The organism is Cryobacterium arcticum, from assembly GCF_003185895.1.
GTDB classification, from domain to species: Bacteria; Actinomycetota; Actinomycetes; order Actinomycetales; family Microbacteriaceae; genus Cryobacterium; species Cryobacterium arcticum.
Genome location: NZ_QHLY01000012.1, coordinates 226,357 through 282,500, shown reverse-complemented (window position 1 = coordinate 282,500; position 56,144 = coordinate 226,357). Strand labels below are relative to the sequence as shown.

At 68.2% G+C, this 56,144-nt stretch carries 54 protein-coding genes (1 of these 54 running past the window's edge); 13 read left to right on the top strand and 41 right to left on the bottom strand.

Annotation, left to right across the window (positions count from 1 at the left end; all coding sequences use genetic code 11):
* From CTB96_RS10990 to CTB96_RS10960, 7 genes are all read right to left on the bottom strand, one after another.
* Window positions 1–1,192: the 5' portion of an ATP-dependent Clp protease ATP-binding subunit gene (locus CTB96_RS10990; RefSeq protein ID WP_110126954.1), read on the bottom strand. It extends 1,385 nt beyond the left edge of the window; the window shows 1,192 of its 2,577 coding nt (coding positions 1–1,192); the start codon lies at window positions 1,190–1,192; its stop codon lies off the left edge, out of view.
* Between the two features lie 604 nt (window positions 1,193–1,796).
* On the bottom strand, window positions 1,797–2,414 hold the full coding sequence (locus tag CTB96_RS10985) for a hypothetical protein (RefSeq protein ID WP_110126953.1): 618 nt from the start codon (window positions 2,412–2,414) through the stop codon (window positions 1,797–1,799).
* Window positions 2,415–2,462: 48 nt separating this feature from the next.
* Complete coding sequence (locus tag CTB96_RS10980) at window positions 2,463–2,780, bottom strand: carboxymuconolactone decarboxylase family protein (RefSeq protein ID WP_110126952.1); 318 nt, start codon at window positions 2,778–2,780, stop codon at window positions 2,463–2,465.
* A 163-nt stretch (window positions 2,781–2,943) separates the two neighbouring features.
* Complete coding sequence (locus CTB96_RS10975; protein WP_110126951.1) at window positions 2,944–3,735, bottom strand: ATP-binding cassette domain-containing protein; 792 nt, start codon at window positions 3,733–3,735, stop codon at window positions 2,944–2,946.
* The gene (locus CTB96_RS10970; protein ID WP_110126950.1) at window positions 3,732–4,784 is read right to left on the bottom strand and encodes an ABC transporter permease; all 1,053 of its coding nucleotides are present in this window, start codon (window positions 4,782–4,784) and stop codon (window positions 3,732–3,734) included. Before CTB96_RS10970 ends, CTB96_RS10975 begins: the two co-directional genes overlap by 4 nt.
* Window positions 4,781–5,776, bottom strand: a complete 996-nt coding sequence (locus CTB96_RS10965; RefSeq protein ID WP_248283341.1) for a sugar ABC transporter substrate-binding protein — start codon at window positions 5,774–5,776, stop codon at window positions 4,781–4,783. The genes CTB96_RS10970 and CTB96_RS10965 overlap by 4 nt, the downstream gene beginning before the upstream one ends.
* Window positions 5,777–5,928: 152 nt before the next feature.
* Complete coding sequence (locus CTB96_RS10960) at window positions 5,929–6,510, bottom strand: DinB family protein (protein WP_110126949.1); 582 nt, start codon at window positions 6,508–6,510, stop codon at window positions 5,929–5,931.
* A gap of 103 nt (window positions 6,511–6,613) precedes the next feature.
* Here CTB96_RS10960 and CTB96_RS10955 point away from each other — a divergent pair, with 103 nt between their 5' ends.
* Window positions 6,614–7,129 carry a DNA alkylation repair protein gene (locus tag CTB96_RS10955; RefSeq protein WP_110126948.1) on the top strand — a complete coding sequence of 172 codons (516 nt, stop codon included), beginning with the start codon at window positions 6,614–6,616 and terminating at the stop codon, window positions 7,127–7,129.
* Between the two features lie 51 nt (window positions 7,130–7,180).
* Here the strand turns inward: CTB96_RS10955 and CTB96_RS10950 are convergent, their stop codons facing one another.
* From CTB96_RS10950 to CTB96_RS10885, 14 genes are all read right to left on the bottom strand, one after another.
* Window positions 7,181–8,146 (bottom strand): NAD(P)-dependent alcohol dehydrogenase, encoded by a 966-nt coding sequence (locus CTB96_RS10950; RefSeq protein ID WP_110126947.1) that lies wholly within the window; start codon window positions 8,144–8,146, stop codon window positions 7,181–7,183.
* Complete coding sequence (locus CTB96_RS10945) at window positions 8,143–8,385, bottom strand: helix-turn-helix transcriptional regulator (protein WP_110126946.1); 243 nt, start codon at window positions 8,383–8,385, stop codon at window positions 8,143–8,145. The genes CTB96_RS10950 and CTB96_RS10945 overlap by 4 nt, the downstream gene beginning before the upstream one ends.
* Window positions 8,379–8,807, bottom strand: a complete 429-nt coding sequence (locus CTB96_RS10940; protein ID WP_110128432.1) for a hypothetical protein — start codon at window positions 8,805–8,807, stop codon at window positions 8,379–8,381. The genes CTB96_RS10945 and CTB96_RS10940 overlap by 7 nt, the downstream gene beginning before the upstream one ends.
* 104 nt (window positions 8,808–8,911) lie before the next feature.
* A complete protein-coding gene (locus CTB96_RS10935) occupies window positions 8,912–9,289 on the bottom strand; it encodes a VOC family protein (protein ID WP_181397234.1) in 378 nt (125 codons plus the stop codon).
* 61 nt (window positions 9,290–9,350) lie between these two features.
* Complete coding sequence (locus tag CTB96_RS10930; protein ID WP_110126945.1) at window positions 9,351–10,280, bottom strand: alpha/beta fold hydrolase; 930 nt, start codon at window positions 10,278–10,280, stop codon at window positions 9,351–9,353.
* Window positions 10,281–10,328: 48 nt separating this feature from the next.
* Window positions 10,329–13,817, bottom strand: a complete 3,489-nt coding sequence (locus CTB96_RS10925) for an ATP-binding protein (RefSeq protein ID WP_110126944.1) — start codon at window positions 13,815–13,817, stop codon at window positions 10,329–10,331.
* Window positions 13,814–14,617 (bottom strand): DUF4194 domain-containing protein, encoded by an 804-nt coding sequence (locus CTB96_RS10920; protein WP_181397233.1) that lies wholly within the window; start codon window positions 14,615–14,617, stop codon window positions 13,814–13,816. Before CTB96_RS10920 ends, CTB96_RS10925 begins: the two co-directional genes overlap by 4 nt.
* On the bottom strand, window positions 14,610–16,157 hold the full coding sequence (locus tag CTB96_RS10915) for a DUF3375 domain-containing protein (protein WP_110126942.1): 1,548 nt from the start codon (window positions 16,155–16,157) through the stop codon (window positions 14,610–14,612). The genes CTB96_RS10920 and CTB96_RS10915 overlap by 8 nt, the downstream gene beginning before the upstream one ends.
* A gap of 108 nt (window positions 16,158–16,265) precedes the next feature.
* Complete coding sequence (locus CTB96_RS10910; protein ID WP_146215799.1) at window positions 16,266–16,823, bottom strand: hypothetical protein; 558 nt, start codon at window positions 16,821–16,823, stop codon at window positions 16,266–16,268.
* A 98-nt stretch (window positions 16,824–16,921) separates the two neighbouring features.
* Complete coding sequence (locus CTB96_RS10905) at window positions 16,922–18,028, bottom strand: adenosine deaminase family protein (protein ID WP_248283340.1); 1,107 nt, start codon at window positions 18,026–18,028, stop codon at window positions 16,922–16,924.
* Between the two features lie 92 nt (window positions 18,029–18,120).
* Window positions 18,121–19,218: an ABC transporter substrate-binding protein gene (locus CTB96_RS10900; protein WP_110126940.1), complete on the bottom strand. Its 1,098-nt coding sequence runs from the start codon at window positions 19,216–19,218 to the stop codon at window positions 18,121–18,123.
* A 63-nt stretch (window positions 19,219–19,281) separates the two neighbouring features.
* Window positions 19,282–20,307: an ABC transporter ATP-binding protein gene (locus CTB96_RS10895; RefSeq protein ID WP_110126939.1), complete on the bottom strand. Its 1,026-nt coding sequence runs from the start codon at window positions 20,305–20,307 to the stop codon at window positions 19,282–19,284.
* Window positions 20,304–21,098: an ABC transporter permease gene (locus CTB96_RS10890; protein WP_110126938.1), complete on the bottom strand. Its 795-nt coding sequence runs from the start codon at window positions 21,096–21,098 to the stop codon at window positions 20,304–20,306. Before CTB96_RS10890 ends, CTB96_RS10895 begins: the two co-directional genes overlap by 4 nt.
* Window positions 21,095–21,916 carry an ABC transporter permease gene (locus CTB96_RS10885; RefSeq protein ID WP_110126937.1) on the bottom strand — a complete coding sequence of 274 codons (822 nt, stop codon included), beginning with the start codon at window positions 21,914–21,916 and terminating at the stop codon, window positions 21,095–21,097. Before CTB96_RS10885 ends, CTB96_RS10890 begins: the two co-directional genes overlap by 4 nt.
* A gap of 155 nt (window positions 21,917–22,071) precedes the next feature.
* Here CTB96_RS10885 and CTB96_RS10880 point away from each other — a divergent pair, with 155 nt between their 5' ends.
* Entirely contained in the window at window positions 22,072–23,046 is a 975-nt protein-coding gene (locus CTB96_RS10880) for a LacI family DNA-binding transcriptional regulator (RefSeq protein WP_248283339.1), read from the top strand.
* Between the two features lie 29 nt (window positions 23,047–23,075).
* Here CTB96_RS10880 and CTB96_RS10875 read toward each other — a convergent pair whose 3' ends face one another.
* The 7 genes from CTB96_RS10875 to CTB96_RS10845 form a co-directional block, all read right to left on the bottom strand.
* Window positions 23,076–23,792: a DUF624 domain-containing protein gene (locus CTB96_RS10875; protein ID WP_110126935.1), complete on the bottom strand. Its 717-nt coding sequence runs from the start codon at window positions 23,790–23,792 to the stop codon at window positions 23,076–23,078.
* Window positions 23,789–25,834: a DUF4962 domain-containing protein gene (locus CTB96_RS10870; protein WP_248283338.1), complete on the bottom strand. Its 2,046-nt coding sequence runs from the start codon at window positions 25,832–25,834 to the stop codon at window positions 23,789–23,791. The genes CTB96_RS10875 and CTB96_RS10870 overlap by 4 nt, the downstream gene beginning before the upstream one ends.
* 11 nt (window positions 25,835–25,845) lie before the next feature.
* Window positions 25,846–27,762 carry a heparinase II/III domain-containing protein gene (locus CTB96_RS10865; protein ID WP_146215798.1) on the bottom strand — a complete coding sequence of 639 codons (1,917 nt, stop codon included), beginning with the start codon at window positions 27,760–27,762 and terminating at the stop codon, window positions 25,846–25,848.
* Entirely contained in the window at window positions 27,759–28,568 is an 810-nt protein-coding gene (locus tag CTB96_RS10860; RefSeq protein ID WP_248283337.1) for an SDR family NAD(P)-dependent oxidoreductase, read from the bottom strand. Before CTB96_RS10860 ends, CTB96_RS10865 begins: the two co-directional genes overlap by 4 nt.
* Before the next feature lie 46 nt (window positions 28,569–28,614).
* On the bottom strand, window positions 28,615–29,541 hold the full coding sequence (locus tag CTB96_RS10855) for a carbohydrate ABC transporter permease (RefSeq protein WP_110126932.1): 927 nt from the start codon (window positions 29,539–29,541) through the stop codon (window positions 28,615–28,617).
* Complete coding sequence (locus CTB96_RS10850) at window positions 29,538–30,437, bottom strand: carbohydrate ABC transporter permease (RefSeq protein WP_248283336.1); 900 nt, start codon at window positions 30,435–30,437, stop codon at window positions 29,538–29,540. Before CTB96_RS10850 ends, CTB96_RS10855 begins: the two co-directional genes overlap by 4 nt.
* Window positions 30,438–30,502: 65 nt before the next feature.
* Window positions 30,503–31,684 (bottom strand): extracellular solute-binding protein, encoded by a 1,182-nt coding sequence (locus CTB96_RS10845; protein WP_219993258.1) that lies wholly within the window; start codon window positions 31,682–31,684, stop codon window positions 30,503–30,505.
* A 263-nt stretch (window positions 31,685–31,947) separates the two neighbouring features.
* Here CTB96_RS10845 and CTB96_RS10840 point away from each other — a divergent pair, with 263 nt between their 5' ends.
* The 3 genes from CTB96_RS10840 (at window position 31,948) to CTB96_RS10830 (ending at window position 35,228) form a co-directional block, all read left to right on the top strand.
* Entirely contained in the window at window positions 31,948–33,198 is a 1,251-nt protein-coding gene (locus tag CTB96_RS10840) for a LacI family DNA-binding transcriptional regulator (RefSeq protein WP_248283335.1), read from the top strand.
* Window positions 33,199–33,253: 55 nt separating this feature from the next.
* Window positions 33,254–34,474, top strand: coding sequence for an MFS transporter (locus CTB96_RS10835; protein WP_248283334.1), 1,221 nt, complete (start codon window positions 33,254–33,256; stop codon window positions 34,472–34,474).
* Window positions 34,475–34,568: 94 nt separating this feature from the next.
* On the top strand, window positions 34,569–35,228 hold the full coding sequence (locus CTB96_RS10830; RefSeq protein ID WP_110126929.1) for a histidine phosphatase family protein: 660 nt from the start codon (window positions 34,569–34,571) through the stop codon (window positions 35,226–35,228).
* A 14-nt stretch (window positions 35,229–35,242) separates the two neighbouring features.
* Here CTB96_RS10830 and CTB96_RS10825 read toward each other — a convergent pair whose 3' ends face one another.
* From CTB96_RS10825 to CTB96_RS10810, 4 genes are all read right to left on the bottom strand, one after another.
* Window positions 35,243–36,241: an LLM class flavin-dependent oxidoreductase gene (locus CTB96_RS10825; protein WP_110126928.1), complete on the bottom strand. Its 999-nt coding sequence runs from the start codon at window positions 36,239–36,241 to the stop codon at window positions 35,243–35,245.
* Window positions 36,242–36,282: 41 nt separating this feature from the next.
* Window positions 36,283–36,744: a methyltransferase family protein gene (locus CTB96_RS10820; RefSeq protein WP_110126927.1), complete on the bottom strand. Its 462-nt coding sequence runs from the start codon at window positions 36,742–36,744 to the stop codon at window positions 36,283–36,285.
* A 119-nt stretch (window positions 36,745–36,863) separates the two neighbouring features.
* Entirely contained in the window at window positions 36,864–37,772 is a 909-nt protein-coding gene (locus CTB96_RS10815) for an aggregation-promoting factor C-terminal-like domain-containing protein (protein WP_248283333.1), read from the bottom strand.
* A gap of 500 nt (window positions 37,773–38,272) precedes the next feature.
* Window positions 38,273–38,875 (bottom strand): PadR family transcriptional regulator, encoded by a 603-nt coding sequence (locus CTB96_RS10810; protein WP_110126926.1) that lies wholly within the window; start codon window positions 38,873–38,875, stop codon window positions 38,273–38,275.
* 442 nt (window positions 38,876–39,317) lie between these two features.
* Between CTB96_RS10810 and CTB96_RS10800 the strand changes: the two genes are divergently transcribed.
* Both CTB96_RS10800 and CTB96_RS10795 read left to right on the top strand, forming a co-directional pair.
* Entirely contained in the window at window positions 39,318–39,968 is a 651-nt protein-coding gene (locus CTB96_RS10800; RefSeq protein ID WP_110126924.1) for a LuxR C-terminal-related transcriptional regulator, read from the top strand.
* 1 nt (window position 39,969) lies between these two features.
* Window positions 39,970–42,174 (top strand): ATP-binding protein, encoded by a 2,205-nt coding sequence (locus CTB96_RS10795; RefSeq protein ID WP_110126923.1) that lies wholly within the window; start codon window positions 39,970–39,972, stop codon window positions 42,172–42,174.
* A 20-nt stretch (window positions 42,175–42,194) separates the two neighbouring features.
* Here CTB96_RS10795 and CTB96_RS10790 read toward each other — a convergent pair whose 3' ends face one another.
* A complete protein-coding gene (locus CTB96_RS10790) occupies window positions 42,195–43,883 on the bottom strand; it encodes a long-chain-fatty-acid--CoA ligase (protein WP_110126922.1) in 1,689 nt (562 codons plus the stop codon).
* A gap of 223 nt (window positions 43,884–44,106) precedes the next feature.
* On the opposite strand from CTB96_RS10790, the gene CTB96_RS10785 reads away from it, so the two are divergent.
* Complete coding sequence (locus CTB96_RS10785; RefSeq protein ID WP_110126921.1) at window positions 44,107–44,925, top strand: alpha/beta fold hydrolase; 819 nt, start codon at window positions 44,107–44,109, stop codon at window positions 44,923–44,925.
* Between the two features lie 34 nt (window positions 44,926–44,959).
* Here the strand turns inward: CTB96_RS10785 and CTB96_RS10780 are convergent, their stop codons facing one another.
* From CTB96_RS10780 to CTB96_RS10770, 3 genes are all read right to left on the bottom strand, one after another.
* Complete coding sequence (locus CTB96_RS10780; RefSeq protein ID WP_248283471.1) at window positions 44,960–45,199, bottom strand: DUF1272 domain-containing protein; 240 nt, start codon at window positions 45,197–45,199, stop codon at window positions 44,960–44,962.
* A gap of 41 nt (window positions 45,200–45,240) precedes the next feature.
* Window positions 45,241–46,158, bottom strand: coding sequence for an NmrA family NAD(P)-binding protein (locus tag CTB96_RS10775; RefSeq protein WP_110126919.1), 918 nt, complete (start codon window positions 46,156–46,158; stop codon window positions 45,241–45,243).
* A gap of 62 nt (window positions 46,159–46,220) precedes the next feature.
* Window positions 46,221–47,540: an LLM class flavin-dependent oxidoreductase gene (locus CTB96_RS10770; protein WP_110126918.1), complete on the bottom strand. Its 1,320-nt coding sequence runs from the start codon at window positions 47,538–47,540 to the stop codon at window positions 46,221–46,223.
* Between the two features lie 129 nt (window positions 47,541–47,669).
* Here CTB96_RS10770 and CTB96_RS10765 point away from each other — a divergent pair, with 129 nt between their 5' ends.
* The 3 genes from CTB96_RS10765 (at window position 47,670) to CTB96_RS10755 (ending at window position 51,614) form a co-directional block, all read left to right on the top strand.
* Window positions 47,670–49,052 (top strand): O-acetylhomoserine aminocarboxypropyltransferase/cysteine synthase family protein, encoded by a 1,383-nt coding sequence (locus CTB96_RS10765; protein ID WP_110126917.1) that lies wholly within the window; start codon window positions 47,670–47,672, stop codon window positions 49,050–49,052.
* A gap of 64 nt (window positions 49,053–49,116) precedes the next feature.
* Window positions 49,117–50,961, top strand: coding sequence for a DEAD/DEAH box helicase (locus tag CTB96_RS10760; RefSeq protein WP_110126916.1), 1,845 nt, complete (start codon window positions 49,117–49,119; stop codon window positions 50,959–50,961).
* 32 nt (window positions 50,962–50,993) lie between these two features.
* Window positions 50,994–51,614, top strand: a complete 621-nt coding sequence (locus CTB96_RS10755; RefSeq protein ID WP_146215797.1) for a hypothetical protein — start codon at window positions 50,994–50,996, stop codon at window positions 51,612–51,614.
* A gap of 31 nt (window positions 51,615–51,645) precedes the next feature.
* Here CTB96_RS10755 and CTB96_RS10750 read toward each other — a convergent pair whose 3' ends face one another.
* The gene (locus CTB96_RS10750; RefSeq protein ID WP_110126914.1) at window positions 51,646–51,843 is read right to left on the bottom strand and encodes a hypothetical protein; all 198 of its coding nucleotides are present in this window, start codon (window positions 51,841–51,843) and stop codon (window positions 51,646–51,648) included.
* A gap of 355 nt (window positions 51,844–52,198) precedes the next feature.
* On the opposite strand from CTB96_RS10750, the gene CTB96_RS10745 reads away from it, so the two are divergent.
* Complete coding sequence (locus CTB96_RS10745; RefSeq protein WP_110126913.1) at window positions 52,199–53,221, top strand: TerC family protein; 1,023 nt, start codon at window positions 52,199–52,201, stop codon at window positions 53,219–53,221.
* Between the two features lie 22 nt (window positions 53,222–53,243).
* On the opposite strand, the gene CTB96_RS10740 is transcribed toward CTB96_RS10745, so the two are convergent.
* From CTB96_RS10740 to CTB96_RS10730, 3 genes are read right to left on the bottom strand one after another with little or no spacing between them, the layout of a single operon-like run.
* Entirely contained in the window at window positions 53,244–53,798 is a 555-nt protein-coding gene (locus tag CTB96_RS10740) for a hypothetical protein (protein WP_110126912.1), read from the bottom strand.
* Window positions 53,798–54,388: an RNA polymerase sigma factor gene (locus CTB96_RS10735; protein WP_110126911.1), complete on the bottom strand. Its 591-nt coding sequence runs from the start codon at window positions 54,386–54,388 to the stop codon at window positions 53,798–53,800. The genes CTB96_RS10740 and CTB96_RS10735 overlap by 1 nt, the downstream gene beginning before the upstream one ends.
* A 48-nt stretch (window positions 54,389–54,436) precedes the next feature.
* Complete coding sequence (locus CTB96_RS10730; protein ID WP_110126910.1) at window positions 54,437–55,129, bottom strand: NUDIX hydrolase; 693 nt, start codon at window positions 55,127–55,129, stop codon at window positions 54,437–54,439.
* A 90-nt stretch (window positions 55,130–55,219) separates the two neighbouring features.
* Between CTB96_RS10730 and CTB96_RS20520 the strand changes: the two genes are divergently transcribed.
* Complete coding sequence (locus tag CTB96_RS20520; RefSeq protein WP_181397232.1) at window positions 55,220–55,384, top strand: hypothetical protein; 165 nt, start codon at window positions 55,220–55,222, stop codon at window positions 55,382–55,384.
* A gap of 4 nt (window positions 55,385–55,388) precedes the next feature.
* Here the strand turns inward: CTB96_RS20520 and CTB96_RS10725 are convergent, their stop codons facing one another.
* Entirely contained in the window at window positions 55,389–56,111 is a 723-nt protein-coding gene (locus CTB96_RS10725) for an MBL fold metallo-hydrolase (RefSeq protein ID WP_110126909.1), read from the bottom strand.
* Window positions 56,112–56,144: the final 33 nt, after the last annotated feature.

Below are 56,144 nucleotides of genomic sequence, written 5' to 3'. Positions count from 1 at the left end.
GCTCGGCGTAGCGGCCCTGGAGCCCGGCCAGGATCTGCACGGCGTCGTCGATGCTCGGCTCGCCCACTCGCACGGGCTGGAAGCGCCGTTCGAGCGCCGGGTCCTTTTCGACCTTGCGGTATTCGTTCAGGGTGGTGGCGCCCACGACGTGCAGCTCACCGCGCGCCAGGCGCGGCTTGAGAATGTTGCCGGCGTCCATTCCGCCCTCGCCGGCGCCGCCGGCTCCGACCACGGTGTGCAGCTCGTCGATGAAGACGATGATCTCGTCGCTGCGTTCGCTGATCTCATCCATGGTCTTGGTGAGGCGTTCTTCGAAGTCGCCGCGGTACCGGGTGCCGGCGAGCATGGCGGGCAGGTCGAGCGCGATGACGCGCTTGCTGCGCAGTTGCTCGGGCACGAGGCCGTCGACGATGGCCTGGGCGAGGCCCTCGACCACGGCGGTCTTGCCCACGCCGGCCTCGCCGATGAGCACCGGGTTGTTCTTGGTGCGCCGGGAGAGGATCTCGACGGTCTGTTCGATCTCGTCGCTGCGGCCGATCACCGGGTCGAGCTTGCCGGAGCGGGCGCGCTCGGTGAGGTCGATGCCGTAGGTGTCGAGCATCGGGGTGTTCGAGGTGCTGCCCGTGGCCGTGGTGCCGGCGGCGGCGTTGGCCTCGTCGGCTTCGGCCTGCTGAGCGCCGGCCTGCAGGGACTCGGCGGTGACACCGGACTCGGCGAGCACGCGAGCGGCGGGCGAGTCCTGGTTCACCACGAAGGCGAAGAACAGGTGCTCGGGGTCGATGTAGGTGGAGCCGAAGGCGCGGGCCACCTGATGTGCGTCCAGCAGGGCGCGCTGAGCCGAGGGAGTCAGGCCCGGGGCGGACTGGGCTTCCCGGTCGCTGGATTCCGGCAGGCGCTGTTCGGCGTCGGCCGCAATGGCAGCGGGGTCACCACCGGCACGGCGGATGGCCGAAGCGGCGGGTTCCTGTTCGACCATGACGCGCAGCAGGTGCAGGGCGTCGACGTGGGCGTGGCCGTGGTCGACCGCGTACTGGGCGGCCTGCACGAGGAGTTCGTGGGTGCGACGGCTGAGCAGCCGGGTGATCTCGATGGGTCGACCCGACTGGCCCGACCGCTGGCCCTGCAGGTAGCGGGCCAGGAATTCGTCGAACGAGCCGTTCTCGGATCCGGTCGGACCGAAGTATGTAGGCAAAGCAACCTCCTGGGAGTTCAAAACGAGGAGGGAAACCAAAACTTGAGTGCCCTCGACTCAAGTCAACGCTGGGGGGCGGGTTTCATTCCCGGCGGTGGCTGAGATTTCGCTGAGGGCGATAGAGCCCGTCCGCTGATGGAGGTTCCTGAATCTCGACCCCATCGCTGATCGATCCAGTCGAGATCCCGCGAGAACGCCTACAGCCGCGACCAGAACGACACCGGGCGGCTCCCCGCAGACCGGGTCACCAGGTCTCGACAAGCTCGACCAACGCACGGAGGCGGAACCCCATCGCTGATCGAGCTTGTCGAGATCCCGCGAGAACGCCTACGGTCGCGACCAGAACGACACCGGGCGGCTCCCCGCAGACCCGGTCACCAGGTCTCGACAAGCTCGACCGACGGACGGGTGCGGGACCCCATCGCCGATCGAGCTTGTCGAGATCCCGCGAGAAGGCCTCTGGCAGTGACCAGAATGACACCGGGCGGCTCCCCAAGCCGGGTCACCAGGTCTCGACAAGCTCGACCGACGGAGCGGGCGCGTCCCGTAGACCGGGTCAGCGGGTCTCGACAGGCTCGACCAGCGGCGCTGGGTGCGTGACCGGTTAGGGGGCGGTGAGGGTGGCGCAATCGGGAGCGGCGCGGAAGGACTGGCCCAGGGTGCTGGAGGCATCCTTCATGGCGGTGGTGATGGCAGTCACGGTGGCCGCGATATCGGTGAGCACCGTGCCCGTGTCCACGACGACGGTCCCGAGCGCGGTGATCAGGGCCGCGCCGGTGGCACCCTCGACCTGGCTCGCGCTGGCCTGCAGTTTCTGCAGCGACTGGTCCACCTTGTCGGTCGAGCTGCGCACCGCGGCATAGCCCGGGTCGTCGCCGGTTCCCGTCGGCGCCGACTTCACCGTCTCGACGAGGGTGCCCACCGACGCCGAAATCTGGGTCATCTGGTCAGAGATGGCCTGGCCCACCCCGCTGCCACCGGCCGCAGCCGCCGCCGCCAGCGCCTGCACCTCGTTCTGCAGCGCGGTCGTGTCGCTGCAGACGTTGCCGGCCCAGGTGACCTGGTCGGCGTTCGGCGTCGCGCCCGTCTCTCCGGGCGTCGACGTCGATGTCGACCCGGCCGTCGAGGTCGTTGCCGGCGTGGGCGATGGCGTCGGGCTGCCCGACGATGCACAGCCGGTCAGGAGAAGCAGCACGGCTCCGGCCAAGACCATCTTCTTCACGTCGGACGACCCTTCGCTGGTGTCGGTTCGGTGGTGGGTTTCGGCGGGCTATTGGATGTCGTCTTCCGCGCCGATCTGGATCGCAAGGTCGAACGCCTCCGCGATCTTTCGGGCCGACGCGAGCAGCCGCGGCGTTCCTACGATCGGCGCCACGGCCACCAGAACGTCCTCGACGTCGTCAACGGTGAGCCCCACTTCCGCCGCCGGGCCGATATGCATGAGGTACGAACCGACCGGAGCATCCACCGCCACGAGGGCCGAGATGCGGGCGATCATGAGCGTGCGCGGGTCGAGGTCGGTGCGTGACAGTGAGACGGCGTTGATCTCGGCTGCCGCATCCAGTACCGGTGTTGTTCCTGTAGCCATGAGAGTTTCTCCTTCTGCCGGGCCTGGCCGCGTGGCGGCGCTGCCTCAGCGGTTGGCGGGCGCACCGGGTGGCGGCCTCACGCGGCAGACGGTAGCAAGCAATGTCAGCAGCGGCGACGTTCCCGCCGCCTTATCCTCCGAAACGGATGATGCCCTGAGGCGGTCAGCCCCGCTCGATCTCCCGGGCGAGTGTGTCGAGTTCGGCGCCGCCGGCCATCAGCCGGGTCAGCTCGGCGATGCTGATTCCGGCCTTGTCGAACTCGCCCAGGCTGGCGCCGCGGTTGAGCACCAGGAACCGGTCGCCCACCGGGTAGGCGTGATGCGGGTTATGGGTGACGAACACCACGGCCAGACCCCGGTCGCGGGCCTGTGCCACGTAGCGCAGCACCACCCCGGCCTGTTTGACGCCCAGCGCTGAGGTGGGTTCGTCGAGGATCACGACCCGAGCGCCGAAGTAGATCGCCCGGGCGATCGCCACGGACTGGCGCTCACCGCCCGACAGGGTGCCGATGGGCTGGTCGACATCGCGCAGGTCGATGCCCATGCGAGCCAGCTGCTCTGAGGTGTGCGCCCGCATCTCGGCGACCTTGAGCCGGGAGAACGGTCCGCGGCCGGCGCTCAGTTCGGCGCCGAGGAAGAAGTTGCGCCAGACCGGCATCAACGGCACTATCGCGAGGTCCTGGTGCACCGTGGCGATGCCGGCATCCAGCGCCTGCCGTGGTCCGTCGAATCGCACGGCCTCGCCGTCGAGCAGCAGCTCGCCGGTCGAGTGCGGATGCACCCCGGCAAGCACCTTGAGCAGCGTGGACTTGCCCGCACCGTTGTCGCCGAGCACGCAGAGCACCTCGCCCGCGCTCACCGAGGTGGAGATGTCGGTGAGCGCGATGACCGAGCCGTAGACCTTGCCGATGCCGCGCACCGCCAGGATGGCAGCGGCCGGGTTCGCGCCGCTCATGCCCGCACTCCGGCCTGCCGGCGCACCGAGAGGTTCACGAGTACCGCGAGCAGCAGCATCCCGCCCAGAAAGGCCTTGAGCCAGTTGTTGTCCCACTGGGCGAACACGATGCCCTGCAGGATCATGCCGTAGATCAACGCGCCGAGGGCCGCGCCGATCGCGGAGCCGTAGCCGCCAGTGAGCAGGCAGCCGCCGACCACGGCGCAGATGATGTAGACGAACTCCTGGCCGATGCCCGTGGTGGCTTGCACGGTTGCCACGTCGAAGAGTGAGAGCATGCCCACCAGCCAGCCGGCAGCGGCCGTGCCCATGAACAGGCCGATGCGGGTGCGCCGCACCGGCACGCCGGTCTGCACCGCGCTCTGCAGCTGCCCGCCGATGGCGAAGATCCAGTTGCCGTAGCGGGTGCGCAGCAGCAGCCAGCTGGCCAGGGCGGTGATGCCGATCCACCAGAAGATGGAGACCTTGAGGTCGAGCCCCAGCACCGGGATCGTCGACCCGAAGATCGCCTTGCCGGCCGCGAAGTCTGGCACCAGGGTCATGCCCTGGATCGCGACTTGGCCGGTGATCAGCTTGGTGCCGGCGAGGTTCACTCCCTGCAGGATGAAGAAGGTGGCTAGGGTGACGATGAAACTCGGGATGCCGGTCTTCACCACCAGAAAGCCGTTGGCGGCCCCGACCGCGAGGGCGATCACGAGGGCCAGCAGCATGGCGAACCAGAGGTTCATGCCGTACTGGGTGGTGAACGCGCCCACCAGCAGCCCGGTCGTGCCGGTCATCGCGCCGGCCGAGAGGTCGAATTCGCCGCCGATCATGAGCATCGCCACGGCGACCGCCATGATGCCGAACAGCGACGCGGAGTACAGCCAGGTGGCCGCTCCGGCCGGCGACAGGAACGCGTTGGTGGCCAGCGAGAAGTAGGTGAAGATGGCCAGCGCGGCCACGAGGGCGCCCATCTCCGGCCGGCGCAGCAGTCGGGCCACCGGATGCCTCGCGGCCAGCCGTTCGTCACTGCCGGGCCGTGCCGGGGCGGGGGCGAGGCTTGTCATCGGGTGCCGAGCCCCGCGAACGTGGCCACCTGGCCGGCGTTCTCCTTGGTGACGAAGCCGGGCCCGGAGTAGACCGGCTGGCTGCCGCCCACGACGTTGCCGTTGGTGTAGAACAGCTCGAAGAAGCTCACCGGCAGGTAGCCCTGCAGGTAGGGCTGCTGGTCGACGGCGAAGAGGATGCTGCCGTCGGCGATCAACCGCGTGACGTCGGCGGACACGTCGAAGGTGCCGATCTGCGCGTCGCTGCCGGCCTCCACCTGGGCCTGGGCAGCCGCCACTCCCACCGCGGAGTTGAGGGTGAGCACACCGTCGATCGTGGGGTCGGCCAACAGGGCGCTCTTGATGGTGTTCTGCGCATCCGCGAGGTTGGCGATGTCGACCTGCAGGTTGGTCATGCTGCCGTCCAGGGTGTCGGCGGCCCCGGCGCAGCGGTCCTCGAGCCCGGCGTTGCCGGCCTCGTGGATGACGCAGAGCACCTTTTTCGCGCCGGCCTCGGTGAGCTTCGTTCCTGCACCCTGGCCGGCCAGGTACTCGCCCTGGCCCACGTGGGTGAGTGCGCCGAGCGCGGCGGACTCTTCGGCGCCGGAGTTGATCGTGATGATCGGGATATCGGCGGCGACGGCATCCGCCAGCGCCCCGCTCAGGCCGTCGGGGTTGGCCATCGACACGATGATGCCGTCGACGTTGTCGGCGATCGCGGTTTCGATCAGCTGGCTCTGCTTCTGCACATCGGGGTCGCCCTGGTAGGTGACGGTGGAGCCGTAGAGCGCCCCGGCGGCCTGCGCGCCGCTTTTCACGACGTCCCAGAACGCGTCGCCGGGCACGGCGTGCACAACGAGGGCGTAGGTGCGACCGGTGTCGGCACCCGCCTGGGCGGTGCCGCCGCTTGTCGCGGTCACCGGCTGGCCGGTGCAGGCGCTGAGGGTGAGCAGGGCGAGGGCGGCAGCGCCACCGGCAGCGGCGGCGGCCCAGCGGGCGGGAATTCTCGGCACGGGGCTATCGTCCTTCGTTGTTGGAGACCGGCGTGAGGCAGGCGGGCGCAGGCGGGGAGGCGCGACTTTCGGGCGCAGTCCACCTTAGGCGTCAGGTTTACGCGTCAACGAACCGGGTCGGGCTGGGCCGCGCCCAGTGACAGTGCGGGACGTCAGGCGTCGCGGGCGACTTGCTCCACCCGGTCGCGGTAACCGGCCCACCACTCCGCGGTCGCCGGCGGCAGGTTGTCGTTGTCCTGGCGCAGCCCGACGGCACCATCGATCAGTTCGCGCAGGATGTCGGCGTGACCGGCATGCCGGTGGGTTTCGCTGATCAGGTGCAACAGAATCAGGTGCAGGGTGACGGTGTTGCGGTCGGGCGACCACCAGGCCACCCGGCCAATCCCGTCGAGCGGCACGGTCTCGAGGGTCACCTGGGAGTGCGCCCAGACCCGGCGGTACAGGTCAACGATCTCCGTGCTGGACTCCTCCGCGGTGGCCCACATGTCGGCGTTGGGCTCGGCATCCTCGTCCATCCACGGCAGCTCCTCGGGGAACGGCCGGCCGAACGTGGCGCCGAGATACCCGGCCTCGACCCCGGCCATGTGCTTGACCAGACCGAGCAGATTGGTCCCCGTGGGTACGAGCGGTCGGCGCAAGTCGTACTCGGAGAGCCCCTCGAGCTTCCAGACAAGCGCGCTCCTGGCGCTCTGCAGGTAGCGAAGTAGGTCGGCGGTTTTATCGGAATCGGTCATGACGCCCAGCCAAGCAGACCGGCGGCCGTTCGACAACGACCACCGCCGATGCCGCTCACCCGCTACGTTCGGACACCCGCCCGCGATCGGCGAGAATGGGCAGATGAGTGCCGCCGGCGAGTTCGTGGACGCCACCCTGCAGTACGAGAGTTCCTGGCAGCGGGCGGAGGCCGACCGGGCCCGCCTGGGCGACGGGCTGGGCGGCGAAGAGGGCGGCGGCCTGGCGTTCTACGGCGCCTCCGTCGGCGCGATCCGCGGCACCATCCGGGATGCCGGCCGCCGCTACCCGGGGCTCGGCCACGACGACATCACCGCGCTCAGCAGCGAACTCTGGGCCGCGCCGGTGTTCGAGCGGCGCTTGGCCGCGATCGTGCTGCTGCAGACGCACCTGCGGATGCTGCGCGCCTCCGACCTCACCCGCATCGAAGGGTTCCTGCGCCAGGCGGGGCTGCCCGCCTTGATCGACCCGCTGGCCACCGACGTGGTCGCCCCACTGGTCCTCGGCCTCGCGGGTGCCGATCGGGCCCGCGCGACGGCCGTGGTCGACCGCTGGGCAGCGGAGCCCGGCGCGGGGTTGCGCCGGGCGGCCGGATTGGTGCAGGCACTCCTGGCACCGTGAAACGCACTCCTGGCACCGTGAAACACAGCCAGGGTGAGTGCACGCGGCGGGCTACATCGTGACGACGAGCTTGCCCCTGGCGCTGCCGTCGGTGAGCCGGCGCATCGCGGTGGCGGCGTCGGCCAGCGGATAGACCTGGTCGATCACCGGGGTGATCGCCCCGCTCTGGAGCAACTCGGCCAGGGTGGCCAGGTCACCCGGGCGCACGATCGAGACCAGCCCGCTGAGCTTCTGCGACACGAACGGCGACACCGCCGCGGCCCACAGTGCCCGGCCAAAACCTCCGGTCACCCGGCCGCCGCCCTCACCTCCAACGATCACCAGGGTGCCACGCGGCGCGAGCAGCTTGCGCAGTGCCGACACCGGCCGGAGGCCCGCGGTGTCGACCACCAGGTCGTAACGTTCGCCCGACCGGGTGATATCACCACGGGTGTAGTCGACCGTGACCGCCGCCCCGAGCGAGCGCACGTAGTCGAGCTTCGCCGTGCTGGCCACCCCGGTCACCTGGGCTCCGAAGGCGACGGCGAGCTGCACGGCATAGCCGCCGACGGCACCGGATGCCCCGATCACGAGCACCCGCTCCCCCAGCCCCGCCGTGCGCAGCGACGCGACGGCCTGCAGGGCCGTGACCGCCGAGGTGGGTACTGCGGTGGCCTGCTCGAAGCTCAACCTGCTGGGCTTGGGTTCGAGCTTGTCGGCGTGGGCGATGACGAACTCGGCCAGAGTGCCGTCGCCGACCCCGAATACCTCGTCGCCCGGCTGGAAGCGGGTGACACCCGCGCCGACCTGCTCCACCCGGCCGGCCAGGTCCATGCCGCGCACCGGATTGCCCGGTCCGCGCAGGCCCGTGACCCGCACCAGGTAAGGCAGCCCGGCCATCAGATGCCAGTCGCCGATGTTCACACTGGCGGCGTGCACCCGAACCAGCACGTCGTTCTCCCGCACCGCGGGTCGGTCGATCTCGGCCAGCCGCAGAACGTCGGCGGTGCCGTAGCCGTCTTGCACGATTGCCCTCATGATGTCTCTTCCTCTGTGGCCTGCGCGGCCGGGTACTGGAACACGTCGTCGAGTGGCCGATTGAACACCCGGGCGATCTGGAACGCCACCTCGAGCGAGGGTGAATACCGGCCCTGCTCGATGGCGATGATGGTCTGCCGGGTCACGCCCACCCGGTCCGCGAGGGCTGCCTGGGTCATCTCGCCGTGAGCGAACCGCAGCCCGCGGATGGTGTTGGTGATGCTCGTTGCCTTCACCATGACTGGAAGCCGCGGCGGTAGGCGACGATCTTGGCGATGGAACCCAGGATCGAGGAGAGCACGAAGGCCAGGTAGATCACGTTGGCGATCCAGAACGCCGCCAGACCGGTGATGGCGAAGAGCAGCGCCAGCACCGCGCCGAGGATCACGAACGACTGGCCGATGTGCTCACCGAGCCGGTTGATCTCCTTGTCTCGCTGGTCTTTCTTTCCCCCGTCTCTGGGCGACACGATCGCGGCGAGGATGTTCAGCAGGATGGCGGCCACGATGGCGCCGCCGATCGTCCACAGCATCGCGTACACGTACGGGGCCTCCCCGAGTGGTGCGCCTGCCGCGGCGTTCAGCACGAGGGCGAGGTACGTGCCGTAGGCGACGATCGTGACCACCGCCATGATCCATGCACGTTTCTCTTCGATCGCCATCAGCGTCTCCCACATCCGTTCGGAATGTCAATAATTCTTGACACTGTGAATGTATGTCGAATCAGACACCGTGTCAAGGATTATTTACATCTGAGGAGCGCGATTCAGAGCGTAGCACCGCCGGGGATCTGTTGCAGTGCCCAGGAGTTGCCGTCGGGGTCGCTGAAGAAGGCGTAGAGCACACCACCCATGTCGCTCACCGCGGAGACCTCGACGCCGCGGTCGAGGAGTTGACCGCGCACGGCAGCCAGGTCGTCCACCACGAGGTGCAGGCCGCGCACGGGGGCGGAGCCGGGCTCATTGATTCCAATCCCGATCACGATCGAACAGGCCGACCCCGGCGGGGTCAGCTGCACCACGCGCATACCGTTGCCGGGTTGAACGTCGTGGTCGACGACGAAGCCCACCTGGTCGGCATAGAACGCCTTGGTGCGATCGACATCGGTGCTCACCAGGGGTACAAGTTCCAGACGCATGTCCACGAGAGACTCCTTTGTTCAGAACGGGCAGTACACCGTGGTTCTGGCCCGAGCCTAGCTCCGGTCAGGAGTGCCCAACCAGCCAGTCCAAGGCCGCCGGGCATTCGGTGAGGATCGAGATGTGGCCGTCGTTCGGGCGTTCCCAGAGTTCGGCGCCCGGGCAGGCGCGGGCCAGCCAGGCGCCGTGGGCGGGCGGCACCACCCGGTCGCGGCCGCCCTGCACGAACAATGCGGGCACCGCGATTTCGGCCACGGCGAATCCCCACGGCATCACGAAGGCCATGTCGTCGTCGATCAGACCATCGGGGCCGTCGGCCGAGGCCTCCCCCACATCCGCGCCAAGCGACGCCCAGTCGCCCTCGAGCGCGGCGTAGTCACGCTCGACGAAGCTCTCCGGATCGAACTCGGCGGTCGCCTCGTAATGCTCACGCGCCGGCCGGCCCTGCCGGGCAGCCCGCAGCGATGCGCCATCCGACGCCATGCCGGCCAGGAAGTCGAGCCCGTCGGCATCGGAGGGTGCGATCGCGGCGAGGCACGCCACCGCACTCACCCGATCCGGCAGCAGGGCGGCACAGGCCAGGGCATGCGGGCCGCCACCGGAGGCGCCCATCACCGCGAACCGTTCCACGCCCAGGTCGTCCATGATCGCGGCTACATCCGCCGCTGCGCCGGCCACGGTCCGGCCGGGCTGCGGGGTCGATCCGCCATAGCTGGGCCGACCATAGGAGACCAGCCGGATGCCGCGCTCGGCCGCGGCAGTCAGGAGCGGCTCGAGCAGTGCACCGGTCTGCGGCGAGCCGTGCTGCCAGAGCACCACCCGGGCGCCCAGGCCGGCGGGCATCGCCCGCTCGTACGCGCCGGCGGGGTTGTAGCCCAACTCGGCGTCTTGGGTGCCGGCCTGCGCCTGCGCGCTGCCTGGCAAAGGACCGGAGGCGCTGTCGTGCACCCGGAGGACGCGGCCGTCGGGCAGCCGCACATCGTGCACGAACACCATCGGGCCAGCGTAAGCCCCGAGTCTGCCGGATCGGGAGCGACGCGCGGGTCAGGCCACCGCACGCTCCCCCGCCGGTTCGGCCGAGACCAACGGTGTGATGTAGGAGAAGCCCGTCGTGGTGTTCTTGGTCATCGACAGCACCAGGTCCATGTGCGGTTCGAGCGCGGTGACCTTGTCGAGCGGCGAGCCCACGATCAGCTGGAAGCCGAGGCCCTTCCAGGCCGCCACGGCCCGGCCGGCGAACTCTGAGTCCGACTTCACGAAGCCCTCATCGAGGAACACCGGGGCAAACCGGGGCCGGGTGCGGCTCTCGTCGCCGAGCTGGAAGCGCAGCGCGGCACCGACGACGAACGCGACGAGTTCCTGCGATTCGCCACCGCTCTTGCCGCCGAGCGACGAGTAGGTGCTCACTTCGACTCCGTCCGGCGTGGTGCGCACCGCGGTGATCTCCACGTGTCGGCGCACATCCAGCAGCAGGTCGCGCTCGGAGTCGCCCCGGCCGCGGACGGCGCCGGCCCGGCCGGATGCATCGAGGTCATCCGGCCGGCGGATCAGGTTCATGAACGCCTGCAGACGGGTGAAGCGGCTTTCGGTCTCTTCGTCGGTGAACTCTTCGGTCGAGCCGGAGGAGAGCAGCTTGAGTTCCTTGCGGAACGCCGTGGCGTCGTCGCGGTGCAGGCGCCGCAGCGAGATCTGCAGCCGGTCGCGGCCGGCCCCGAACGGCAGAGTGGTGAGGATCTCGTTGATCGGCCGCAACCGGTCTTCGATCTCTTCGATCGAGGTGGTGAACGCGCCCACAAGCGGCACGAGGTCCTGCCCGCTCCACGCCGACAACCGGCGCTTCCACTCCTGCCGGCGCTCGTAAAGACCGAGGGTGTAGACGGCGTCGAGGATGTCGCTGTAGCTGGTGTACGACTCCATCGACACCCCGATGTTGGGGTCTGGCCACCGGCTCTGGAAGGTTTCGAAGATGCCGAGCAGCGTGTCCCTGGCGCTGCGGGCGGTCTCGCGGTCCTGGGCGGACTGCTCGGTGAGCCGTTCCCGCAGCCGCTTCACGCCGTTGGTGAAGCTGGGGAGGTCGGTGCTGTCGCCGACGGCGGCGAACTGCGCGTCGAGGTGCGCCGAGTGCTCGGCGGTCAGGGTGACGGTCTCGTCGGCCTGGATGCGCTCCAGCCGCACATTCACGATGTCCTGCCGGTCCACGATCGCGGCGTGCTCCTCGCTGAGGGTGGCGGCTGCGCGCTCGATCTCGTGCTTGAGCTTCTGCGCGGCCTCGAGTTCGACCGACAGGCGTGCTTCTTCGTCCTGGAGCCCGCGCAGCACGTCGCTGCCGGCGAGCAGGCGTTCGCGTTCGGTTTCCTTGGCGGCGATCCTGGCGGAGGCGCCGGCCACGTCGATGGCGGTCCAGGCGGTGTCGATCAGGTGCTGGTGGGCATCCTTCAGGCGGCGCAGGGCGATGATCTGCCCGGCCTTGGCGGTGGCCTGCTGCGCCAGGGAGTCGGCGGAGGCCTTCAGCGCGGCCAGCTCCTCGGTGATCTCAGCCAGCCGCACGGTGCTGGAGAACCCGATGATGGCCCGCTGCTCCTTGTTCCAGCCGTGGGCGCCCCGCTTGCCCTGGCGGATCTGGCCACTCTGGGTGACCCGGGAGCCGTCGCCGACGAGCTCGGCTGCGCTGTTGACGCAGAGCGCGTCGATCGCGGGCGCCTGCACGCGGTCCTGCACCCAGCGGCTGAACGGTGAGTCTTTGAAGGTGAGTTTGCCGGAGACGTAGCGCGGGTCGTGCTGCACCTGCTGGTGCGGGTGCAGGGTGACACCTTCGAAGTGGATGCGCACCGGGATGTGCAGCGGGTCGATGGCGCGGCCGAGGGCGGCCAGTTTGTTCTCGTCGACGAGCAGCACCCGCACCACCGAGCCGAGGGTGACCTCGGCGGCTTGGCGCCAGTCGTCTTCGCCGGGGGCGATGTCGATGAGTTCGGCCACGAACGGCAGTTCCTCGGCGGGGATTCCAGCGGCTTCGGCGATCATCATGCGGGCGTTGTGCAGGTGCTGGGGAACCAGACTGGCGCGCCCCTTGAGGAAGGCGTGCTCCTGCTTGAGGGTACGGATCTTCTCTTCGACCGGGTAGGCCGTGCGCTGCAGGGACACCCGCTCAAGATCGAGTTCCTGCTCGGATGCCGCGAACCGGGCGATGAACCCCTCCGCGGCCAGTTGGGCGGCGGCGAAGTCGTCGGCCGAGGTGATGGCTACGTCACCGGTGTCACCGGCGACACCGTCGGCACTGTCGTCGGCGGTGTCGTCAGCGCTGCCCGCGACGGCGCCCAACAGCGAGATGCGGTCGTTGAACCTGGCGCGCTCCGCCGCCACGTCGTCGCGTTTGGCGGTGAGTACGTCGAGGTCGTTCTGCAGGCCGGCGAGAACGTCGCCGCCGTTGTCGCGCTGCTGGTGCTGCAGATCGGCGACCCGGCCCTTCAGCTCGGTCTCGGCATCCCGCGCCGTGATGAACGCGGCCTGGTTCTCGCGCCGCGCACCGCGGTTGGTGTCGGCGGCGGCGTCGAGCAAGCCGTGCTCGGTGAGCAGCTGCCAGAGCACGAACGGGGTGTCGCCCTCGCGGTGTACGCCGAACCGGTCGATCAGGTCGGCCTTCTCGGTGGCGGACTCGAAGTCACGGTGCAGTTCGGGCAGGCGTTCAAGCACCTTGGCCTTCTGCGCTTCGGTGACCATAGCGCCGTAGGAGCGTTCGAGGTCTTCGAAGTGGTCAACGGCCTTGTCGGCCGCGGCGTAGGTGGCGGGCTCTTCGAGCACCATCGACTTGTAGAGGCCGTCGACGGTCTTCACCTGCTGGCCGGCCTGGATGCGGGCGAGCAGGCGCAAGGCTTTGCCGCCCTCGCCGTTGGCGCCGATGCCGAGCCGGGTGTACAGGGTCTGGGAGAACGCGGCGTAGGTGTCGAACACGTCGAGGTCGCTGAACCGGTTCTTGAGGGCGCGCTTGTCGAAGCGGGCCTCGGTGACGTCGGCGAGGTCGCGCAGGTCGAGCCGGCCGTCGCGGGTCGCCATCTTCATGGTGACGTCGGCGAACTTCGTGGCTCCGCGCGGCACGAAGTAGGCGCGCAGCACGGTGAAGCGGCGCTTGTTGTCGTCGATGAAGGTCATGGCGACAGCGCCCCAGGTGGCCTCGTCGGCGCCGCGCAGCACCTGATCGTGCATCTGACCGGTGTCGGCTTCGCGGGTGGAGTCGGTCTTGCCGCGAAGGTACGTCATCAGGTTGCGCTGGTCGACGCTGCGGGCGCGGCCGGAGCCGGCGTCATTCGAGGCGCCGTTGAACGGCGTGTCGGAGGGCATCATCAGCGCCAGGTAGGCGTCGAGCAGGCTGGACTTGCCGGTGCCGGAGGCACCGGAGACCAGGGTGGCGGTGGCGGCGAAGTCCACCTCGTGGTGGCCCTGGAAGCCGCCCCAGTTGACCATCTGGAAGGACTCTGCACGCCACTGGGTGGTGCCCTCGGTGGCGCCGTCCATGTGGAAGAGCGGGGAATCGGTCATGAGACGGCCTCCAGGTCGGGGCTGGCCGGGATGTCGGCAGTAGCAGGATCAACAGCGGCGTCGGATGCGGGGTCAGTGACGTCGAGTTCGGAGGCGTGCGCATCCGCGGGGTCGGGCAGCTCGCGGCCGTTCTGCTCCACCAGCCACTCCCACAGCTCGGCGAGGCGCTCGATGGGCAGCAGCACCTCGATCACGGCCGAGACCCGGAACCTGTCGGGGTCGCTGGTCTTCAGCAGCACCCTGGCCTTGGCCAGGCTGTCGACGGCGGCGGTGGCGCGGCGGGCGTCACCGAACCTGTCGGTGGCGTGCTCCGGCCGGAAGTGCGCGACGTTCTCGACCAGGTTGTCGCGGTCGACGATCACGATGTCAACGCCGCTGGCGCGTTCGCTGCGGAACCGCTGACGCAACAGCACCAGCAGGATGGTCTCCTCGCGGGTGTATGACACGTCGTGCAGCAGGGTGGGGAATCGCTCGCCGCCCTCACCGACGGCCTGGCGTTTGAAGGCCACCTCGTAGTGCAGGTCGACGTGCAGGTCGAGGAAGAGGTCGTTGAGACGGGACTTGAGCAGGCTCTCGGAGGCGAGCAGGGTGCGCCACTCGGCCGGTTGCAGGGCGGCGGAGATGTAGCGGTGCTTGAGCAGGAGCACGAGGGTGCGGCGCTGGTCCACGGTGAGGCCGCCCTCGTCGCCTTCGAAGAGCGAGAAGCTCTCGGCCACGTCATCCTCTGCCGTGTCTTCCTCGGTGAGGAGGTCGTCCGCAGCGGTCGTGTCATCGGTCACGTCGGTCACGTCGTCAGTCATCGTCAGATCCATAATTGAGGGCGGCCAGGGCCGCGGTGTCGTCGTCGGTCAGGGTGATGCGCGGCACGGTGAAGGTGCGCCGGCTGCCGTCGGGCCGCACGGTTTCGAAGGTCTCAGAGTTACCCGAGGTTGGCGCGCTCTCGGTGCTCGCGTCGCTTCCAGCGCTCGGGGCGGAGTGCACGGCGTCGATCTGGGTGGCGATCTGCAAGAGGCCCAGAATCTCCACCGGCCGGCGCAGGGCGGGCTCGAGGCTGTTGAAGGCGGCTCCCACCGTTGTGGCGGCGCCGTCGGTGAAGGCTGTCACGATGGCGTCGCGCAGTTCCTCGAGCAGCGGGCCACCCTGGGTGCGCATCGCATCCAGGCTCGGCGGTTTCGGCGCATACGCCGAGACGTCCTCCAGCGGCGGCGGCGCCTTGTGGGCGCCGGGATCGTAGAAACGTTCGCGCAGGTGCTCGAGTTCGAGGGTGCCCGGCATGAGTTCGGCGGTCACGGTGGAGCGGGGACCGGCCGTCTCCATCCACACGGCGAGTTCCTTGTTGATCTCGCGCAGCAGCCGCTCCAGTTCACGGTCCTTCACCACGTCGTGGTTCACGATGTGCTCGCGGAGCGTCGTGGTGAGGCCGTTCCGTTGGGTGAGAACGTCGTCCACGCCCTTGCGGATCAGGCTCACGGTGCCCATGAAGCTGCGCCGGTCGGCGGCGCTGAGTTCGAGGGCGAACGGATGCAGCAGGATCGATTCGAGGTCGTTCTTGAGTTCGGTCAGCAGCGCGTCGTTGCGCAGCAGCACGAATGCGCCCTCGAACGCGCGGCCCTCCGCGGTGGAGGACATCAACGCATCCGTCTTGGAGAGGTACTCGTCGAGCACCTCGCTGATCGGTCGTTCTTCGGCCCGGAAGTCGTTCACGATCTGCCGGTGCATGCCGGCGACGGATTCTTCGACCCGTTTGAAGTCGCTGGGCAGCTGGGTGATCAGGTCGATCAGGTTGGCGTAGCCCTCGTGCATCTGGTCGTTCGTCGCGCTCGCGATCTCGCCGCCGGCGGCCAAGCGACCTCGCTCCGCGGCCAGCTCGTCGATTTCCTGATCGAGCCGGCGGATGCGTTCGTCCCGGTCGGGGTTGGCCTGGGTGGCGCGGTGCCGCACGGTGTCGACGATCGTGGTGAGCCTGGATTCGCTGATCAGCGCCCGGTCGCGGGAGAGACCGTCGACCAGGAGCAGGGCTTCGAGGGCGTGCGAGGTGAGTGAGTACTGCTCTTCCTCGTCGTCGCCGGTCTCGCGGTAGAGCCACTGGTCGTTCATCCACTGCACGCAGAGCGCTCGGCCGTTCTTGCCCGGAACGTCGCTGCCGATCGAGCGCAGGTCGGCGAGGTAGGCATCCACCTGGGCGTGCAGCCGGTCGGCCTGCACGCTGCGGCGGTCGCGGCTGAAGGAGAGCTTGAACACGGCCAGAACGAAGGGTGCCCATTTGCGGTCGAGGAGCCGCAGGGTGGGTCGGTCGAACGCTTCGCGCACCCGCGCCAATTCACCCGCAATGTCACTCACCAAGCACGTTCCCTTCGCGGCCACCTCGATCGGGCCTCTACAACCGTAGTCGCACCGACGCTGCCAGCTTGGCCGCTGTGGAGAACGTGGGGCCGGTATCCCGGCCGGTCAGTAGTCGCTCGGACCGTTGCCGGCGGCCTCGTCGGCCTTGATTTTCAACAGGGCCAGGTCGATGTTGACGAACATGTCGGTGCGTTCGGCCCGGCGGCGGTCGTATTCCGGGTCGGTCGGATCGATCGCCAGCTTGATCAGGCGGCTGCGCATGGCCCGCCGCACCTCGTCGCTGGCCGCGACCTGGGCCTGCCGCACCAGCTCGGCCACCCTGTCGTCATCGTCGGCCGCCTCGATCAACGCCGTCGCCAAACGGCGATGCACCCGGCGTCGCAGCTTGAGCTGGCTGATGTCCTGCAACTGGTCTTGGGAGAGATCGAGCCGCCAGGTCATCGAGGTGAGTTCCTTGCGTTGGCGGCGCACCCGTTCGGCGGATTCCTGGTTTTCGTGGGCGAGCCGGATCAGTTCGCGCCGGGCAGTGTCGTTGAAGCGGGCCAGGTCGTAGTCGGCACGCTCGCCGAGGCCGGACATGATGATGTCGTTCTTCACCGCCATCCGCACGGCGGAGAGCGCGATGAGCAACCCTTCGTCGACGATCCGGGCTAGAGGCGGCACGGCTCTCATTTTACGGTGAGCCGCCCCCACCTACGCGAGCCGTGAGCCAAGCACCGAAACCTGGAGTTTTTCGGGGCTTAACTCACGGCTCGCGAGACTCAGGCGCTCTCGAGCGCGGCGAATTCGGTGAGGAACCGCTGGCGCAGGAACGCCTTCTCGGGCTCGGGCAGCCAGGCAGCCTCCACTCCGGCCAGGGACATCGCGCGCAGCTTCTCAGCCGGCACGGCCAGTTCGGTCGCAGCGATGCGGTACTCGGTGGCGAGGGTGGTGGGGAACATGCCGGGGTCGTCGGAGGAGAGCACCACGTTCAGGCCGGCATCCAGCATCGCCTTGATCGACGCCTGGCGCCACGGTCGCCAGGACCGGCGCGAGGTGGTGAAGGCCACGATGAACGCGGTCTGGTCGGCGCGCACGCGCTCCACCACGGCGTCGTCTTCGAGCACGAAATAGCCGTGGTCGATGCGGTCGCAGCCCAGCTCGTCGAGGCAGGTGATCGTGTTGGCGGCGATGGGCGCGTGCTCGGAGGAGTGCGCGGTGCGCTTCAGGCCCGCGGCGCCGGCCAGCCGATAGGCGTCGATGAACCGCTCCGGCGGGCCGGCGGTCTCGAGGTTGTCGAGGCCGATGCCCACCACGTACTCGTGCGGGTTGTCCACGATCTGCTGCACCAACTGCAGCGCGTGCTCGCCGCTCTTGCTGCGGTCGATGCCCGCGATCATGCGGCCGGTCATGCCGAAGTCGCGTTCGGCCAGGCGGATGCCGTCGGCATACGCCTCGACGGCGCCACGGTAACCGAGCGATTCCAGGTGCGGCGGCAGGTGGTCGAAGAACAACTCGAGGTGCCGGGTGCCGCTCTGGTGAGCGCTCTCGAAAGCCTCGTAGGTGATGCGGGTGAGGTCCTCGGCACTGCGCAGCACCGAAACCACCCATTCGGATGCCTTGAACAGCGAGTAAGACGTGACCGGTTCGTTGGCGCTCCGCCCCATCGGCACGGGGATGCGGGTGTCGGCGTACAGCGCGGGGTCCGGCGGCAGTGAGTTGATGTCGCGGAAGATCGCCTCGGCGCTGTCGGGCAGCGCCAGCTTCTCGCGGCGGGCCAGCTCGCCGAAGGTCGACGCCCGCACGGTGCCGATGAGGTGGCAGTGCAGGTCGGTCTTCGGCATCCGGTCGAGGTAGCTGGCGGTGGTGGGCGTTTCGATGAGCGTCATGGCTTTCACGGTGGTAACTGAAGAGATGGTGGCGGCGACCGGCCGGGTGGGGGGAACCCGTCCGGCCGCCGCTTGCGGGCAGTGCTGCTGGCTTAGAGCGAGGAGACCTCACGGGCGAACCGGTCGACCCAGTCGGTGCGGTTCTCCACGATCGTGTCGATGTCGAGCGTGGCGTATCCGTCGCCGATCGGGTCGGTCGCGGCGAGGCCGGCGATCTCGGTGAGGTCCTCCGGCACGGTGGCGCCCGGGTTCACCGGCAGGTCGCCGACGATCGCGGCCGAGGAGGTCTGTGCCTCAGCCGAGAGCAGGTAGTCGATGAACGCGTTCGCGGCCGGGGTGTTCGGGGCGCCGACGGGGATCATGGCCCGGTTGGTGGCCATGAACTTGCCCTCGGTCGGAGCGGTCCAGGCGATGGGCGCGCCGGAGGCGACGAGGCTGGTGGCAAAGCCGCTGAGCGCCGGAGCGGCGGCGATCTCACCCTGGCTGAGCAGGCTGGAGACCTCGGTGGAGGACGTGTAGTACTGCAGTACGTTGTCGTTCCAGGAGGCCAGGGTGCTGAACGCCTCGTCGACGTCATACGGGTCCGAGCCGAAGACATCCGCGATGCCGGAGACGGTGAGCTGGCCGGCGGTGACGGAGATGTCGGGCATGGCGATCTTGCCGGCGTACTCGGGCTCGCCGAAGGTCTCCCAGTCGGCGGCCTGGGCCGCAGTCATCTGGTCGGTGCGGTACAGGGTGCCGTTGAGCTGGTAGCTGTAGGCCGGCCCGTCGTACTGCTCTTCCTTGGCAAAGTCGCTGATTTCGGCGAGGTTCGGCACCTCGTCGGCGTCGACCTCGGCGAAGAGGTCCTTGGACTGGCCGAGCGCGGCGTAGTAGTCGGAGATGAGCATCACGTCGATGCCCGAGGAGTCACCGTTCAGTTCGAGCTTGGAGAGCCGGTCGGCGTTGCTGCCCGTGTCGAGTTCGACGGTGATGCCGGTGGCCTCTTCGAACGGGTCGACGATCGCCTGCTGGAACTCTTCGACGCCGAACGGGAAGGTGCTCACCACGAGAGTGCCGCTGGCGGTCTCGCCGGGCTCGAGGGTGGCCGTAGGCGCCGGGGTGGCGGAGCAGCCGGCCAGGAGGGCGGCGGTGGCGACGAAAGCGAGACCGAGGACCGCGGTGCGCCGGCGAGGAAATGCGTGGGACATTGTGTTTCCTTTGGGTGTGGGGGGACGGGTGCTGCAGTGGGAAAAGTGCCGAGGAGGGGACGGTCAGGCGGCGAGGCGCACGATCTCGTGGTCGCGGGCCTGGGCCAGCACGCGGTCGCCGGGGCGCACGCCGCTCTGGTCGCTGCTGAGGGTGTCGCGGCGGGTGGTCGAGACGAGCGTTGTCTGCTGGCCGGCGGCATCCGTGGCGGTCATGGTGACGATGTGGTCGACGCCGCGGTAGACCGAATCGGTGACGACGGCGGGCAGGTTGAGGCCGGTCGCGGGCGCTCCCCCGGTGGTGCCGCCCGCGGTGCCGACCCGCAGGTGTTCGGGCCGCACGGTGAGCAGGCTGCCGTCGGCCGTGGCCAGAAAGTTCTCGTAACCGAGGAAGTCGGCGACGAACCGGTTGGCCGGGGCGGTGAAGACCGTGGCCGGGGCGCCGGTCTGCATGACCTTGCCTGCCCGCATCACGACCATGACGTCGCTCATCTCGAGCGCTTCCTCCTGGTCATGGGTGACCAGCACCACGGTGAGGCCGGTCTCGGCCTGGATGCGCCGGATCTCGCTGCGCATCTGCACCCGGAGCCTGGCGTCGAGGTTGGAGAGGGGCTCGTCGAGCAGCAGCAGGGAGGGGCTGATGGCGATCGCCCTGGCCAGGGCGACGCGCTGCTGCTGGCCGCCGGAGAGGGCCTTGGGCTTGCGGTCGGCCAGGTGCGCCAGCCCGACGAGGTCGAGGTTGTGCAGCACCAGTTCGCGGCGCTTGGCGGCCGGGACCTTGCGGAGCTTGAGGCCGAAGCCCACGTTGTCGGCCACGGTGAGGTGCGGGAACAGCGCGTAGGACTGGAAGACCATGCCCAGGTTGCGCTTCTCCGGCGGCAGCCGGGTGGCGTCGACGCCGTTGATGGTGATGGTGCCGGCCGAGGGCGTGATGTAGCCGGCGAGCATGCGCAGGGTGGTGGTCTTGCCGCACCCGCTGGGGCCGAGCAGGGTGGTGAGCTTGCCCTCTTCGATCTGCAGGTTGAGGTTGTCCACGGCGATGGTCTCGCCGTACGACTGGGTGACGCCTGAGAATTCTGCCGCATTGGTCATTTGTTGATACCTCCGAAGATCTTGGCGAAGCCGACTGTTTTCTCGGCCACGATCGCGATGACGACTGTTCCGGCGAGGATGAGCGTGGACATGGCCGCGATCATCGGGTCATAGGACTGCTGCACGTAATCGAGCATCGTGACCGGCAGGGTGCGGAATTGGCGGCTCTGCAGCAGCAGCGACAACGGCACGTTGTTGAACGAGGTGACGAAGCTGAGCAGGCCGGCCGAGAATATGCCCGGCCGCAGCAGCGGCAGTGTCACCGAGAAGAAGGTGCGCAGCGGGGATGCGCCGAGGCCCCTGGCGGCCTCCTCGACCGCCGGGTCGGCCAGGGCGAGGGACGCGCCGGTCACCCGCACCGCATAGGGCAGCAGCAGCACGGTGTGGCCCACGAGCAGGGCGACGAACGACGTCTGGTGCAGGCCGATCATGATCTGCTGGTAGAGCGCCAGGCCCACCACCAGCTCCGGCACCACGAGCGGCGAGAGGAACAGGCCCTCGACGAGGGACTTGCCGGGGATCTTGCCGCGCTGGATGGCCAGGGTCACGGGCACGCCGAGCAGCAGGGCAAGCGCGGTGGAGACCACGGCCAGCTGCAGCGAGGAGACCAGCGCGCTGATGAACGGCTGGTAGGCCAGGGCCTCGCCGAACCAGCGCAGCGAGAGTCCCTGCGGAGGGAAGGTGAGCGCATCACCGGCGGTGAACGCCGTGGAGACGACGAACAGGATCGGCACGATCATGATGATGTAGCCGAGCACCGCCAGGGTGCCGAGGACGGGACGGCCTCTCATGCGGTGACCCCTGCCTTGCGGGAGACGAGCGAGGAGAGCCCGGAGACCAGGAACACCAGCACCGTCATGATCAGCGCTGTGGCGGATGCGGCGGCCCAGTCCACGCTGACGCTGGCGTAGGAGAAGAGCTGGGTGGAGAGCATCCGCTGGCTGGAGCCGCCGAGCAAGTACGGCGTGGTGTACGCCGTGGTGGCGCCGGCGAAGACGAGGGTGCCGGCGATGAGGATGCCGGGGCGGGACAGTGGGATCACGATCTTCCAGAGGGTTTGGGATTTGGTGGCGCCCAGTCCCCGAGCGGCGTGGTCGAGGCCGGCGTCGACCTGGGCCACGGCCGAGTAGCAGGAGATCACGGCCAGGGGCAGGAAGAGCTGGATGAGGCCGAGCACCACGGCGAGTTCGGTGTAGAGCAACTGGGGCGGCTGGTCGGTGACGCCGAGGATCACGAGCAGCTGGCCGATGGCGCCCTGGCTACCGAGGATGACCAACCAGCCGAAGGTGCGCACCACATTGCTCAGCAGCAGCGGGAAGATGGCCAGGGCCAGCCACATGCCGGCGAACCGGGAGGTGGAGCGGGCCAGCAGGTAGGCGATCGGGAAGCCCAGCAGCACGCAGGCGACGGTGACGATCAGGCCGATCCGCACGGTGCGCCAGATGATGGCGAGGTCATACGGGTCGGTGAGCATCGCACCCAGCCGGGCGAAGACATCCGCGGTGGGGGTGGACGGCGGCGCGAGCAGCATCAGTGCCGAGGGGATCGCAAAACCGAACAGAATGAACACCAGACCCGGGACGAGCAGTAGTGCTGGTTTTCGAGACATACAGAGCTAACCTTCGGCATACTAGGGGGGAATGAAACCGGTTGTGCAACCGGTTTCATTCCAACCTAAGGCACCGACCGTCGGCATTTCACCGGCAAATGTTACGACCACGTAAATCCTGCGGGGTCGCCCTCTCACCAGAAAGTCGGGTTTCCGTGGCAACTTTGGACCACGTCGCGCAGCACGCGGGCGTCTCGAAGGCCACCGCGTCGCGCGCGCTGAGCAGGCCGTCGCTGGTGTCGCCGGCCACTGTCGCGCGGGTGCTGGACTCGGCTCGGGTGCTCGGTTTTGTGCCCAACCGCACCGCCCGTGCGCTCGCCGGCGGACGCACCGGACTCGTGGCCATCGTGGTGCCCACCCTGGAGAACAGTTTCTTCACCCCGATCATCCGGGGCGCCCAGGAACAGGCCGCCGCCTCCGGCCTGCACCTCACCATTGCCGTGCACGGGCTCGACTCCCCCGCCGACATCGCCGCCTTCGACACCCTGTCCCGGCAGGTGGACGGCTTTCTCATTGCCGCCCCGCGCGGCGCCGACGAGGTCGTCTACCCGGCAGCGGCCGGCATCCCGAGTGTGCTGATCGACCGGGAAATCGCCGGCCTGCCATCGGTGTCGGCCGACACCGCCACCGCATTCGGCGAGCTGGCCCGCGGTTTTATCGACCGCGGGCACACCTCGATCGCCTTCGTGGGCGGCCCGGACCGGTCGTGGCAGAACACCCAGCGCATCGCGGCTGTGCAGGCCGCGGCCGCCGGCCGCTGCACCCTCACCGTGCTGGGACCGTACCCGGCCACCGTCGCCTCCGGCGTGACCGCGACCGCGGCCATCGTCGAATCCGGCGCAACCGCGGTGATCTCCTATGCCGCCGCGATCTCGCTCGGCCTGATCTTCGGCCTCAACGCCCGCGGGCTGGCCGTGCCGGGCGACATCATCGTGAGCGCCGACGACAGCGTTGTGGCCGCCCTCAACCTGCGCGGCGCCCCGTCGATCGAGGTCGACGGTGAGGAGCTCGGCCGTCAGGCCATGCACCGCCTGATCGAGCGCATCGACGCACCCCCGCACTCCGGCGTGCTGCCGGATGCGGCGGCCACCAAGTTGCCGGTGCCGGTGCGCTGGTCACCCATCGACTGACCACCGCTCGGAGCACACCGAACCGCAGATCATGGCTGCTCCAGTGACGGGGTTGAACCGCCGGTGGCGTTCGGTGCGGATGCCGACGTGTCCGGCTTCTCCCGGCCGAGGGTGACGATGGCCAGATAGACAGGCAGAGAGAGGCCGAAGAACGGCACCAGGGTGGGCAGCAGGTAACAGGTGAGAACGAAGAAAGCGACTGTCGCCAGCAGCAGCAGCGCCTGAATCGGCCGGCGGGCGATCAGGTAGCCGGACTCCACCAACCATTGGCGGGCGGTAGCGTCCGGGCTCTTGGCGCCCGCAACCGGCAGCGCCAGCAGCAGCAGGGTCACGGCAACGGCCACAGGGACGGCGGCCGCGGCCAGGATCAAGGCCACTGGGCTGGCTCCGGCCTCGGCCGCACTGAGTTGTTGGCCCAGGAAGACACTGTCCACCAGCAGGAGGAACACGACGACGACGCTGCCGACGCCCAAGGGCAGGGTGCGTCGCCAGGTGGCGCCGAACTCCCGGAACGTTGCAGTGAAGACGGCGGTTTCGCCGTCCTGCAGCCAGGCCCGTAACGCCCGGCCCGCTGCGATCGACGCAGGCAGGATGGTGACGATCGGCACGGCCAGAAGGAGGGCGGCCACCCCCACGAAAGCCAGGTTTGCGGGATATGCCAGAGCGGCGAGCAACCGGTGCTCCCACCCGCGCTGAGCGGCGGGCGGACGGGAACCGCCCCGGGGAAGCCGACCGGAGGCGGTCATCGGAGCAGCCCATCCTCGATCGTGGAATCCGGCAGGACTGACGCCGCCACGGATGGAGTGCCGCCGGTGCTGGCCGCGAATCCTGTGCCGACGACCTGCGCCCGACCGGCCGTCACCGGTAGCTCCGGCGCCAGACCGTCCAGGTGGACGGCGACATCTTCACGATGGCCGCCCGCAGTGACTCTCAGGCGCACCGTCCGGTCGCGGACACTCCCGGTCACTACCGCCGGCGCGACGCCGTTCCAGGGGCGCGACTCGAGGACCGCGACGAAAATCGCGGAGGAGACCGGTGCCGTGCGGTGCCGCAGGGTGTACTGCTCGGTCACGATGGCCAACGCGGGCGTCGATGATGTGGGGTTGGCCTGGACCGTGGTCGAGTGGACCTCGGTGGTGGCATCCGCCGGCCCGAGCAGTGTCACCAGGAGGCAGCCGCTGCCTGCCTGGGCCAGATACCGGCCGTCTCCCAACGGTGCGGGCGGATTGTCGGTCTGCAGCAGCCAGGTGAAGGTGCGCGGCTCGCGAGCCACACACTCGTCGACAGTGAAGACCGTGCCCGAGGGTGACATCACCAGGTGCCGGCGCAGTCGCTGCACGCCCAGAGCCGGGTCATACATGGCCCCGATCTCGCTCACGGTATGCACCCACCCGCCGGCGAGCGTCGTCGTCATCACCTCGGCGGTGTGCTGTCGATCGATATTCTCGAACACGTGGTAGCGGTCCTCGTTCACGAACCCGTGACCGTCCACGAGCACCCCATTGTGGTGGTCGGTGCGTTTGCGGGACGAGTAACCCTCATCGATGGCGAGGTAGGAACCGTGACCGAGAATGGCGAAGCTGCCGGCGTCCGGGTGCTGGTGGCCGGCGTTCAGCGTGGTCCAGCCCCGCTCCAGATCCAGCCTGGCCGAGGCGTTCCAAGCCGTATGCCCGCCACCGGGGGCCGCCTTGACGGAGACGAGGGTTGCGTCCGGCTGCCATGAGGTGCGGCCGACGACGAGTCCGAGGTCGGGAAAGTACCGGCTGGTCGGCAGGACGTCGGGGCCCGCCTCGGCCACGTCAGGGTCGAACCAGAGCAGTTCCTGGTAGGCCTCGGCGCGCACGCCGGGGCGGACGCCGCTCTCGTAGGCTTCTCGCCAGAAGAACCCGTCGGCGACCCGGCGCGCCAGCCACTGCGCCTGCGGGATGCCGTATTCGGCGGCCAGCTTGTAATACAGCGCCACCGAGTGACCACTGCGCCGGTCATGGCAGTCGCCGTGGTTCACAATTCGTTCGAGGTCGGGTGCGGCCTGATAGAGGCGGTACCAGAAGGTTTCCCGCAGGTAGGCGCTGCGGGGAAACCAGTCCGTGCCCTCCGCGGAGCGCAGCACGTCGAGGTAGCTCACCAACCAAGGCACCCCGTAACGCCAGTAGACGACTCCCTCGTTGTTGGAGCCGTCTTCCGGCAGCAGGTCGAGCACGGTATCGAAGTTCGCCTTGGCGAGGTCCGACCAAGCGACGGCGGCGGGATGCTCGTCCGCGATCGCATAGGCCGCGGTGGCGAGGCCCGCGAAACAGATCCAGTTGTGGTTCTGCCAGTAGGACGAGGCCCACCACCCACCCTCCGAGGCCACAGCGAAGTCGTGCAGCCGAGTGCCCTGCAGGATGAGCTTGTCGCGTAAACGCGCGCGGTCGTTCTCCAACAGGGCGTCGCCCGCCCACGAAAAGGCGAGCCCCAGGCCGTGCAGCAGCCAGCCGGCGTCGAGGTCGTGGTCAGGCAGGTGGGCCTTACCCCAGTGTGGGAAGCCGACGGCTACGTCGAGCCAGCGTCGCAGTTCCGTGAGGTAGTGCTGCTGCCCGGTCAGCCGAAAGGCGAGGGCAAGGTTGGCCGCTGCGGCGCCGACGTAGGTGATCGACGCATCCGGATGTTCCGCAGCCAGCGGCAGACCCCGATACCGTTCGCATTCGTCGAGCAGCCGACGGAACTGTGCACCCTTGACCGAGGAGACGTCGGTGCGGAGCTGCTCTTCGCGCCCGGCCAGCAGGAGCGGTCTATGGTTCGTGCTCATGCGCGCCGGGGTCATCGGGCTACCTCGTGGTCGATGGAGCGGCCGTCGGCGAGGATGGCGCGCACAATGCCGAGTCCACTGTCGATGGGTACGAGGACCACGTCGCGCACAACACCGCGCCCCGGTGAGTAGGCCGAGACGAACCAGGCATCCGGGCCGGTTACGGTCCAGTCCGCGATGGTGAGGCTGCGGGCCGGGTCGTCAGAGGGCCCCCGACCCGGACCGGCCAGCAGCACGGCCGGCGCGGAGGCGCGGTGGAATCCGTGCAGTTCGGTGTTCGGGCCCGGACCTCTCGGGCCAGGCTCAGTCAGTTGGGCGGCGGGAGGCGGCTCGACGGTCGATGCCGCCCACGTGGTTCGCCAGGCGTCGGCCTCCGCGGTGACCGTCACGGGCACCGCGGGCCGGAGGGCGAGGGTGATCCGACGGTGACCGCCGGTCTCGGTGGCAGTCCCGGTGGCGCCGTCGACGACGGCGTGCACGATGTCGAGCAGGTAGTCGTCCGCCATCACGACCTCCCGGCGCAGGGTGACCCCGGCGATGGCGCCGATAGTGCTCGCCACGACACGAGTGGGTGAGAAGGCCTCCACGACTGCCGTCGTCGGCAACTGGTCGAGGTCGTCGACTCGCACGGTGGGGTGCGCCAACGTGCGGGCGTAGTAGCCGCGGCGCAGGCCGCTGGCATACGGTGGCACGCCGGGGGCTGGCTGCCAGGACACGCCGGTTCCATAGAGGTAGAGGCCGAGCTTGTCCAGGTGACCGTGCGAACCTCCGTGCGGGCCCGCGTCAAGCACGGCCTGCCACGTGTCGTGGCGATCGCGCAGCACGGCATAGCCGGCGTCAGCGAACAGCACGGATGCGCGGGCGCCCGCACGGTCGGTGTCCGCAGGGCCGTTCTGGCGCGCCAGCGGGTCACCGGTGAACCACCCCACCAGGAGGTCCTCAAGTCCGTCGTGGGTGTTCCCGAGGGAACGACGGGTTGCCGCTTCGACCCGGTCGAGCGGGGAGTCGCTCCAGAGCTGGCCGGCGAGTACGCATACCTCGAGCATCTCGAGATGGGCGTGGATCCGGTCGAACGGCCCGTCGTGCAGCATGGGCAGGGTGCCGTCCGGAGCGGCCAGGTCCGCCAGCACCCGCACCATGCCATCGAGCCGGCTGACGGCATCGGCGGGAAGCGCGGCCGGGTCCGTACCGCGCAGCCCGAGCAAATAGGCCCGCAGCACGAACAGGTGGTAATAGGTCGATCCCTCCCACTCCCAGCCGTCGGCTCCGATGGCGAGCCTGGCGTGTTCGAACGCACGGGCCGCCCAGTCCTGGCCGTCGTCGGGGCGACCGAGCGCGACCAAAGCCCGGTTGAGGGTAGTTCCGGCCGCGTCGATCCAGGCCACGTAGTTGCTGGTGGGGTCGTTCTTGTCGATCACCAGCGTGTGCCGGGCAGACGTGATGGTCGCCAGCAGGCCGGTGAGCAGGTTCTCGACAGGAGCGCCCAGGTGGGTCCTGGCTGTGCTGTGGGTGGCCAGTTCGGCCACGGCATCAGCCAGCTGCACCGCCCAGATCGCTTCGGTGAGGGCCTGGGCGAACAGCTTGCCGCGCAGCATCCACGGTTCGCTCTGTTCGTTCCAGCCGGCAGCGGCGATCTCCTCGTAGAACTCGGCGAAGTCAACGACAATCTGCACGGCACCGGCCAGGTCGGCCGGATCGGCCGATCCCCGCTTGGAGTCCTGGGTGGCGCGGTGGGCGAGCAGCCGCGCTCTGCGGGCAGCGGCCTGGTGCTCATAGACGGTCCAGGCGGAGGCGAATGGCTCACCGGTGTAGCGGCAGCCGTAACGGCACGGGTACGTCTGCTCGGCGCGCGGCTCCAGTTCGGTTCCGTGGGTGGGGCACACGTAGTCGTGCCACCACCCTCCCCTGGCGCGCTGGATGGCGCTCACCGGAAGTTCGCCCCACCGTTGATGTCGATCACTTGGCCGGTCACGAAGGAGGAAAGGTCAGAGGCGAGAAAGAGCACGGCACCGGCGACGTCGTCGACGGTTCCGGGGCGTTGCAGGGGCAGGCCGGCCACGATTCCCTTCTGCGCGGCCTCCGGCGTGAAAGTGTTGTGGAACGCGGTGTCCTCAATGAAGCCCGGCGCGAGCGCATTGACGGTGATGCCGCTGCCTGCCAGTTCCTTGGCGAGGCCGCGGGCGAACCCGACCACGGCGGCCTTGGCCGTGGCGTAGGCGACGGACCCGGCGCCGCCGCCGTTCTCGCTGGCCAGCGACGACATCAACACCACTCGACCGGCCGTCGACTTCTCGAGGTGGGGTACGGCCGCGCGGGTCACGTAGAAGCTGCTGGACACGTTCACGGCCAGCACTCTCGCCCAGTGGTCGTCCGTCATCTCAGCGACGGTAGCTCGGCCCACCAGATGACCGGCGTTGTTGACCACGATGTCCAGTCCGCCGAGGTGCTCCGCGGCGGCGGCCACCACGGCGGACGCCTGGGCAGCGTCGGTGAGATCGCCGCCCACGGCGATGGATCGCCGGCCCGCGGCGGCCAATTCTGTGGCGATCGTTTCCGCCCCGTCCTTGCTGTTCGCATAGTGCACGGCCACATCGGCGCCGCGGGCGCCGAGGGCCCTGGCGATGGCCGCGCCGATGCCGCTGCCGCCGCCGGTGACCAGGGCGCGCCTGCCGGTGAGGTCGAGCTGCAGGCCGCCGAGGGACGTGGGGGTCAGGAGTGCGGTGTCGTTCGGCATGATGAGTCCTTTGGTGGGGTGTAGTGGTGTCGTTCCGGATGCCGGACTATTTGATGCCGGCATGGGTGAATCCCTGGATGAAGTACTTCTGGCAGAAGAGGAACAACACGACCATCGGCACGGTGGCCAGGGTGGTGCCGGCCATCAAGTAGTGCCACGAGGTGCTGTCGAGTTGTTGGAAGACCGCCAGCCCCACCTGGATCACCCGCAGGTCGTCCCTGGTGGTGACCAGCAGTGGCCAGAGGAAGTTGTTCCAGCTCTCTTGGAAGGTGAGCAAGGCCACGGTTGCCAGCGCCGGCTTGATCAGGGGCGTGTAGATCTGCGCGTAGATGCGGAACTCGTTCAGTCCGTCCAGCCGGGCGGCCTCCTCGAGTTCGCGCGGCAACGAGAGGTAGAACTGCCGGAACAGGAAGATCGCCGTGGCGCTGAGGCCGCCCGGGATGATGAGTGCCCACCAGGTGTTGAGCCAACCAGTGCCGCCCTGACCGAAGATGTCGTTACCGCCGAAAAGGGGCATGAACTTCACCAGCAGGAACTGCGGCACGATCTTGGTGTAGGTGGGAATCATCAGCATCGCGACGAAGCCCATGAACACCCACTCCCGGCCGCGGAACGGGATGCGGGCCAGCGCGTACCCGGCCATCGAGCCCAGTACCAGCGTGATGATGGTGTGCCCGGCCGAGATCAGGAAGCTGTTTCGGAAGTACAGGTGGAAGGGTGCCGCCTGCAGGGCCTCGCTGTAGTTGCTCCACTGCCAGACCTGCGGCAGCAGAGTCGGCGGGAACTGGGCCAGCTCAGCGGGTGACTTCAGCGATGTGGCGATCATCCAGAGGAACGGGATGACCATGGTGAAGGCGCCGATGCTGAGGATCACGTTGAGCAGCAGCCGTCCCTTCCACGGCCGGCGCCGCCTACTGCGCGGCCGCGGGGCCTCTGCCGGGGTCGTGACCGGCTGCATCCGAGTGGTGCTCATTCGTCATCACCTCGGGTCGCGCGTCGGCTGATCAGGGTCATCACGAGCAGGAAAGCGAACAGACACACGGACTGCGCAGAGGCGAGGCCCATCTGGAAGTTCTGGAAGGCGGATCGGTAGACCTCGTAGGTCATCATGGTGGTCGCGTTGGCCGGACCGCCATCGGTGAGGACGTAGATCTGATCGAACACTTGGAATGCTCCAATGATCGAGATGACGAGGACGAAGAAGGTGGCGGGCTTGAGCATTGGCAGCGTGATGGCGAAGAACTTCCGCACGACTGAGGCGCCGTCGACGGATGCCGCTTCATACAGGCTGTTGTCGACGTTTTGCAGGGCGGCGATGTAGATAAGCATCTTGATTCCGATGCCCTGCCAGGCGCCGACAAGGATGACGGCCCACAGTGACCAGTCAGGGTTGGCCAGCCAGGCCTGGCCAGGAATACCGATAACCGACAGGGCCGCGTTCAGCAGCCCCTGCTGGGGGTTGTAGATCCACAGCCACACCATTGCGATGGCGACCGTGGCGGTGACCTGCGGCAGGAAGAAGGCTGTGCGGTACCACGTGCGCAACCAGAGGTTCTGGTTGAGGGCCACGGCGATGATCATCGCGATGGCCATGGATACCGGCACCGTCCAAAACGTGTAGACCACGGTGTTCCAGGTGGCCAGGCGGAACGTGGGGTCGTTCCAAATCTGGATGTAGTTGTCGATCCCGATCCAGCGCGGGGCGTCAAAGATGTTGTAATCGGTCAGGCTCAGGGCGAACGTCGCGAGAACCGGCAGCGCGGTCCAGAGCCCGATGTGGGCGACGGCGGGCGTCACCATCCACCAGCCGGCCCGGCTCAGCTTGCGCTGAGCCGGAGACCGGCCACGACCGGCCTTGCTGCTATCCACACCGAGCTTCCGGGTGGGCGGTGCGAGGCGGGGCGCAGGGGCAAGGCGCGTGGAGGCGCTCACGGTCAACCAGCCATCTTGCCGGTGAACACGTCAGCCAGGTCATCGAGGGCCTGTTTCGGTGTCTTCTGGGCGAGCAGTGCGGATTCGATGGCGGGCGCGATCTCGCCACGGAGACCCAACCATTCGCTCGGTCCGCCCTCACGCTTGGCCACCTCGAGGTTCTCCATGGAGAACTGAACGAGGCGGTTGCCCTGGGCGTAGTCGGTGTCCAGCAGTTCGGTCAGGGCAGGGATGTTGCCCCGCTGTTCGTTGGCGGCGAGGGCCGGGCCGGGGCTGGCGAGGAACTCGAGCAGGGCCTGGGCGGCTGCCGGGTGTTCGGAGCTGCTCGACATCGTGGCCAGGGTTCCGCCGACGAACATCCCCGGCGAATCGCCTGGGATGAGGAACGGTTCCAGTTCGGGCAGCAGCTCGGGCGCCGCCTCTAGTGTCTGGGTCCACAGGTTGTTGTGCGCGATGCCCATCGCGGCCCGACCGTTGATCAGGGGGTTGACGGTTTCCTTCGTTGAGGAAAACCCGGTGTCCTCAACCTCGCTGGTGTGGATGAGGTCCACCACGGATTCAAGGGCCTCGACCCCGGCAGCCGAATTGAAAGCCGGTGCGGTGTTGTCGTCATTGAAGAGCGACCCGCCCGACGAAAACAGCATCGTCTCGTACATCTGGCGGGCATCGAGGGACAGCACGTCGAAGCCGGCGCGTTCGAGATCGCCGCCCTCCGAGCGAATCGTGAGAGCTTCGGCCATCTCCACCAGTTCGGCCCAGGTGGTCGGCGGGGCGTCGTAGCCGGCCTCCCGGAGGAGGTCCATGCGGGCAACGCCGAAGCGCGCGTCCAGCATGATCGGAACCGCGTAGACATCACCGTCCCACACACCCGCCTTCACGATCTCGGCCGTTGTCGACTTTTCGAGGTCGGCGACGCTGATGCCACTCTCGCTGAGGTTGGCCAGCACGCCCTTGTCGGCGAAAGCCTCAACCCAGCCGACGCCCATCATCATGACGTCGGGCACGAGACCGGAGACGACACCGGTGGTGAGCTTCTCGTTCAGTCGGGCGAAGTTGGTGTAGTCGACGGTGACTTTCACGTCTGGGTATTTTTCGTAGAACTGGGGCAGCAGCTCGTCCTCAAGCAGGCGCTGCCCCGCAGCTCCTTCGTAGATGGGAGTGAGCAGGGTGATGTCGCCGCTCACGGCTCCGGAGTCGTCACTTGCCGCACCGTTGTCACTTGAGCAGGCGGAAAGGGCCACGGCAATGACCGCGGCGGCGCCGAAGGCCGTGTATCGGCGTGCGGCCCGCCTGCCTGCAGCGGACCGCTGCCGAGTGGAAGTGTGTCGTACTGTCTGACTGGTCAAGATCGTTCCCTTCACGGGGAGTGCATTAGTTGGTGGCGACGCTGCCGCAAACTCAGACGTCTTCGTCGTTGTCTCTACGTCATGGGGGCCAAGCTCGCGCTGTGAGCCGTCCAATCTGGTGTAACGATTTACTGACCATAACGGCCGGTTTTGCGTTCGTCAAGCATTCCTCATCGAACAATCTGGCCGCCAACCCGGCCAAGCTTGCGGTCGCTAGCGGCATCGTTGCGCTAAGTCTGGTAGATCGTTACACTGCTGAAAACCCCACCTTTCAGCCGATGCCCCGTGAATGGAAAACGATGGAGAAGGTCACCATCCAGCAAGTCGCCCGAGCCGCCGGAGTGTCCGCGAGCACGGTTTCGAACCTGCTGAACGGCCGCTCCGGACGCATGCTTCCCGCTACCAGGGACCGCATCACCGAGGCGATCGCCCAACTCGGGTACCGGCCTAATCGGGCGGCCCGCGAGTTGCGCACCGGCCGCACCCGCACGGTCGGACTGATCGTGCCCTCGGTCGGCAATCCCTTCTGGGGCGCCTTCGCCCGAGAACTCGAGCACGCCGCGCTCGCAGAGGGCTACAACGTGCTGCTGTGCAACAGTGAGCGCGATCCGGAACGCGAGAGCCACTACGTCGAAGAGCTGTGGGACGACGGCGTGCGCGATATCGTCCTCTGCACCTCGCTACCGTCCTTGAATCACCTGGCCCACATCATCGACCAGGGCCTACGCCTGGTCACCTTCGACCGCCCCGCCCAAGCCGACGATCCGTCCACCGTGGTGAGTATCAGCATCAACAACGTGGTGGGCGGGCACCTGGCTGCTTCCCATCTGACTGGCCTCGGCCATCGAAGGCTCACCTTCGTTTCAGGCTCGCTCCGCTCGGTCAACCGCACCGGGCGATACCAGGGATTCTGCTCCGCCGTCGAGTCTGCAGGGCTCGCGGTGGCGGATATGACCCTGTGGACAGGCGCAGACGAGTCCCCGTTCGGCGATGTCGAAGCTGCCGATGTGGGCCGACGCGCGGTGCACGAGATTTTCGCCGCCGCCGACCCGCCCACGGGGGTGGTGGCCATCAACGACATGACGGCCCTCGGCGTCTGTCGCGGGCTGCGCGACCTCGGCCTTCAGGTCGGCCGTGACGTGTCGGTTGTGGGGTTCGACGACATCATCCTGGCCGATCTCTATGATCCTCCCCTCACGACGGTGCGCCAACCGATCAGTCAGATGGCGCAGCTGGCCATTGCAGAGATCGTCTCTCACCATGGACTCGCCCACCGTGAGCCCGGTCGCTCGGTGCTCCTTCGACCCGAACTGATCGTGCGCGGTTCAACGGCGGCACCGCCTGTCAACTAGCGCCCCGCCTCCCCCGCCCCGCCGCCCGCGGGGAATCACCCTGGATTCCCTCAGCGTGCCCAACTTTCGACTGTTCACGATCTCCAACGTGATCGCTATGACCGCCACCTGGATGCAGCGCATCGCCCAGGGCTGGCTGGTGCTGCAACTCACCGACAGTGTCGCCGCCGTCGGCGTGACCGTGGCCATGCAGTTCACACCGATGCTGCTCTTCGGCCTCATCGGCGGGGTGGTCGTCGACCGATACTCCAAACGGATGTTGCTGATGTTCACTCAGTCCGCGGCGTCGGTGCTCAGCCTCACCCTCGCGGCTCTCACACTGGGCGGCCTGGTCGAGGTCTGGCATGTCTGGGTAATCGCCTTCATCCTCGGGCTCGTCACCGTCATCGACAATCCCACCCGGCAGGTGTTCGTCAACGAGATGGTGGGCCCGCAGTTCCTGCGCAATGCCATCACCGTGAACTCCTCGGCCTTCCAGCTGGGTGGACTCGTCGGCCCAGCGATCAGTGGACTGCTGATCGTGGCCGTCGGGGCCGGTTGGTCGTTCGCGATCAATGGGATGGCGTGTCTTCTCACCGTGCTCGCCCTGGTACTCCTGGACACCACGGCGCTGCATCGCAAGCCACCGACACCTCGCAGCAAGGGCCAGTTGCGCGAGGGTCTGCGATATGTGGTGGCCACCCCCACCATCCTGTGGCCGCTGGTGATGATGTCGTTCCTATCGGTCTTCGCCCTCAACATGCCCGTACTTCTGGTCGCCTTTGCAGGGGACGTCTTCGCCGCAGGCGCCGGCGGCTACGGCCTGTTCAACAGCCTGGTCGCGGTGGGTGCCCTCTCCGGCGCGCTGGCGTCAACTCTGCGGGTCACGATCCGTCTGCGCACCGTGATCTTCTGCGCCGGAGTATGGGCGTTGATTCAGGCGTCACTGGGGCTCATGCCCAATCAGCTGGCGTTCGGCGCGGTGCTCATAGCCTCCGGCATGGCCAACCAGTTCTTCTTCATGGCCTGCAATCCGCTCGTGCAACTGTCATCGAACGTCCGCATTCGCGGGCGGGTCATGTCCGTCTACGTGCTGGTCTTGCTCGGCGGTCAGGCTCTCGGCAGTCCCCTGATGGGCTGGGTGATCGAACATTTCGGCGCGCAGACGGGCATGCTTGTCTCCGGCTTGGTTCCCGCGGGCGCCGCCGTCACCATTGCGCTCGTGCTCGCCCGACGCCATCAGCTTCGCTGGGACTGGCGAGGCGGACGTCGTGGCCGGTGGGGACGACGGCGATGACGACGGGGCTACGTTAGGCAGCCGTGTCTCGAGGCGACTTCAGGTCACGTCTGACGTGCCGACAGGACCTCGATCTCCCTATGCTGGAATGACTATGCGACTCTTGCTGATCCGCCACGGCCAGACACCCGCCAACGTCCTCGGACGGCTCGATACCGCCCGGCCCGGCCCCGGTTTGACCGATCTCGGCACCCGGCAGGCCGCAGCCATCCCCGAGGCGCTGCGGTTCGAGTCGATCGACGCGGTCTATGCCTCCGCGCTCGTTCGCACGCAGCTCACCGCCGGCCCCCTCGCCCTCGATCGGAGCCTCGACATCCGGGTGGGCGACGGTCTGCACGAGATCGAAGCCGGCTCCCTCGAGGGGCGCAGCGACCAGACGGCCGTGCACGCCTACATGAAGACGGTGTTCGCCTGGGGAGCCGGAGACCTCGACGTGGAGATGCCAGGCGGCCCGAACGGTCAGGCCTTCTTCGACCGGTTCGACGCCGACATCGCCGTGGCGGCGGCCAGCGCCCACACCGCGGCCGTGTTCAGCCACGGCGCGGCGATCCGGGTGTGGGCCGCGGCCCGCGCCACGAACGTGCCGCCCAAGTTCGCCGGACTGCACGACCTCGACAACACCGGTGTGGTGGAACTGTCCGGGTCACCCGAAGACGGCTGGACCCTGATCTCCTGGGCGGGTGTACCTCTCGGCGGCATGCCGCTGGTCGACGCGGATGCCGCCGACCCGACCGGCGAGGCGTTGGACGCCTAGCCCGGCACCGCGGCTCAGACGGTGACGCCGGCCATCGCCTCGGCGGTCAACTCCACGGAACGCAACCTGGCGTCGATCCCCTGCGAGGCGTGCGCCACGATGAGTTCGTCGGCCTGTGTCCTGGTGGCCAGGTCGTCGAGGAAGATGCGCACGTCTGACGGTGTGCCCACGGCCGTGTAACGCATCATGTCGGCCAGGCGGCGACCCTCGGTGGTGGTGAGGAACGCTTCGATCTGCTCGTCGGAGTAGTCCGGTGCGGCCGGTCCACGGCTGATCATGCTGCGCACCCGGGAGAGGCGCATCGTGTTGAACTGCGCTCGGGCATCCGCCGCGTCGTCGGCCGCGATCACATTGGCGGCCACCATCAGGTAGGGCTCGGCCAACTGCGCCGACGGCTGAAAGTCACGACGGTAGGTGGCGACGGCCTCGAACAGCGAGTCCGGGGCGAAGTGCGACGCAAAGGCGTAAGGCAGGCCGAGCGCGGCGGCCAACCCGGCACCGAAGAGCGACGAACCGAGGATGTAGAGCGGAACGTTGGTGCCGGCACCGGGCACGGCACGCACGCCGGGGATGATCGACTCATCGCGCAGGTAGGCCTGCAGCTCCATCACGTCCTGCGGGAACTGGTCGGATGCCCGCGGGTCGCGGCGCATCGCCCGCGCCGTGGTCTGGTCGCTGCCCGGCGCCCGGCCCAGGCCCAGGTCGATGCGGTCCGGATAGAGCTCGGCGAGGGTGCCGAACTGTTCGGCGATGGTCAGCGGCGAGTGGTTGGGCAGCATGACGCCGCCTGAGCCCAGACGAATGGTCGAGGTCTGCGAGGCCACATGGCCCACCAGAACGCTCGTGGCCGACGATGCGATCGTGGGCATGTTGTGGTGCTCGGCGTACCAGACGCGCTCGTAGCCGTGCTTCTCGGCGGCCTGGGCGAGGGCGACGCTGGCCGCGAAGCTCTCCCGAATGGTCTGGCCGGGGGCAATGGGAGCGAGGTCGAGAATGGAAAGCGGTGTCGTCATGCTGGGGGTAACGGTTTGGAGCCGCGAAATCATACCCGCGGTCACCGAATTCGACCGACCCCGGGCAGAAAGCGGCCGACCCGGGCGGCGTACTCGGAGTAGGCGGGGTGCTCGTCGACGAGCATCCGTTCTTCCCACCGCGCCTTTCCTGCCAGGAGTCCCCACAGGGCAAGCCAGGCCAGCACGTGCAGAAACGACGAGCCGATCAGGGTGAGCCCCAGTCCCCCCGACATCAGCCCGGTGTAGATGGGGTTGCGCACGATGGAGTAGATGCCGTTCGTGGCCAGCGGCGCGTCGTCGCGCGGTATGGGGCTGGCGGACATCGCCGGGCCGAGGGTGGTCGCTCCCTGCACCGCAAGGGTCACCCCCACCGCGAAGAAGACCACGGATGTGGCCACGACGAATCCGTTGACCGGCCACACGGTGCCGTGCGGCAGAACCAACAGCGCCACCAGCAGCAGGAACTGCACCAGCACCAGAGTGAACGCGAACGCACGTTTCATGCCCCGAGAGTACGCCCGCTGGCGGAGCTGTGCAGTGGCCCTGGATCGTCACGGCTGCTGGCACGAAAACGGCCCATGGACGTCGTCCATGGGCCGTTCGTGTGCGTTCCAGCTGCGGGTCAGTACCAGCCGACCGACTCGGACTTGGACCAGGCCGCGCACGGCGTGCCGTAGCTGCCGGCGATGTAGCCGAGACCCCAGGAGATCTGGGTGGCGGCGTTGGTGGCCCAGTCGGACCCGGCCGACGCCATCTTGCTGCCCGGCAGGGCCTGCGGAATGCCGGTGGCGCCGCTGGAGGCGTTGTAGGCGTTCACGTTCCAGCCGGACTCCTTGTCCCAGAGGCTGACGAGGCAACCGAACTGGTCGCCGCCCCAGCCGTACTTCGCGGCCATCATGTCGCGGGCGATCGCCTGGGCGCCGCTCGGGTTCGACGGTGCCGACGGGGCAGGTGCACTGCTGGCCTCCGGCGCCGCCTGGGCTTCCGCAGCCTCGGCGGCTTCGGCAGCAGCCTGCTCGGCGGCGGCCTCTGCTGCCGCCTGCTCTGCTGCGGCCTGCTCCGCGGCAGCCTGCGCTGCGGCTGCCTGCTCGGCGGCGATCCGGTCCGCCTCGGCGGTTGCGGCCTGCACGGGGGGTACCTTCTCGTTCGCCGCGTCGACGAGTTCGTAGATGCGCGGCGGGTCGAGCTGCTCATAATTGCTGAGCATGGCCACGGTCGTGGCGAGGTCGCTGGAATCGGCTTTGTTCTGCGCGGCGGTGATGACTGCGGTTGCGCCGGAGAGCGTGCCGGCTGCGGCCTTCTCGGCGTGGGCAGAGGCGATCTGGTTGAAGGCCTCGAGCTGTTCGGCGTGCCGTTCAGTGCTCTCGGTCAGCGCCGCGGTCTCGGCGACCCTGTCGTTCTGTGCCGCCATGGCGGGCTGCAGCACGAAGCCGGTTCCAGCCAGGGCTCCAACACACAGCACGGAAAGTGCTGCGGCGGACCGGCGGGTCATGCGGGTGCGGTGGGTGCGGCCGGAGCGGGTCTCTGCCACTGCGGCGCTGCCGGAATCTGTGCTTCCGGGATCAACGGCCCCGGGGCCGGAGGTGGTGTCTGGTGATGCGGTGGAGCGAAAAGCGGCAAGGCGGGAAAAAAGTGAAGTCACGGTTATGTATGTCTTTCACACAGCGAATCGCCCTGCTGCGTGCGCGGAGCGGTTCTTAGTCGACGTTCCACGGGCGGGGGCCCGCCCGGGCGAAGTGTCCACCCTGCAATATGTTTCTGCATGGATCCTCACTTTTTACCGTGAGTGTCGTCTGAACGGACCTTCAGGGGTTGCGCTCAGCGGCAGGATCTGCAAGTCAAGCTAATTACCTGATCAGGTCGAATTGCCAGGTGTACGTTTCGTCGATTTTCTCCCAGACGCCCGTGAGGGCATCCCAAATATCTTCACGGTCATAATGACCGTCGCGTTGCTCCGGCCCCGCCGACCGGCGCAGCCATCGACATTGTCGACGGTTCGCCGGTCGGCGCCAGGGGCATCTCAGAGGCCGGTCAGTCGGCGAGGATCAGGTAGAGCGCACGCCGGGCCTCGTCGAGCTTCTCGACCGCAGCGGCACGCTGGGCGTCCGTCGCTGAGAAACGGAACTGGTGCACGACGCCCATCAGCTTGCCGACGCTCTCGTGGTACGCCGCATCGGCATCCGACTGCCCAGGGGTGGCCTCCCAGGCCTTCTTCAGTTCGTCGGCGTGCTCGGCCAGGTAGGCCGTGCCCGACTCGGTGAGCTCGTACTCGGTGCGGCGACCGTCACCGGTGGGTGAGATGAGCTCTTCGTCGACGAGCTGCTGCAGGGTGGGGTAGACCGATCCCGGGCTGGGGCGCCAGGCTCCGCCGGTCTTCTCCTCGATCGCCCGGATGAGGGCGTAACCGTTGGACGGTCCGTCGGCGAGGAGGGAGAGGATCGCGGCTCGAACGTCGCCCTTGTTGGCGCGTCGGCCACCGCGGGGTCCGCCGGGACCGAAGCCACCGAAGCCGGGTCCGCCGGGTCCGAAGCCGGCGCGACCGAAGCCGCGGCCGTGCTCCGCGCCGGAGTCGTGGTGGGCCCGGCTGAAGTCCGGGCGAAAATCTGGATGGTTGGGGTGATGAAAGCGCTTCATGGTCGCGTTCTTCCTTTCGGGGGTGCGTCTGAATTCGACGCGCCGCGGAACTTCCGCGACACTCAACGATATATCGCTGAATGTCTTTAAGTCAAGTGTGGCTCAGCTCGGATGATGATCGGGCGGGCGTTCCCCAGCGCTGGGCGCGATCGTCCGAGGACGCGCTCGATCGGCGGCAGGGCCATCGGCGCCAACCACCGGAAGAACCGGGTGCGGGTCAGGGGCGCGATCGCACGACGAACTGCGGAGAGCACGACAGACATGGCCCCAGTGTGCCCCCACAGCCACATTCCTGTACCTCTCGGTCGGCGGTTACCTCTGGCCTGGATCCAGTACTGTGAATTTATCGTTTTGGGGGGCAACGGTTGGGGGTCGCCCGGCCACGAAAAGAGTGGTTTTCCCACCCGCTTTCGCACCCCCTTCGGGCAGCCAGAGGAGTTCCATGCCGCATGCGGGTGCACGGATCGCGATCGTCGACGATCATGAAATCGTCATACTGGCCCTGCGCCCTCTGATAGCGAGCTCCCCCGACCTCGAGTACGTGGGTTCGGCCTCGTCAGTGCCGAAGCTCCTGCGCACCTCGCCCGGCGCCGACCTGGTGGTGCTCGACCTCAACCTGCGCGACGGCTCCACCCCCGGTGACAATGTCGCCGCCCTGCGAGAATGGGGGGCACAGGTGCTGGCCATCACGTCGGGCGAGAACCCGTTCCTGATCCGTGAGGTGTCCCGCTCCGATTCCCTCGGACTGGTGCGCAAGTCGGCACCGGCGCAGCACATCCTCGCCGCCATCCGGCGCGCTGCGCGCGGTGAGATCGTGGCATCGACCGAATGGGCGGCCGCCCTGGATTCCGACCCGGACATCGGCGCTGCACCCCTGACCAACCGGGAGCGCGACGTTCTGGCACTGTATGCGTCGGGCCTGGGCGCGAAATCCGTGGCGACCCACCTGGGCATCAGCGAGAACACCGTCGATGACCACATCCGCCGGATCCGTGCGGAATACCTGGCGCTCGGCCGCCCGGCCAACACCAAGGTCGACCTATACCGCCGCGGCGTCGAAGACGGATTCATTCCGCTGCCGGTCAAGAACTGAGGTGAGCGTTCCGCCCGGCCGCTCCGAGACCTCGGCGGTGCGACTCCTCACCGCCGGGATCGGACTGGGAACCGTCATCTCGGTTGCGGGCGTCAGCTCCCTGAACATGGCCGGTTCGCCGGCGATCGCGTCGGGGTGGTACGGGATCATCACCATCGCCGTGCTCGGGGTGCCGTTGCTCGGGGCCCTCCTGGCATTCTGGGCCTCACGAAACACCTTGCGCGTCATCAATGCCGCGACCGTGCTCGCCCAGCTCGCCCTGCTGGCAGCCTGGCTGCCCCTCACGCAGGCGGAAGGGACCGTGGCCGGCGCGCTTCCCGCCGGTCTGCCGTGGATCCTCGCGACCTCGGTGTCCACCGTCGCGGCCGCGGTGATCGCCACCGGTCCGCTCGGTGGCGTGGCGGTGCTGGTCGTGCTGAGCGGATGCGTCGCCCTGTTCCGGGGCATCCTCGGCCTCGAGACGCTCAACTCGATCGCGTACGACATGCACACCTTCGTCACCTCGCTGGTGGGATGTGTGCTGACGAGTGCGCTGATCCATGCCGCCAGGTCCCTCGACCGCGCCGCCGGAATCGCGGTCATCGTGGCCGAACGGCAGGCCGCTGCCGAAGCTCGGCTGTCTATCCAGGTGGCCACCGACGCGATGGTGCACGATGAGATCCTGGCCACCCTGCTGCTGGCGGCACAGAACGCCCCGGAGTTCCGCACCGCAGTGGCCGATCAATCCCGGAGTGCGTTGCGCATGATCGAGGAGTTGGCGGCACCGCCCACGGAACCACCCCCGGTCTCGGTCGACGACTTCGTGCGGGACGCCGGCCAGACCACCCGCCGCTTGGACGCCACCGCGCACTTCCAAAAATCCACAGCGGACGGGCAGACCATGCCGGCGGATGTCGCGGCCGCCCTGCACAGCGCTCTCGCTCAAGCCCTGGCCAACAGCGTTGCCCATGCCGGCGACGGGCCGGTGCGCCGCTCAGTCGCGGTGACCGGAACGACAGCGGGGGTCACGGTCACCGTAACCGACGACGGCCAAGGATTCGACCCCGACCGCGTGCCGGCGGATCGGATGGGCATCACCACCAGCATCCTGGGGCGACTGGACAACACTGCGGGCGGCTCAGCCCGGGCCAATTCGGCTCCGGGCCAGGGAACCACCGTCACCCTCACCTGGTCGCCGCCCGCCCCGCCACCCGCCGAGATGCAGTCGCCCCCTGTGGCCACCGGCCCGTACGGCGCGCGGCATCGCGGCTTCGACCTGGGCGTGCGGCTCACCGTGATCACCTTCGTTCTGGCGCAAGCCGTGCTCGCAGCCAACCAGGCCGTCAACTCGCCCCAACCGCTGCCGGCGGTGCTCGCCCTCGTGAGCATCTATGCCGCCGTCGCCCTGCTGGGCTGGCGCAGCCTGGCGCAGCCCGATCTGGTGCGCAGCCTCGCGATTCTCGGCACCATCACGGCGTCGTCGGCCATCGTGCTCTCCCCCACACTCACGGGGGCGTCGGCTCAGTGGGACACCTGGTACCTCACCGCGAACTCGGTGTTGTTGGCTGCCCTGGCGCTTCGCAAACGCATCGGCCTCGCCTGGGTGGGGCTCGCGCTCATGCTGGTCCTCGTGGTCACGAGTGTGCTCGTGAACGGGCACCCCGCCACCGACGCCACCCGTCTCCTGACCCGGCCCACGGCTCTCCTCACGGCCAGCAGTGTTCTGGGGTTCTGTATCAACCGCATGCTCGAGCGCATCACCATAATGCATGCCGGTGAACTGGCCGCGACGAAGACCCTGTCCTTCGAGGCCAACAGCGCGCACGAACGGCACGCCCATTCAGCGAACCTGGGCGCCAAAGTCGGGCCGTTGCTCACCGTTCTGGCGCGCGGCGAGGTACTCGCCGATGCCGACGTTCGCGAGTGCCTGGCCCTGGAGGGAGCCTTACGCGATCAGGCCAGGGGCGGCCGGCTGGTGCGCTCGCCGTTGGTGGGCGCGACGCTGGCGGCGCGCCGGCGCAGCATCGACGTCTCCCTGCTCGACGACGGCCAGCACGACCTCGACGACGACCAGCTCGACACAGTGCTGGCCTGGATGGGCGACCACCTGGACCGATTACCGGCCGGCTCGTTCACCGGCCGGTTGCTACCGCCCGGCCGGACCGACCGGGCGACGGTGGTCACCGTCGACGGTGGCGGTGGCGTGAGCGCGCACAGCTGGCGCTGACCCTCCCACCGGCTGTCGGCTTACAGGGTGGGCAGCACCTGTTCACGCACCTTGCGCCGCAACACCTTGCCGAGCATGGTGCGCGGGGTGTCGGTGATCTGCACGATCCGGCGGGGAATCTTGTAGGCGGCCAGGTGCTCCCGGCAGTGGTCCTGCAGGGCCTTCTCATCCAGGGTCGCGCCGGGCTCGAGCTCCACGGCGGCGGCCACCATCTCTCCGCCGCGCTCCAACGGCTTGCCGAACACCGCGGCATCCACCACCGACGCGTGCAGGCGAAGCACGGTCTCCACCTCGGTGGGCGCCACGTTGAACCCGCCGGTGATGATCAGGTCTTTCGCGCGGTCGACGATGGTGGAGAAGCCGTCCTCGTCGACCGTGACGATGTCGCCGGTGCGCAGCCAGCCGTCGGGAGTGAGGGTCTTCGCGGTCTCCTCCGGGTTGTTCCAGTAGCCCTGGAACACCTGCGGGCCCTTGAGCAGCAGCTCACCGGGCTCACCGCGGGTGACCTCCACGGTGGGGTCGTCGGGGTCGGTGACCTTCATCAGGGTCGACGAGAACGGGATGCCGACGGTGCCGGGCCGGCGGGTCGGGTAGAACGGGTTGCCCATCGCCACCGGAGACGCCTCGGTCATGCCGAAGCCCTCCACCAACAGGCCACCGGACACCGACTCCCACAGTTCCACCACGTGGTCGGGCAGGTTCATCGCACCGGAAATGCAGAACTTGCACGAGCGCAGCGAAATGCCGCGTTCCTTGGCGGCGAGCGCGGTGCGTTCGTAGATCGGCGGCACGGCGCAGTACACCGTTGCCGGTGTCTTCTTCATGGTGTCGAGCACGGTCTTCGGGTCGAACTTGGGGAACAGCACCAGCAGGGCCTGCTTGTGGATGCCGTAGGTCAGGTACAGCGTGAGGCCGAAGGAGTGGAACATCGGCAGGATCGCGTAGAAGACCTCCTTGCGGTACTCGGCTCCGTGCATCCACGCTTCACCCTGCAGGGCGTTGCAGTGCAGGTTGTAGTGGGTGAGCATGGCGCCCTTGGGCCGGCCGGTGGTGCCAGACGTGTACTGGATCGCGGCCAGGTCGTTCAGCGCGGGGCGGGAGTGCTCGGGGTCGATCGCGCCGTGGCTGAGCAGGTCTTTCCACGGGGTCGTGCCGGCGGCCGAACCGGTGAGCGCGGCGCGGGATTCGCGCAGGCTCTTCACCGGCAGGTACAGCGCCAGGCGCTTCACGGTGGGGAACGCCTCCAGCAGGTTGACCGAAACGATGTGGTCGATCTCGATGTCGGCCGGGAACGCGCGCACGGTGGGGGCGACCTTGTCCCAGGCGATCACGATGCGGGCCTGGTGGTCCTCGAACTGGTGCCGGAGTTCAGGTGAGGTGTAGAGCGGGTTGTGCTCGACGACCACGCCGCCCAGCCGCAGCACGGCGTAGAACGCCACCACGTGCTGGGGACAGTTGGGCAGGATCAGGGCGACCCGGTCGCCGGCGCGTACACCCAGCAGGCGCAGCCCCTCGGCGGCCTGGTCGATCTGAGCACCCAGTTCGGCGTAACTGGTGCGGCGGCCGAAGAACTCCAGGGCCGGAGCGTCGCCGGCTTCCGCCACCGCGTGCTCGAGCATTTCGACGAGCGAGGTGGTGGGGTAGTCGATCTCAGCGGGCACGCCGGGTTGGTAGTGCTTTACCCAGGGCTGCTGCTCAGTTATGGCCATGCAGACATCCTCCCGCGAACCGGGGTGCTCGTGTGCACGACACGACGCCTCGTGAACGCACATCTGTGCCGGATGCCGCCGGCCGGCCCCACCCGATTGCCGTGAATTGCTGACGGAGGGATTGACCGGCGCTGTGGGCCGGTGGCACGGTGGCAGCGGATGCAGCGCTGCCGGACACATCCGGTTCGCCGCGCCGCACCGAAGGGTCTCGAAGGGAGACATCATGCCAACGGTCACGTCTCAGGACGGCACGATTATCGCCTTCGACGCGCTGGGCAGCGGACCGGCCCTGATCCTGGTCGACGGCGCCACCTGTTACCGCGACGCCGGGCCGATGCGCCCGCTGGCCGCGTTGCTGGCGGCGGCGTTCACGGTCGTCTCCTACGACCGCCGCGGGCGCGGGGCCAGCGGCGACACCCTGCCGTTCTCGGTGCAGCGCGAGATCGACGATCTCGATGCTCTCATCGCAGAGTCCGGCGGCTCCGCGGCGCTGTTCGGCATATCGAGCGGCGGAGCGCTGGTGATCGCGGCCGCGGCCGCGTTGGGAGCCAGGGTGAGAGCGCTGGCCGTCTACGAGGTGCCGGTGAGTATCGAACTCGACCCCGGCGCCAGGCGTTATTCCCGTGAGCTCGGGGCCGCGTTGGCGGCGGGTCGCCGCGGCGCCGCGATGGAACTGTTCCTCACCCGGGTGGGCCTGCCGGCCGAGCAGATCGCCGGCATGCGCCGGGCGCCGATGTGGCCGGCGTTCGAGGCGATCGCGCCGACCCTCGCCTACGACGATGCCGTGCTGGGCGACGGCCTGCTGCCCTACGACCGGATCGAGGCCGTCGAGGTTCCCGCGGTGGTGCTGAGCGGGGAGTTCGCGCCGGAGTTCATCCGCGAGTCGGCCAGGGCCATGGCCACGGCATTTGCCCACGGCCGGCACATCGAACTCGCGGGCCAATCCCACGACGTCGACCTCGCCGTGCTGGCACCGGCGCTTCGCACCGCACTCGAGTCGGCGCACCCCGGTACCGTGCGGCGGGATGCCGACGAAGACTGAGCCCCACGCCCGGTGCAACCGGTCAGCGTGCGATTCAGACCCCAGCCGGCTGGCAGCCGGCGGCGACCACGCGAACACTGGAGGCCGGTGCGGTCAGCAGCTTGTGCGGTGCCCGGCTCGGCCGGAGCTGCAGGCTACCGCCGCAGTTGGGGCACGCTCCCGCCGGGAAGGTTCGAACACAGTCGGCACACCAGGTGCACTCGAACGAGCAGATGAACGCCACGTCGGCCGACGGCGACAGGTCGCGGTCGCAACACTCGCAATTGGGTCGCATCTCGAGCATGGATCTGCCGCCTGCCTGACTGGGAACGAGGACTAAGTGGAATGAATCGTACCGGGATGCGCGGCCAGGAACTCGGCGAAGGTGCGCGGCTTCAGACCGTAAACGGCGCTGTGCGCCGGCCGGGCACGATGGTTGACCTGTTCGTACCAGACCTGCTTGGCCACCCAGCCCGGATGATGGCCCCGCTCGACCAGGGCGTCCGGGTCCTCGTGCACATACCGGAAGCTGCGGCCGAACGCTTCGGAGAGCAGCTCCGCGATCTGCGGAAAGGTCATCACGTCACCGGCGAGCTCCACCTCCGCCCGATCGAAGATCTCGGGTGCGAAGAACGCCGCCGCCGCGGCCTCGCCGATGTCGTCGACCGCCACGAGCGGTAGCGGCACGTGCGGCGCGGTGGCCGCCGCCAGAACGCCGTCGCCCTGCTCACGGAACATGCCGGCCAGCCGGGGCGGCACGAAATTGTCCATGAAGATCGCCGGTTTCAGCAGGGTGACGATGGGGATGCCCGACTCCCGGGCGGCTCGCTCTACGGCCTCCTTGTCGTTCCAGTAGGCCTCGTCGTAGGCGCGGTCGATCCGGGAATGCCCGGGCTCCCAGCCCGACACGGATGAGTGCACCAGGTGGCGCACCCCGGCGCGTTCGGCCGCCGTCACCAGCGCGGTTCCGTGCCGCACCTCGCTGGCGGGGTCGGTGGCGGTGGCCGAGAGCACAACGGTGAATAGGCCGCTCGCCCCGCGCAACAGCCGGTCCAGGGACTCGGGCTGATCGAGGTCACCCTCGACCAGCCCGATGCCCAACGCCGCCAGCTCCAGAGCGGCCGGGCCGGTCGCGTCTCGCACCAGTGCCACCACCGGCACGCCCCGGCGGCGGAGTGCCCTGGCCACGGCCCCGCCCTGCGACCCGGTGGCCCCCACGATCGCTATCGGCCCGGTCGGTGCGAGGGTGCTCATGTCGGTGGTGCTCGTTTCTGGGAAGTGCTCGTTTCGGTTCTGCCCTATTCTGCCAAACCGGATTAGAAGTCGGCCAGGTTGGCCCGCAACCCGCCACCGCCGAACGAGTCACGCAGCACGCCCCGTTGCCGGAGCTCCGGAACCAGCTGGTCGAGCATCCGGTGCACGGTCACCGGGTGCAGGTCGCCGTTGATGATGAAGCCGTCGTTGTCGGCCGTCTCCCCGAGCTCCTCGATGAAGTCAGCGAATTGGGCGGCCGTGCCCACGAAGCCGGTCTTGTCGCTGATGGTGCCCTTGCGCGCCTTGCGGGCGGCGATCTGGCGCAGGGTGTCGGTCTCGAGGTCGCCGCCGGCGCCCACGAGGTTGTTGATGGTGCCCTGCGACACATGTTGGCCGAAGACCCCCGGTCCGATCGGCCGGTCCAGGTCGAGCACGGTCAGGTCGGTCTCCAGGTCGCTGGACTGCGCGGCCAGGACCTGCCGGAGCAGGTCGTCGGACGGGTGCCGGGTGGCCGCCACCACGCGGCGCGCCTCCTCCTCGCTCGCCACGATCTCCGGGGTCAGCACGAAGAGAATATTGATGTCGGCCGGTGTGCGTCCGCGCGCCACCGCCGCAGCGTGGATCTTCGCCCGGTAGGCGGTGATGCTCTCCGCGGTCAACGGGGCCAGGGCCAACTGCACGTCGGAGTGCGCGCCGGCGAAGCCCAGGCCCCGGCCGGACCCGCCCGGCGAGACCACCACGGGGTCGCCGTCGTCGAACGGCAGCGCGTTCAGCGGCCCGTCGAACCTGAAGTACTCCCCCTCATGCGAGAACGCGTCCAGCTTGGACGCATCCGCGAACTGCCCGGTGGCCGCGTTGTTCACGTGGGCGCCGTCGCCCCAGCTGTGCCACAGCCGACGGATGCCGGTGAGCCATTCCTCCGCACGGTCGTAGGCGGCGTCGTGGGCCAGTTCAGGCAGGCCGAAGTGCCGGGCGCTCTTCACGTCGGTGACCACATTCAGGCCGAACCGGTTGCTGCTCAGGTGCTGCAGGGTGGCGAATTGTCGGGCCGCGAGGTAGGGCGGGTAGGCCCCGGCGTTCACGGTGGGGGCGACGCCCAGGTGTGTGGTGGCGTCGAAGAGGTAAGGCGCCAGCAGCAGCGGGTCGTGCTTGGGCCCGCCGTAGGCGGAGTTCACCCGCAGATTCAGGGTGTCCGGTGAGCCCAGCGAGAGGGCGTCCTCGATGATGAGCAGGTCGAACCCGGCCTGCTCGAGTTGCCGCACCGACTGCTGGTAGATCGCGGGCTTCTGCCACTCGTAGTTCCACCGGTAGTCGGGTCGGCCCCACCCCTGGGGGCCGAAGCCGCGGCCGAAGAACCATCCGAAGTGCTGCAGGTGTGCCATGGATCCAGTCTCGGCGGGGCAGGCGGGATGCGCACGATTGTGTCGTTCTGTGAACCGGGCCGATTGTCGCCCGCTCCGGTGGCACGTAGCGTGGCTGCTCACCAGGACAGGCCGAGAGGGACCAGCACCATGACCACCACCGCCACACCGTACGGCCAGGACCACTTCGGCTTCGCCACCGAGCAGGTTCACGCCGGCGAGATCGTGGGCGGCGATTTCGGTGCCCGCATCACCCCGATCTACCTCACCGCCGGCTTCGTCTTCGATTCCTTCGACCACGCCCAGGCGCGCTTCGCGGGCGAAGACGGCGGCCTCGTCTACACCCGCTACGCCAACCCCACCAACGCCGCTGTGGAAGCCAAGCTCACCGCTCTCGAACACGGGGTGGACTCGCTCCTGGTGGCCAGCGGCCAGGCCGCGATCACGGTGGCGCTGCTGGGCATCCTCAAGTCCGGCGACCACTTCCTCTCAGCGCCCAGCCTGTACGAGGGCTCGAAGACCCTGTTCCGGGAGAATTTCGCCCGGTTCGGCATCGAGGTGGAGTTCGTCGACGATCCGCACGATATCGAGGACTGGCGCCGCCGCATCCGCCCCAACACCCGGGCGATTTACGGCGAGACCATTCCGAACCCCAAGAACGACCTGATCGACATCGGTCAGATCGCCGCCTTCGCGCGGGAAGAAGGGCTGCCGTTCGTGATCGACAGCACGGCATCCACGCCGTACCTGATCCGGCCACTCGACCACGGCGCCTCCATCGTGGTGCACTCGGCCAGCAAGTTCCTCAGCGGCCATGGCGCGTCCCTGGCCGGCGTTGTGATCGACGGCGGCACCTTCGACTGGGCGCGCTACCCCGACAAGTTCCCGCAATTCAATACCCCGATCGGCGGGGCCGGTTCGCCGACCCTGGTGCAGAAGTTCGGCAACACCGCCTACCTGGAATACACCCGCACGATCATCGCGGGGCGGCTGGGTCCCGTGCTCTCGCCGTTGAACGCGTTCCTGCTGCAGCAGGGCCTCGAGACCCTCTCGCTCCGGGTCGCCCAGCACTCCCGCAACGCCCTCACCGTGGCTCGCTGGCTCGAGGCGCAGCCGGAAGTGGCGTCGGTGGACTACCCGGGGCTGCCGTCCAACCCGTCACACGCCATCGCCCGGCGGTACTACCCGCGCGGCACCGGGTCGGTGTTCGGTTTCACCCTGCACGGCGGCCTGGCGGACGCCCGCACCCTGATCGATTCGGTGGAGCTGTTCAGCCGGATGTCGCACCTCGGTGATGTGCGCTCGCTCGTGCTGCACCCCGGCACCACGTCGCACGCGCATCTGAGCGCCGAGGAACGGGACCGGCTCGGCATCTTTCCCGGTCTGGTGCGCCTGTCGGTGGGCATCGAAGACGAAGATGACCTGCTGGCCGACCTCGCGCAGGCGTTCGCGGCCCTCCGCGCCACGCACGCCTCGCCGGTTTCGGTTGCGGTGAGCGAGCTCTCTGGCGCCGAACTGCCCCTTTCGGCCTAACCTGGGGGCACGGATTTGCCTCTCCCGAACGGGGTATGCACTCCGACCGACTACCGTTGGTAGTATGACGCCTCCTGATACAACTGCACCGACCGAGGCAGACACTGCCCGCGCGACGATCACCTTCTCCGAGCTAGGGCTCAGCGATTCCGTTCTCAAGGCCCTCAAGGACGTCGGCTACGAGACCCCGTCGGCCATCCAGGCCGCCACGATTCCCCCGCTCCTCGACGGCCGTGACGTCGTGGGACTCGCCCAGACCGGCACCGGCAAGACCGCCGCGTTCGCGCTGCCGATCCTCTCCCGCCTCGACCTGTCCCAGAAGAGCCCCCAGGCGCTCGTGCTGGCTCCCACCCGCGAACTCGCCCTGCAGGTCTGTGAGGCGTTCGAGAAGTACGCCGCCCACATGAAGGGTGTGCACGTGCTGCCCGTCTACGGCGGACAGGGTTACGGCATCCAGCTCTCGGCGCTGCGTCGTGGCGTGCACGTTGTCGTCGGCACGCCCGGCCGCATCATGGACCACCTCGAGAAGGGCACCCTCGACCTCACCCAGCTCAAGTACCTGGTGCTGGACGAAGCCGACGAGATGCTCAAGATGGGCTTCGCCGAAGACGTCGAGACGATCCTCGCGGATACCCCGGATGACAAGCAGGTGGCGCTGTTCTCGGCCACCATGCCCGCCCAGATCCGTCGCATCTCCAAGCAGTACCTGAACAACCCCGAAGAGATCACGGTCAAGAACAAGACCACGACCTCGGCGAACACCACCCAGCGGTACCTGCTGGTCTCCTACCCGCAGAAGGTCGACGCGCTCACCCGCATCCTCGAGGTGGAGAACTTCGAGGGCATGATCGTCTTCACCCGCACCAAGAACGAGACCGAGACCCTCGCCGAGAAGCTGCGTGCGCGCGGCTACTCCGCCACCGCGATCAACGGCGACGTTCCCCAGGTGCAGCGCGAACGCACCGTCGAGCAGCTCAAGAGCGGCAAGTTGGACATCCTGGTCGCCACGGATGTGGCCGCCCGCGGCCTGGACGTGGAGCGGATCAGTCACGTGATCAACTACGACATCCCGATCGACACCGAGTCCTACGTGCACCGCATCGGCCGCACCGGCCGCGCGGGCCGCAGCGGCGCCGCGATCAGCTTCGTCACCCCGCGTGAGCGTCACCTGCTCACCGCGATCGAGCGGGCCACCCGCCAGCCGCTCACCCAGATGCAGCTGCCCAGTGTGGAAGACGTCAACTCCACCCGCCTCACCCGCTTCGACGACGCCATCACCGCCGCCCTCGAAGAGACCGCCCGCATCGCCGCGTTCCGCGACATCGTCGGTCACTACGTCGAGCACCACGACGTGCCGGAGGCCGATGTCGCCGCCGCCCTCGCCGTGGTCGCGCAGGGTGACACCCCGCTGCTGCTCAACGCCGACGACGTGCGCGCCGCCCAGCGCTTCGACCGTGAGCGCACCGAACACCGCGATCGTGACCGGGGCGACCGCCCCGTGCGCGAGCGCCGTGACGACCGTGGCGGTCGCGACGACCGCGGCAGCCGTGACGACCGGCCACTTCGCAGCGAACGCCCCGAGCGTCGCTCCCGCGACAGCAACCGGGCCATGGCCTCGTTCCGCATCGAGGTGGGCAAGCGCCACAAGGTGGAGCCGCGTCAGATCGTCGGCGCCCTCGCCAACGAAGGCGGCCTGAGCCGCGAAGACTTCGGCGCGATCCAGATCCTGCCCGAGTACTCCCTGGTCGACCTGCCGGCCGACCTGTCCGGTGACGTGCTCGGTCGCCTCTCGGCCACCCGTATCAGCGGAAAGCTGATCGAGATCCACGCCGACAACGGCGCCTCGGCCGGCCGGAACGACCGTCCGCAGCAGGGCGACCGGTCAGAACGACCGCCGCGCCGCTACTGAGCCAGCGCACACTCAACCGGGGGGACGAGAACATGAGCACTGCACCGACGACGGAAGCGACCAGGCCGGCCGTACGGATGCATCAAACCCATGATGCATCCGGCGCGCCGGCCCCGGTGGAGTTTCTGGAGATCCTTCCGACGAATGCCATCACGGAGACCGTGGGCTCCTCGGCCATGCGGTTCCTCGCCACCCTCAATCCCAGTCGAACCGACCGGGAGAACACCTTTTTCTACTCCGACCCCGCTCGCGGGTCGGGCTGGTTGCAGATCGAGGGTTTCCGGCAGAGCGACGCCGACCGGGTGTACCAACTGGTGCGCATGGAAGAGATCGTGCGCGTGGTCGGACCAGAACCGCGCAAGAATCCGGACTACCTCCTCGGCAACGCCTTCATCCTCCGATCGAACAACCCCTGGATCATGATCGCCCTAGGCGTCGTGATCTTCGGCATGAGCCTCTACGGACTCAGCTACATTGCCGTGTACCCGCACCTCGCCTGGTTGTACATCAGTCTGGCGGCCGTGCTGATGGGCCTCGCCATCACCATCTGGGTCATCCTGGGCCGCCAGCGCGTGGGTTGGTGGCATCGCGCCCGCCGGCGCGTACGCGAGACCGGCGAGAAGATGCCCGACGACCTGCGCATCTGGAGCTGAGTCAGCGCCCAGCGCACGCGCCGGCGGCCGATTAAGCCTCGATCGCCAGGTGGCCGCAGCTGGCGATCAGGGCATCCGCCAGCGCTGCGGCGTCGCTGAAGCCGATGTGATCCTCATAGCCGGCCTGCACGTGTACCGGGGCGCCATGGATGACGCCGATCAAGTGGTCCCTGACCGCGGCCATGCGGCCCGAGTGCGACTGGGTGGGTGTGATGGTGGTAGCGGTCATGGTGTCTCCAGGCGGGTCTGGTTAGAGCTATCCGGTGCATCGGGATGAATGGAGCGCCCTCCCCCGGTACAACGGGTGCGCCACTCGCCATCGAGAGTATGCGATTGCACAGAGTTTCGGAGGGCCTAAGGTCCCGCCAGAATTCGAGCCTCGTGGCCGTTCCAGACGGACAATACGGCTAATTCTCAGCTTCACCCCCTTAACCTTGGGGATTGCAAGGGGAGTACTCCCACGCGGCGCACCCGTCAATACGGACTTAACGAAGAGTCCCGGGACGCTGGCTCGATGGCTGTCATAAGCTGCCGGGTGGAAGAGACCTTGATCTCCGTCCATTCCCCATGCCCTGGAGCTCTCCTTGAATATCACTCCCACAATCTGGCTCATCACCATTGCCGTGACGATCGCCTTCTTCGCCTACGAGTTCTTCGCGCACGTACGCAAACCCCACGAACCCACGGTCGGCGAATCGGCGCGTTGGTCGGCGTTCTACATCGGTCTCGCGCTGCTCTTCGGCGTGGGCATCGGCGTCGTGTCCGGGTGGACCTACGGCGGCGAGTACTTCGCCGGCTACCTCACCGAGAAGGCGTTGTCGATCGACAACCTGTTCGTCTTCCTCATCGTGATGGCAGCCTTCTCCGTGCCCAAGGCCTACCAGCAGAAGGTGCTGATGTTCGGCATCATCATCGCGCTGATCATGCGCGGCGGGTTCATCGCGGTGGGCGCGGCCCTGATCGAGAACTTCTCCTGGGTGTTCTACCTGTTCGGCGCGCTCCTGTTCGTGCTCGCCTACATGCAGGTCAAGGGCCACGGCGGCGACCCGGCGAACAACCTCTTCGTGCGCGTGGCCCGCCGGGTACTGCCTGTCACCGACAAGTTCGACGGCGACAAGCTCACCACCAAGATCAACGGCAAGCGCTTCGTCACCCCGATGCTGTTGACCATCATCGCGATCGGCTTCATCGACCTGGTCTTCGCGATCGACTCGATCCCCGCCATCTACGGCCTCACTTCTGAGGCTTACATCGTCTTCACCGCCAACGCCTTCGCCCTGATGGGCCTGCGTCAGCTGTTCTTCCTGATCGGCGGCCTGCTCGAGCGTCTGGTCTACCTCTCCCAGGGCCTCGCGGTCATCCTCGGCTTCATCGGCCTCAAGCTGGTCTTCCACGCCCTGCACGTCAACGAGGTGCCGTTCATCAACGGCGGCGAGCCCATCCTGTGGGTGCCGGAGATCCCGATCTGGTTCTCGCTGGTGTTCATCGGTGCGACCGTCGCGGTGGCCACCATCGCCAGCCTGGCCAAGACCCGTAACGACGCCGCCAAGGCCGACCGTGCCCAGGTCGACGGCCAGCCGATCACCAAGGCGAAGGACTCGCACTAACCGAGCGCGAGCTGGCGCTGCGTCAGCGGGCCAGGGCGCGGGGCTCGATGTAGCCGATGACGGTGACGCCGTCGGCCAGGTAGATCGGCACCCTGAGCGAGGCGGCGGCAAAACCGTTGAGGTCCAGATCCGACGCCTCCGCGTCGCTCAGGAACTGTCCGTCAGATGTCGGCACTCCGGAGGCGCTCGTCGCCATGACTGAGTACAGGTCGACATCGTAGGCATAGCCGAGTTGCCCGTTCAGCATCACGGCCGGCGACAGACCGGACTGCGATTCCGCGGTGGAGTCGGCCGCGGCTTCCGCCACGGAATCATGTCCGTTCTCGGTGGCAGCAGACTGCGCTGTCAGTTCGGAGTCGTGAGCGAGCCGGTCGTAGACCACCACGCTGCCGGCACCCACACCGCCGGCACAGAGAAGGGCCACTGTCGCGGCTAGCGCGAAAGACGTGCGGGACAGCCGGGCGATCCGGGGCCGGGATGTGCCGGCCACCGTGCGAATCAGCAGGCGCCGAATCTCAGCGCTGCGTTGCGGGTCGAATTCGGGTCGGCCCGCGGGCGCGTCGGTGTGGTGGGTCATCAGAGGCTCCATCCCTCTCGCGCCTCGGGGGCGGCGGTCAGCAGCAGTTCGGCCATTCGGCTCTTCGCCCGGTAGAGGCGGGATTTCACGGTGCCGATCGGAATCCGCAGCGCCAGGGCGGCCTCCGCGGTCGTCAATTCCTCGAGCACGCACAGGGTGAGGATGTCCTGGTCGCGCGCGCTGAGCTGGGCGAAGACCGCCCGCACACCCGGCGCTCGCCTGGCGCGGTCGATCCCCACGCCGGCGTCATCGGCGGGGTCCGGATGCGACGGGTCCGGCGAGAGCTTGGCCAGCGCCAGCCGGTAGCGACGAGCCGACCTGGCCTGATTACGGCAGACGTTGTTGGTGGTGACCAGCAACCAGCCGACGATCGACCCGTTCACCACTCGCACCCGTCGGCGGTGCCGCCAGAGTTCCAGGAAGGCGATCGCCGTCACGTCCTCCGCATCGTGCCGGGAGGCGAGCGCCCGGAGGGCATGGCCGAACACCCGATCACGGTGCAGGTCGAAGATCTCGCCGAACGCTCCCGCGTCCCCCTCGACGGCCCACGCCCAGAGCTCGTATTCGTTGGTTCCCCCGGCAGCGGTCATACCTAATAGTGTCCGCACCGGAGGATTGGTTCCAACCCGGCAACGTGGTCAGAGTTCTGGGCGCACCACCCGGTCCTTGTTCCAGGCGACTGCCCAGTCGAGCTCGTCGAACATGCGTGACAGCACGATCGCGGTGAATCCCCAGACGAGCCGGCCGTCGACGGTGAACGCCGGCGCTCGGTAGGTGGTACCGGCGACGGTGTGCTCGGTGCTGGCGCGGTTGGCCGGGTCGAGCAGGTCGGCAACGGGTAGCCGGAACACGTCGACGGTCTCGGCGTGGTCCACCGCGGCCACGTCGGACCGGTGGGTCCACCAGGCCGGAACCGGGGTGACGATGTGGTTGCTCACCGGCACGGCCAGATCCGGCAGAACGCCGAGCGGTTCGAGACCATCGGCATCCAGCCCCGTCTCCTCCACCGCCTCACGCAGCGCTGCAGCGATCGGGCCCGAATCGGTGGGTTCGAGCCGGCCGCCCGGGAACGCGATCTGTCCCGGGTGACTGCCCAGCGTCGCCGCCCGTCGCAACAACAGAACGTCTAGGTCCGCCGGTACCCGGCTGGCACCGGCAGCAGACGCCGCCCGCGCCGGCACCGCGTCGAGCACGCCGAACAGCACCAGAACGGCCGCCCGCCGCGCGGCTGCGGGATTCGCCAGTAACCGGGTGGTGTGCGTCTGCCAATCCAGGCCTCGCTCGCACAGCGCCGCGAGTTCGGCGCGGGGATCCTTCGACACAGCGAGCATGCCCCCAGCCTACGCAGCACGGCCCGACGGGCATGCGGCGGCATTGACACCAACCGTGGTGGGGAGAGCGAGAAGTTCTGGCGCAACTGGATGAGCACAGCTACGCCGCCCCACGCCGAGGAGATCGACGCCACCACGGGCCGGCACCTGGGCAATTTTCCACAGGCCTTCACCCATCTCGCCCTGATCGACGCGGCCCAACGGCTGATAGCGGCGGACCAGCGGGAGGACGAGGCCACGACCGGCCTCGGGTGAGGGCTCAGTGCGACGTGCGCGCCGCCTCCTCGACGGCGGCCACGGCGGCCACGACGCCGCCGCTCCAGGGCGTGCCGTGACCGGGCAGAACCCACTTCGCGCCGGTGGGCAGCAGCGCCCGCAGGGACGCTATCGCCTGGTCGGGCTCGTCGGTGAACGGAGCCGGCTGCGGTCCCGCTGCACCGGTGAGAACGTGGCGGGTAGTGAGCCCGTCCCCGACGAACACGGCGTCGGCCACGGGCACGTAGACCGCGATACTCCCCGGGGAGTGGCCGGGCAGGCCGATGATCTGGGGAGCACCGGGCAGGTCGAGAGTCTCGCCGTCGTGCGCCTCCACGACCTCGGTCAGGTAGGTGGTGCGCAGGCCGCCCTTGCGCAGCGAGTAGACGGCAAAGCCCAGAACGCCGCCGAACTTCATCTTCTGCTTGCCGTTGGCCGGCTTCGCGCCACCGGTGGCCCGGCCGGCATCCGCCGGGTGCACATAGACCGGCACGCCGTGGTCCCGTCGCAGCCGTTCGGCGAAGCCGACGTGGTCGGAGTCCCCGTGGGTGAGAATCACCCCCTTCACGTCGGCGAGGGTGCGGCCCATGATGCTGAGTTCGGCGAGCAGGTCGCGCCAGTGGCCGGCGAGACCGGCGTCGATGACCGTCACGCCGTCTGGGGTGTCGACGAGGTAGACGGCGATGATGTCGTTGCCGATGCGGTGAAGGTTGGGTGCGAGTCTCATGATGGCTATGCTACATAGCCATCATGGCTATGG

What these genes read in the sequence shown, in the direction of transcription:
- CTB96_RS10980 (WP_110126952.1), bottom strand. Translation starts at nt 2,780, where the DNA reads ATGGCTACAGGAACAACACCGGTACTGGATGCGGCAGCCGAGATCAAC.
- CTB96_RS10975 (WP_110126951.1), bottom strand. Translation starts at nt 3,735, where the DNA reads ATGAGCGGCGCGAACCCGGCCGCTGCCATCCTGGCGGTGCGCGGCATC.
- CTB96_RS10970 (WP_110126950.1), bottom strand. Translation starts at nt 4,784, where the DNA reads ATGACAAGCCTCGCCCCCGCCCCGGCACGGCCCGGCAGTGACGAACGG.
- CTB96_RS10960 (WP_110126949.1), bottom strand. Translation starts at nt 6,510, where the DNA reads ATGACCGATTCCGATAAAACCGCCGACCTACTTCGCTACCTGCAGAGC.
- CTB96_RS10955 (WP_110126948.1), top strand. Translation starts at nt 6,614, where the DNA reads ATGAGTGCCGCCGGCGAGTTCGTGGACGCCACCCTGCAGTACGAGAGT.
- CTB96_RS10950 (WP_110126947.1), bottom strand. Translation starts at nt 8,146, where the DNA reads ATGAGGGCAATCGTGCAAGACGGCTACGGCACCGCCGACGTTCTGCGG.
- CTB96_RS10945 (WP_110126946.1), bottom strand. Translation starts at nt 8,385, where the DNA reads ATGGTGAAGGCAACGAGCATCACCAACACCATCCGCGGGCTGCGGTTC.
- CTB96_RS10940 (WP_110128432.1), bottom strand. Translation starts at nt 8,807, where the DNA reads ATGGCGATCGAAGAGAAACGTGCATGGATCATGGCGGTGGTCACGATC.
- CTB96_RS10930 (WP_110126945.1), bottom strand. Translation starts at nt 10,280, where the DNA reads ATGGTGTTCGTGCACGATGTGCGGCTGCCCGACGGCCGCGTCCTCCGG.
- CTB96_RS10925 (WP_110126944.1), bottom strand. Translation starts at nt 13,817, where the DNA reads ATGACCGATTCCCCGCTCTTCCACATGGACGGCGCCACCGAGGGCACC.
- CTB96_RS10920 (WP_181397233.1), bottom strand. Translation starts at nt 14,617, where the DNA reads ATGACTGACGACGTGACCGACGTGACCGATGACACGACCGCTGCGGAC.
- CTB96_RS10905 (WP_248283340.1), bottom strand. Translation starts at nt 18,028, where the DNA reads ATGACGCTCATCGAAACGCCCACCACCGCCAGCTACCTCGACCGGATG.
- CTB96_RS10900 (WP_110126940.1), bottom strand. Translation starts at nt 19,218, where the DNA reads ATGTCCCACGCATTTCCTCGCCGGCGCACCGCGGTCCTCGGTCTCGCT.
- CTB96_RS10895 (WP_110126939.1), bottom strand. Translation starts at nt 20,307, where the DNA reads ATGACCAATGCGGCAGAATTCTCAGGCGTCACCCAGTCGTACGGCGAG.
- CTB96_RS10890 (WP_110126938.1), bottom strand. Translation starts at nt 21,098, where the DNA reads ATGAGAGGCCGTCCCGTCCTCGGCACCCTGGCGGTGCTCGGCTACATC.
- CTB96_RS10885 (WP_110126937.1), bottom strand. Translation starts at nt 21,916, where the DNA reads ATGTCTCGAAAACCAGCACTACTGCTCGTCCCGGGTCTGGTGTTCATT.
- CTB96_RS10875 (WP_110126935.1), bottom strand. Translation starts at nt 23,792, where the DNA reads ATGACCGCCTCCGGTCGGCTTCCCCGGGGCGGTTCCCGTCCGCCCGCC.
- CTB96_RS10870 (WP_248283338.1), bottom strand. Translation starts at nt 25,834, where the DNA reads ATGAGCACGAACCATAGACCGCTCCTGCTGGCCGGGCGCGAAGAGCAG.
- CTB96_RS10860 (WP_248283337.1), bottom strand. Translation starts at nt 28,568, where the DNA reads ATGCCGAACGACACCGCACTCCTGACCCCCACGTCCCTCGGCGGCCTG.
- CTB96_RS10855 (WP_110126932.1), bottom strand. Translation starts at nt 29,541, where the DNA reads ATGAGCACCACTCGGATGCAGCCGGTCACGACCCCGGCAGAGGCCCCG.
- CTB96_RS10830 (WP_110126929.1), top strand. Translation starts at nt 34,569, where the DNA reads ATGCGACTCTTGCTGATCCGCCACGGCCAGACACCCGCCAACGTCCTC.
- CTB96_RS10825 (WP_110126928.1), bottom strand. Translation starts at nt 36,241, where the DNA reads ATGACGACACCGCTTTCCATTCTCGACCTCGCTCCCATTGCCCCCGGC.
- CTB96_RS10820 (WP_110126927.1), bottom strand. Translation starts at nt 36,744, where the DNA reads ATGAAACGTGCGTTCGCGTTCACTCTGGTGCTGGTGCAGTTCCTGCTG.
- CTB96_RS10810 (WP_110126926.1), bottom strand. Translation starts at nt 38,875, where the DNA reads ATGAAGCGCTTTCATCACCCCAACCATCCAGATTTTCGCCCGGACTTC.
- CTB96_RS10800 (WP_110126924.1), top strand. Translation starts at nt 39,318, where the DNA reads ATGCCGCATGCGGGTGCACGGATCGCGATCGTCGACGATCATGAAATC.
- CTB96_RS10790 (WP_110126922.1), bottom strand. Translation starts at nt 43,883, where the DNA reads ATGGCCATAACTGAGCAGCAGCCCTGGGTAAAGCACTACCAACCCGGC.
- CTB96_RS10785 (WP_110126921.1), top strand. Translation starts at nt 44,107, where the DNA reads ATGCCAACGGTCACGTCTCAGGACGGCACGATTATCGCCTTCGACGCG.
- CTB96_RS10780 (WP_248283471.1), bottom strand. Translation starts at nt 45,199, where the DNA reads ATGCGACCCAATTGCGAGTGTTGCGACCGCGACCTGTCGCCGTCGGCC.
- CTB96_RS10775 (WP_110126919.1), bottom strand. Translation starts at nt 46,158, where the DNA reads ATGAGCACCCTCGCACCGACCGGGCCGATAGCGATCGTGGGGGCCACC.
- CTB96_RS10770 (WP_110126918.1), bottom strand. Translation starts at nt 47,540, where the DNA reads ATGGCACACCTGCAGCACTTCGGATGGTTCTTCGGCCGCGGCTTCGGC.
- CTB96_RS10765 (WP_110126917.1), top strand. Translation starts at nt 47,670, where the DNA reads ATGACCACCACCGCCACACCGTACGGCCAGGACCACTTCGGCTTCGCC.
- CTB96_RS10760 (WP_110126916.1), top strand. Translation starts at nt 49,117, where the DNA reads ATGACGCCTCCTGATACAACTGCACCGACCGAGGCAGACACTGCCCGC.
- CTB96_RS10755 (WP_146215797.1), top strand. Translation starts at nt 50,994, where the DNA reads ATGAGCACTGCACCGACGACGGAAGCGACCAGGCCGGCCGTACGGATG.
- CTB96_RS10750 (WP_110126914.1), bottom strand. Translation starts at nt 51,843, where the DNA reads ATGACCGCTACCACCATCACACCCACCCAGTCGCACTCGGGCCGCATG.
- CTB96_RS10740 (WP_110126912.1), bottom strand. Translation starts at nt 53,798, where the DNA reads ATGACCCACCACACCGACGCGCCCGCGGGCCGACCCGAATTCGACCCG.
- CTB96_RS10735 (WP_110126911.1), bottom strand. Translation starts at nt 54,388, where the DNA reads ATGACCGCTGCCGGGGGAACCAACGAATACGAGCTCTGGGCGTGGGCC.
- CTB96_RS10730 (WP_110126910.1), bottom strand. Translation starts at nt 55,129, where the DNA reads ATGCTCGCTGTGTCGAAGGATCCCCGCGCCGAACTCGCGGCGCTGTGC.
- CTB96_RS20520 (WP_181397232.1), top strand. Translation starts at nt 55,220, where the DNA reads ATGAGCACAGCTACGCCGCCCCACGCCGAGGAGATCGACGCCACCACG.
- CTB96_RS10725 (WP_110126909.1), bottom strand. Translation starts at nt 56,111, where the DNA reads ATGAGACTCGCACCCAACCTTCACCGCATCGGCAACGACATCATCGCC.